Origin of the sequence: Thermohahella caldifontis, from assembly GCF_041153465.1 — a bacterium.
Taxonomy (GTDB): Bacteria; Pseudomonadota; Gammaproteobacteria; order Pseudomonadales; family Oleiphilaceae; genus Thermohahella; species Thermohahella caldifontis.
The window spans coordinates 2,411,473-2,469,143 of sequence record NZ_CP154858.1; the positions used below are offsets into that span (position 1 = coordinate 2,411,473).

General features: G+C 58.5%; 51 protein-coding genes, 1 tRNA gene and 2 pseudogenes (2 of these 54 only partly in view). 14 read left to right on the forward strand and 40 right to left on the reverse strand.

The genetic code is table 11. The features are described 5' to 3' along the window. Both AAIA72_RS11665 and AAIA72_RS11670 read right to left on the reverse strand, forming a co-directional pair. Positions 1–373, reverse strand: partial view of an exonuclease domain-containing protein gene (locus tag AAIA72_RS11665; RefSeq protein ID WP_369600492.1) — the 5' portion only. 239 nt of this gene lie to the left of the window's left edge; 373 of the gene's 612 nt are visible here — the first part of the coding sequence; it begins with the start codon at positions 371–373; its stop codon lies off the left edge, out of view. A gap of 29 nt (positions 374–402) precedes the next feature. Beyond that, positions 403–1,209, reverse strand: coding sequence for a metallophosphoesterase (locus AAIA72_RS11670; RefSeq protein ID WP_369600493.1), 807 nt, complete (start codon positions 1,207–1,209; stop codon positions 403–405). Between the two features lie 74 nt (positions 1,210–1,283). Between AAIA72_RS11670 and AAIA72_RS11675 the strand changes: the two genes are divergently transcribed. Beyond that, positions 1,284–1,736 (forward strand): HAD domain-containing protein, encoded by a 453-nt coding sequence (locus tag AAIA72_RS11675; RefSeq protein ID WP_369600494.1) that lies wholly within the window; start codon positions 1,284–1,286, stop codon positions 1,734–1,736. Here the strand turns inward: AAIA72_RS11675 and AAIA72_RS11680 are convergent. The 4 genes from AAIA72_RS11680 to AAIA72_RS11695 form a co-directional block, all read right to left on the reverse strand. Further along, entirely contained in the window at positions 1,722–2,471 is a 750-nt protein-coding gene (locus AAIA72_RS11680) for an RES family NAD+ phosphorylase (RefSeq protein WP_369600495.1), read from the reverse strand. The genes AAIA72_RS11675 and AAIA72_RS11680 overlap by 15 nt on opposite strands. Further along, complete coding sequence (locus AAIA72_RS11685) at positions 2,468–2,830, reverse strand: antitoxin Xre/MbcA/ParS toxin-binding domain-containing protein (RefSeq protein ID WP_369600496.1); 363 nt, start codon at positions 2,828–2,830, stop codon at positions 2,468–2,470. The genes AAIA72_RS11680 and AAIA72_RS11685 overlap by 4 nt, the downstream gene beginning before the upstream one ends. A gap of 92 nt (positions 2,831–2,922) precedes the next feature. Continuing rightward, positions 2,923–6,072 carry a DUF3427 domain-containing protein gene (locus AAIA72_RS11690; protein ID WP_369600497.1) on the reverse strand — a complete coding sequence of 1,050 codons (3,150 nt, stop codon included), beginning with the start codon at positions 6,070–6,072 and terminating at the stop codon, positions 2,923–2,925. Positions 6,073–6,128: 56 nt separating this feature from the next. Beyond that, positions 6,129–7,289 (reverse strand): hypothetical protein, encoded by a 1,161-nt coding sequence (locus AAIA72_RS11695; protein ID WP_369600498.1) that lies wholly within the window; start codon positions 7,287–7,289, stop codon positions 6,129–6,131. A 472-nt stretch (positions 7,290–7,761) separates the two neighbouring features. On the opposite strand from AAIA72_RS11695, the gene pckA reads away from it, so the two are divergent. After that, positions 7,762–9,387 carry a phosphoenolpyruvate carboxykinase (ATP) gene (pckA, locus tag AAIA72_RS11700; protein ID WP_369600499.1) on the forward strand — a complete coding sequence of 542 codons (1,626 nt, stop codon included), beginning with the start codon at positions 7,762–7,764 and terminating at the stop codon, positions 9,385–9,387. 710 nt (positions 9,388–10,097) lie between these two features. Then, positions 10,098–10,358, forward strand: coding sequence for a hypothetical protein (locus AAIA72_RS11705; RefSeq protein WP_369600500.1), 261 nt, complete (start codon positions 10,098–10,100; stop codon positions 10,356–10,358). A gap of 95 nt (positions 10,359–10,453) precedes the next feature. On the opposite strand, the gene glmS is transcribed toward AAIA72_RS11705, so the two are convergent. The 16 genes from glmS to AAIA72_RS11785 form a co-directional block, all read right to left on the reverse strand. Continuing rightward, on the reverse strand, positions 10,454–12,286 hold the full coding sequence (gene glmS, locus AAIA72_RS11710; protein ID WP_369600501.1) for a glutamine--fructose-6-phosphate transaminase (isomerizing): 1,833 nt from the start codon (positions 12,284–12,286) through the stop codon (positions 10,454–10,456). A 34-nt stretch (positions 12,287–12,320) separates the two neighbouring features. Continuing rightward, on the reverse strand, positions 12,321–13,679 hold the full coding sequence (glmU, locus tag AAIA72_RS11715; RefSeq protein WP_369600502.1) for a bifunctional UDP-N-acetylglucosamine diphosphorylase/glucosamine-1-phosphate N-acetyltransferase GlmU: 1,359 nt from the start codon (positions 13,677–13,679) through the stop codon (positions 12,321–12,323). 78 nt (positions 13,680–13,757) lie between these two features. Further along, the gene (locus AAIA72_RS11720; RefSeq protein WP_369600503.1) at positions 13,758–14,183 is read right to left on the reverse strand and encodes a F0F1 ATP synthase subunit epsilon; all 426 of its coding nucleotides are present in this window, start codon (positions 14,181–14,183) and stop codon (positions 13,758–13,760) included. A 23-nt stretch (positions 14,184–14,206) separates the two neighbouring features. Next, positions 14,207–15,586, reverse strand: coding sequence for a F0F1 ATP synthase subunit beta (gene atpD, locus AAIA72_RS11725; protein WP_369600504.1), 1,380 nt, complete (start codon positions 15,584–15,586; stop codon positions 14,207–14,209). A gap of 32 nt (positions 15,587–15,618) precedes the next feature. Further along, positions 15,619–16,485: a F0F1 ATP synthase subunit gamma gene (gene atpG, locus AAIA72_RS11730; RefSeq protein ID WP_369600505.1), complete on the reverse strand. Its 867-nt coding sequence runs from the start codon at positions 16,483–16,485 to the stop codon at positions 15,619–15,621. A gap of 66 nt (positions 16,486–16,551) precedes the next feature. Further along, a complete protein-coding gene (atpA, locus tag AAIA72_RS11735) occupies positions 16,552–18,096 on the reverse strand; it encodes a F0F1 ATP synthase subunit alpha (protein ID WP_369600506.1) in 1,545 nt (514 codons plus the stop codon). Positions 18,097–18,124: 28 nt separating this feature from the next. Continuing rightward, a complete protein-coding gene (locus AAIA72_RS11740) occupies positions 18,125–18,661 on the reverse strand; it encodes a F0F1 ATP synthase subunit delta (protein WP_369600507.1) in 537 nt (178 codons plus the stop codon). Positions 18,662–18,673: 12 nt separating this feature from the next. Continuing rightward, positions 18,674–19,144: a F0F1 ATP synthase subunit B gene (locus tag AAIA72_RS11745; protein WP_369600508.1), complete on the reverse strand. Its 471-nt coding sequence runs from the start codon at positions 19,142–19,144 to the stop codon at positions 18,674–18,676. A gap of 54 nt (positions 19,145–19,198) precedes the next feature. Continuing rightward, entirely contained in the window at positions 19,199–19,456 is a 258-nt protein-coding gene (atpE, locus tag AAIA72_RS11750; protein ID WP_369600509.1) for a F0F1 ATP synthase subunit C, read from the reverse strand. A gap of 59 nt (positions 19,457–19,515) precedes the next feature. Continuing rightward, positions 19,516–20,337 carry a F0F1 ATP synthase subunit A gene (atpB, locus tag AAIA72_RS11755; protein ID WP_369600510.1) on the reverse strand — a complete coding sequence of 274 codons (822 nt, stop codon included), beginning with the start codon at positions 20,335–20,337 and terminating at the stop codon, positions 19,516–19,518. An 18-nt stretch (positions 20,338–20,355) separates the two neighbouring features. Then, a complete protein-coding gene (locus AAIA72_RS11760) occupies positions 20,356–20,736 on the reverse strand; it encodes an ATP synthase subunit I (RefSeq protein WP_369600511.1) in 381 nt (126 codons plus the stop codon). Between the two features lie 263 nt (positions 20,737–20,999). Then, positions 21,000–21,863 (reverse strand): ParB/RepB/Spo0J family partition protein, encoded by an 864-nt coding sequence (locus AAIA72_RS11765; RefSeq protein WP_369600512.1) that lies wholly within the window; start codon positions 21,861–21,863, stop codon positions 21,000–21,002. Between the two features lie 8 nt (positions 21,864–21,871). Beyond that, the gene (locus tag AAIA72_RS11770) at positions 21,872–22,672 is read right to left on the reverse strand and encodes a ParA family protein (protein ID WP_369600513.1); all 801 of its coding nucleotides are present in this window, start codon (positions 22,670–22,672) and stop codon (positions 21,872–21,874) included. Then, complete coding sequence (gene rsmG, locus AAIA72_RS11775) at positions 22,669–23,334, reverse strand: 16S rRNA (guanine(527)-N(7))-methyltransferase RsmG (protein WP_369600514.1); 666 nt, start codon at positions 23,332–23,334, stop codon at positions 22,669–22,671. The genes AAIA72_RS11770 and rsmG overlap by 4 nt, the downstream gene beginning before the upstream one ends. Continuing rightward, entirely contained in the window at positions 23,331–25,220 is a 1,890-nt protein-coding gene (mnmG, locus tag AAIA72_RS11780; protein ID WP_369600515.1) for a tRNA uridine-5-carboxymethylaminomethyl(34) synthesis enzyme MnmG, read from the reverse strand. The genes rsmG and mnmG overlap by 4 nt, the downstream gene beginning before the upstream one ends. 308 nt (positions 25,221–25,528) lie before the next feature. Continuing rightward, positions 25,529–26,308: an MBL fold metallo-hydrolase gene (locus tag AAIA72_RS11785; protein WP_369600516.1), complete on the reverse strand. Its 780-nt coding sequence runs from the start codon at positions 26,306–26,308 to the stop codon at positions 25,529–25,531. Between the two features lie 148 nt (positions 26,309–26,456). Between AAIA72_RS11785 and AAIA72_RS11790 the strand changes: the two genes are divergently transcribed. Next, positions 26,457–27,260, forward strand: a complete 804-nt coding sequence (locus tag AAIA72_RS11790; RefSeq protein WP_369600517.1) for a type IV pili methyl-accepting chemotaxis transducer N-terminal domain-containing protein — start codon at positions 26,457–26,459, stop codon at positions 27,258–27,260. A gap of 39 nt (positions 27,261–27,299) precedes the next feature. On the opposite strand, the gene AAIA72_RS11795 is transcribed toward AAIA72_RS11790, so the two are convergent. Then, positions 27,300–28,124, reverse strand: coding sequence for an HDOD domain-containing protein (locus tag AAIA72_RS11795; RefSeq protein WP_369600518.1), 825 nt, complete (start codon positions 28,122–28,124; stop codon positions 27,300–27,302). A 135-nt stretch (positions 28,125–28,259) separates the two neighbouring features. Next, positions 28,260–28,880 carry a TetR/AcrR family transcriptional regulator gene (locus AAIA72_RS11800; RefSeq protein ID WP_369600519.1) on the reverse strand — a complete coding sequence of 207 codons (621 nt, stop codon included), beginning with the start codon at positions 28,878–28,880 and terminating at the stop codon, positions 28,260–28,262. 145 nt (positions 28,881–29,025) lie between these two features. On the opposite strand from AAIA72_RS11800, the gene AAIA72_RS11805 reads away from it, so the two are divergent. Then, positions 29,026–29,577: a carboxymuconolactone decarboxylase family protein gene (locus AAIA72_RS11805; RefSeq protein ID WP_369600520.1), complete on the forward strand. Its 552-nt coding sequence runs from the start codon at positions 29,026–29,028 to the stop codon at positions 29,575–29,577. 49 nt (positions 29,578–29,626) lie between these two features. Here the strand turns inward: AAIA72_RS11805 and mnmE are convergent, their stop codons facing one another. The 5 genes from mnmE to rpmH are packed head-to-tail and all read right to left on the reverse strand — an operon-like array spanning position 29,627 to position 33,479. Then, a complete protein-coding gene (gene mnmE, locus AAIA72_RS11810; protein ID WP_369600521.1) occupies positions 29,627–31,003 on the reverse strand; it encodes a tRNA uridine-5-carboxymethylaminomethyl(34) synthesis GTPase MnmE in 1,377 nt (458 codons plus the stop codon). Further along, positions 31,000–32,694 (reverse strand): membrane protein insertase YidC, encoded by a 1,695-nt coding sequence (gene yidC, locus AAIA72_RS11815; RefSeq protein WP_369600522.1) that lies wholly within the window; start codon positions 32,692–32,694, stop codon positions 31,000–31,002. Before yidC ends, mnmE begins: the two co-directional genes overlap by 4 nt. Beyond that, positions 32,691–32,987: a membrane protein insertion efficiency factor YidD gene (gene yidD, locus AAIA72_RS11820; protein WP_369600523.1), complete on the reverse strand. Its 297-nt coding sequence runs from the start codon at positions 32,985–32,987 to the stop codon at positions 32,691–32,693. The genes yidC and yidD overlap by 4 nt, the downstream gene beginning before the upstream one ends. Next, positions 32,965–33,336: a ribonuclease P protein component gene (rnpA, locus tag AAIA72_RS11825; protein ID WP_369600524.1), complete on the reverse strand. Its 372-nt coding sequence runs from the start codon at positions 33,334–33,336 to the stop codon at positions 32,965–32,967. Before rnpA ends, yidD begins: the two co-directional genes overlap by 23 nt. Positions 33,337–33,344: 8 nt before the next feature. Continuing rightward, positions 33,345–33,479, reverse strand: a complete 135-nt coding sequence (gene rpmH / locus AAIA72_RS11830) for a 50S ribosomal protein L34 (RefSeq protein WP_369600525.1) — start codon at positions 33,477–33,479, stop codon at positions 33,345–33,347. A gap of 598 nt (positions 33,480–34,077) precedes the next feature. Between rpmH and dnaA the strand changes: the two are divergent. The 5 genes and pseudogenes from dnaA to gyrB all read left to right on the forward strand — a co-directional run bounded on the left by dnaA (position 34,078) and on the right by gyrB (position 41,640). Further along, positions 34,078–35,492, forward strand: a pseudogene (gene dnaA, locus AAIA72_RS11835) (chromosomal replication initiator protein DnaA). A 34-nt stretch (positions 35,493–35,526) separates the two neighbouring features. Then, positions 35,527–36,636 (forward strand): DNA polymerase III subunit beta, encoded by a 1,110-nt coding sequence (dnaN, locus tag AAIA72_RS11840; protein ID WP_369600526.1) that lies wholly within the window; start codon positions 35,527–35,529, stop codon positions 36,634–36,636. Positions 36,637–36,691: 55 nt separating this feature from the next. Continuing rightward, positions 36,692–37,975, forward strand: a complete 1,284-nt coding sequence (locus AAIA72_RS11845; protein ID WP_369600527.1) for an ABC1 kinase family protein — start codon at positions 36,692–36,694, stop codon at positions 37,973–37,975. Between the two features lie 117 nt (positions 37,976–38,092). Next, positions 38,093–39,214, forward strand: coding sequence for a DNA replication/repair protein RecF (recF, locus tag AAIA72_RS11850; protein WP_369600528.1), 1,122 nt, complete (start codon positions 38,093–38,095; stop codon positions 39,212–39,214). Between the two features lie 14 nt (positions 39,215–39,228). Next, positions 39,229–41,640, forward strand: a complete 2,412-nt coding sequence (gene gyrB, locus AAIA72_RS11855; protein ID WP_369600529.1) for a DNA topoisomerase (ATP-hydrolyzing) subunit B — start codon at positions 39,229–39,231, stop codon at positions 41,638–41,640. Between the two features lie 369 nt (positions 41,641–42,009). On the opposite strand, the gene AAIA72_RS11860 is transcribed toward gyrB, so the two are convergent. The 5 genes from AAIA72_RS11860 to glyQ all read right to left on the reverse strand — a co-directional run bounded on the left by AAIA72_RS11860 (position 42,010) and on the right by glyQ (position 46,510). Continuing rightward, positions 42,010–42,086: transfer RNA gene (locus AAIA72_RS11860), tRNA-Pro, on the reverse strand. A gap of 44 nt (positions 42,087–42,130) precedes the next feature. Further along, complete coding sequence (locus AAIA72_RS11865; protein WP_369600530.1) at positions 42,131–42,922, reverse strand: lysophospholipid acyltransferase family protein; 792 nt, start codon at positions 42,920–42,922, stop codon at positions 42,131–42,133. Positions 42,923–42,927: 5 nt separating this feature from the next. Next, positions 42,928–43,488: a D-glycero-beta-D-manno-heptose 1,7-bisphosphate 7-phosphatase gene (gene gmhB / locus AAIA72_RS11870; protein WP_369600531.1), complete on the reverse strand. Its 561-nt coding sequence runs from the start codon at positions 43,486–43,488 to the stop codon at positions 42,928–42,930. Next, positions 43,485–45,560, reverse strand: a complete 2,076-nt coding sequence (gene glyS / locus AAIA72_RS11875; protein ID WP_369600532.1) for a glycine--tRNA ligase subunit beta — start codon at positions 45,558–45,560, stop codon at positions 43,485–43,487. The genes gmhB and glyS overlap by 4 nt, the downstream gene beginning before the upstream one ends. After that, entirely contained in the window at positions 45,551–46,510 is a 960-nt protein-coding gene (gene glyQ, locus AAIA72_RS11880) for a glycine--tRNA ligase subunit alpha (protein ID WP_369600533.1), read from the reverse strand. The genes glyS and glyQ overlap by 10 nt, the downstream gene beginning before the upstream one ends. 121 nt (positions 46,511–46,631) lie before the next feature. Here glyQ and AAIA72_RS11885 point away from each other — a divergent pair, with 121 nt between their 5' ends. Then, positions 46,632–47,528, forward strand: coding sequence for a lysophospholipid acyltransferase family protein (locus AAIA72_RS11885; RefSeq protein WP_369600534.1), 897 nt, complete (start codon positions 46,632–46,634; stop codon positions 47,526–47,528). Positions 47,529–47,555: 27 nt separating this feature from the next. On the opposite strand, the gene AAIA72_RS11890 is transcribed toward AAIA72_RS11885, so the two are convergent. The 6 genes and pseudogenes from AAIA72_RS11890 to def form a co-directional block, all read right to left on the reverse strand. Continuing rightward, a complete protein-coding gene (locus AAIA72_RS11890) occupies positions 47,556–49,115 on the reverse strand; it encodes a hypothetical protein (RefSeq protein WP_369600535.1) in 1,560 nt (519 codons plus the stop codon). 95 nt (positions 49,116–49,210) lie between these two features. Continuing rightward, a pseudogene (locus tag AAIA72_RS11895) lies at positions 49,211–50,664 on the reverse strand (TrkH family potassium uptake protein). 2 nt (positions 50,665–50,666) lie between these two features. After that, positions 50,667–52,055: a Trk system potassium transporter TrkA gene (gene trkA, locus AAIA72_RS11900; protein WP_369600536.1), complete on the reverse strand. Its 1,389-nt coding sequence runs from the start codon at positions 52,053–52,055 to the stop codon at positions 50,667–50,669. Then, entirely contained in the window at positions 52,052–53,395 is a 1,344-nt protein-coding gene (gene rsmB / locus AAIA72_RS11905; protein ID WP_369600537.1) for a 16S rRNA (cytosine(967)-C(5))-methyltransferase RsmB, read from the reverse strand. Before rsmB ends, trkA begins: the two co-directional genes overlap by 4 nt. A 3-nt stretch (positions 53,396–53,398) precedes the next feature. Further along, a complete protein-coding gene (gene fmt, locus AAIA72_RS11910; protein ID WP_369600538.1) occupies positions 53,399–54,361 on the reverse strand; it encodes a methionyl-tRNA formyltransferase in 963 nt (320 codons plus the stop codon). A gap of 19 nt (positions 54,362–54,380) precedes the next feature. Beyond that, entirely contained in the window at positions 54,381–54,887 is a 507-nt protein-coding gene (def, locus tag AAIA72_RS11915) for a peptide deformylase (RefSeq protein WP_369600539.1), read from the reverse strand. Positions 54,888–55,034: 147 nt separating this feature from the next. Between def and AAIA72_RS11920 the strand changes: the two genes are divergently transcribed. The 3 genes from AAIA72_RS11920 to AAIA72_RS11930 form a co-directional block, all read left to right on the forward strand. Beyond that, a complete protein-coding gene (locus AAIA72_RS11920; RefSeq protein ID WP_369600540.1) occupies positions 55,035–56,063 on the forward strand; it encodes a LysM peptidoglycan-binding domain-containing protein in 1,029 nt (342 codons plus the stop codon). A gap of 53 nt (positions 56,064–56,116) precedes the next feature. Continuing rightward, complete coding sequence (dprA, locus tag AAIA72_RS11925) at positions 56,117–57,259, forward strand: DNA-processing protein DprA (RefSeq protein WP_369600541.1); 1,143 nt, start codon at positions 56,117–56,119, stop codon at positions 57,257–57,259. Between the two features lie 118 nt (positions 57,260–57,377). Then, positions 57,378–57,671: the 5' portion of an L-threonylcarbamoyladenylate synthase gene (locus tag AAIA72_RS11930; protein ID WP_369600542.1), read on the forward strand. The gene runs 258 nt beyond the window's last position; the window shows 294 of its 552 coding nt (coding positions 1–294); the start codon lies at positions 57,378–57,380; its stop codon lies off the right edge, out of view.

Genomic DNA, 57,671 nt, shown 5'->3' on the forward strand with positions numbered 1-57,671 from the left:
TGCCACTGTCCCGGTTCTGTCTCATGATGTGCCGGTAGTCATAGTTACCCCAACTGCACCAGATGAACCCGTCCGGCAGCTCTCCCAGCCAGGCGTCCAGCGCCTCGATCGCCTCGGGGTAAAGGGGGGCCGCATCCACCATGTCCTGGGTGATGCCGGTCAGCGAGATACAGCACTCACTGAGTCGGGGAAAGCGAACCGGACGCACCATGAAGCTGGCGCTTTCAATCAATTTGCCCGCCCGGGTGGCCAATGCGCAACCGATCTCGATGATCTCCATGTTGTCCACACTCTGCGGTTCCCCCTCCGGCGTGATCTGGTTCTTCCAGCAGGTCGCCTCAAGGTCAATGACGAGCACGGGACTGTCTGTCATGCCAACCCACCCTCCTGACGTTTCCGTTTTCAATGGCCATCCCCCACACATCCATCTGCAGACTGCCCCGGCCTGGGTGCCGGTTCCAGCCGGATCAATCCCGCTGCGGCGGCGTCTTCCCTTCGTTCCTCCGGATAGCCTACCGGGTTACAAAAGATACGCGTTGAGCCCAGGCGATAATCGAATCGGTCATGGGTGTGGCCATGTACCCACAGTTGCGGTGCTTCCTGCGCGATGAGCCCGGCAAGGTCCGAAGCAAAGGCCCCGTTGAGCGGGTGTCCTCTGAAGCGCTCGGGGACGGATTGGGGCGTGGGACAATGATGGGTGATCACAATGGCCGGAACCTGCTCGCTGCGGGCCCGGGCCAGTTCCTCCTGAAGCCATTGCCGGCTCCGGTGATGCAAGGCCTGAACATCCTCCGGTTCAAGCATGCGCACACCACCAAAGTCGATCATATTGTAGTCGTTCATCATCACCCGCGCGGTATCCATCCCGGACTCCGGGTCTCCCAGAATGGCAAAGTCTGTCCAGAGCGTACACCCCAGAAAACGGTATCCGAGCAGATCAATGCTCTCGCAATCCAGAAATGTGACGTGATCATGAGGCGCCGCGGCCCGCCGCAACCCATCGTAAAGGTCAGGCAGCGAAGCCCCGTAGAATTCATGATTGCCGGCTACGTACAGGACCCGTGAAGAGGGCGGAAAAGTCCTTGCCGCCCACTCTATACCTTGCACCCCCTCATGGATATCACCGGCGAGGATGATGACATCCGCCAACGCATCGCACTGCCAGGGTTCAAATTCCAGATGGATATCAGAAAGCGCCAGAACCTGCATGAAATTCCTTCTCACCGAGCCCGAAAAACCGGCTACTCTTGCTCAAGAGTCGCCAAAGCAAGGGGGAAGTATAGATGAATTCACTGTTTCTTTTTCTGGATCTGGACGGTGTCATCCAGTTCAAGGCACCGGGAAAGCCCCCCGAACCGGGTGCCATTCAGTTGCGCAACCTGCGCATCCTGACCGGGGCTTATGATCTGCCTGTTGTCATCACCTCGACCTGGCGCATCGTGCACCCGCTCTCCTGGTTCAGGACACACATCAATCCGAACGTGGTCGGCATGACGCCGGAACTGGAAGATACCGGGCCGGGAACGCGCCAGCGGGAAGTGGAAGCCTGGCTGAGGCGCCACGCACCGGGTGCGGAATGGATCGCACTGGATGATCAGGAGGCGCTTTACCAACCCAACTGTTCCAACCTCATCTTGTGCCACCCTGACAAGGGCCTGGACTCGGCCACGCTTGCGCGGGTCATTGAATATGTGGAGGAGCGGCTCAACCGTCTGACGCAGTCAGGCTGCGGGTAAAGGCAGGCGGCCATCAATCAGGAAAGCATCTATCTGAAACGCATGCACCTCGCGCCCGACACTGAACTCCACACGTTCTGCACGGGTCTGGCACAGGCAGGCCTGCTGGTTCAGCGGCCGGTCAGACGCCAGCGCATCCGGTGTGAACAGTGCCACATTGACACCTCCTGCCGGGTCCCGGGCCGAGGGGTACTCAAAGGCTTCCACCTCATCCGAACGCATGGCCTGCCCCAGTTGCTGTGTCAGGCGGTAACTGACCGGATTGCGGATCTGTTCCCGGAAGGGTGTGAACGGCCCGCCCTGCAGCCGGACTCCGCGGCAGCACTGATAGCGAAAGGAGAACAACGTGTGCTGGGTCTGCAATACCGGACGGGCCGGACCGGCCGCATTGTCGTACCAGAACCAGAACCGGTAGAACGCCCCCTCGCAGAGGGTAACCGGGACAGCAGTACCGCCGTAAAACAGGCTCGGCTCCCAGCGTGTACCGAAGCGACTGCCATGACTCAAGGGCGGGTAGCGAAAGGGCGTCGCGAGCAGATAATGCAGCCGCTCCGTACCGGCACGCATTGGCGGCTTGGACTGCTCCAGCATTTCCTCCAGCAGCGCCTGATCGGCAAGGCTCGACACAATCTGCGTCGTTGCCACCACTTCCTGGCTTTCCACCAGCCTGTAGCCGGTTCCGCCCAAGGGGCAGATGGCCTCCTGGCCCCCTGCTGTGGTCCAGATATCCGTCACACCTTGCCCCGGATGGCGTCAATGTACTCCGCCACGTGCACCAGACCGGTCACATCACGGATCAGCTCTGCCGGTACGCCCTGAAGGGTTCGGATGGGCGAATGCATCCAGTGCTTCATCTCGTTCTCGTCGCCCCCCACCAGCGCATAGAGTCCCCGGTAGATGCGGATGAGCAACAAGGCAAGCTGGCCACTTGTCGATTCCGGATCCACACCATTGCGAGCGATGGTGGTGCGGTTGCGGCCGATCACACGGCCCACTTCCTCCGCAGACAGCCCCAGCCTTGCCCCGGCGTTGATGACGGCTTCACCGAGGACTCTGGACTTGTCTGGCTGAGCGAGAGCTGAAGTGGCGCGCATGGCGGGTCTCCTGTGCATATGCACATTATCAGCCAAAGAATCTTCAAATGCAAAGCAGGCTGTTTAATCTGCGGGCAGCGTAGCCTCCTAAACTACAGTCCTCGAACCACGCTAAAGCGCCTGAATAGGGACGCAGCTAGCGGATGAACCAGCTCAAATGTGATACTCATGGGCGCTTCACCTTCGATCTTAACGATAGATCCCGGCCCACAGGCCACGTAAGCCATCTCCTTGTTTTCGCGGATGAATAACTGAAAGGTCCAGCCATTATCAGGCGCACCTAGATACCGTTTGCCTGCCGCAGTCCCAGGACGTGCGCTGTTTTGGCTCTGCCAGTGAAAATGATTGGGGGAAATAGCGTAATCTTGGTACGCAATACTCTCATGAAAGCCCGCTGATTTGTCTAGCGTGACAAAGATATACTCAATCTGCTGATCTGAATCACGATAGACCCCTTCTCGGAAAGCTGGCCGCGCATCGACAGTATGCTTGCCAATCGCGGTAAGTATTTCACGGAGATGGTATCGTGCATGCAAGCAAAGTGGGCGATCCACCAAACCTGATATAGGGAGGTAGCGGTGCGTGGTGCGACTCAATAACATCTCAGCAATATCTTCCAACTCATCGCACAGGTCCGGATATTTCGCCAGCCTCTGGACAAATTGGAGATAGGGGCCCACATCGTTGTAATCATGGAAAAGTTGATACATCAACATTTGCGCTCGAAGTTTGTCAAGCGCATCAACGGGTTGAAAGTGGGCACGCTCCTGCGCCAATTTAAGCATGACATCCAGCACACGGGGATCATCATGATGGGTGAGCGTAGCCATGCTATCCGCCATGGCACCCTCTTCAGCCGCAAGCGTTCGGTTGATGAGCCGCGCAGCCATCTTTAACTGGGTCCAGCCCCGAGGCTTGGTCGCGCGATAGATATCCTCAAGCTCCACACCCTGATCCCGAATAAATTCGGCCAATTTGGGCTTGCGCGTTGATCGATGGGAGGCATAACGCGCAAGTTCCTGAGCCAGATCCCGCCACCTTGAACTTAAAGACTGCTTTAAGTGTGCGAGCACTTGCTGACGTGTCTGCTTTTGCAAATGGATATGGCAGCCAGGCGGCAACGTATCAAAACCTTTTTCAACCGCTTGGCGCAATTGCCGCCTCGACAAACCGGTTAACGCCGTCAGCATCAAATCGTAACGATATTCCGCTGAATGCTGCCCCACAAAGTCCAGCACTAAGCAGCTCTCCTTGCCTTTTGCTAACCGAAGCCCGCGACCAATCTGCTGCTGAAAAATAACCGTGCTTGCTGTTGGCCACAGTAGGAGTAATGTGTCCACCTCCGGAAAATCGACACCTTCGTTAAACAAGTCTACGGTGGTGACGGCAGATAACTTGCCTTGTCTAAAATCATCATTGACTGCTTTCCGCTTTTCATTCGAGCACTGTCCGGTCAGGTACGCGGTCGCGATACCTGCCTCATTCAGTACATCGGCCATAAAGCGCGAGTGGTCAACGGAAACACAAAACACCAATGTGCGACACTGTCTCGGATCGACAACCAACTCCTGCCATGCACGAATCACGTGCTCCGCGCGTGTTCGATTTTGCGCAATCGCTTCCTCGAGCGCTTTGCGCTCTCCTACCCGGCGCCAAGGCACCCCGCGTAAATCTGTCGGGTCATCGCATGCATAGTATTCAAAAGGTGCCAAGAGCTGCATTTCCAAGGCATCCCAAAGCCTCAATTCCACAGCAGGCGAACCATCTGGGCGGGAATCAAAGAATGTATGAATGACCTGTCCATCTCCTCGCTCCGGTGTGGCCGTGAGCCCCAACAGTATCTTGGGTGAAATTGAGCCCACCAAACGCGAGAAACTTTCCGCAGCAATGTGGTGGCATTCATCAATGACTACTTGGTACCAATAATCGCCGCCCACTTGCTCCACCAGTGCACGTGATGTCACACTTTGAATTGTGGCGAAAAGATGATGGTAGGATTGCGGCCTATCGCTACCGCTGAGGAGTTCACCAAACTCCGCATCCCGTAAAACAGCGCGATAGGTGTGCAGCGCCTGCTTGAGAATTTCCTCTCGGTGTGCGACGAACAGCAATTTAGGTCGCCCCCCAAGTACCTCGCACAGCCTTTTATAGTCAAACGCGGCCACCATGGTTTTACCCGTCCCCGTAGCGGCGACCACTAAATTCCGCATTCGGCCATGCTCACGTTCAATGGCAAGCTGGTCCAACATCTCTTGCTGATAGGGCTTGGGAGAGAGGTCAAAGTAAATTTTTGGGTTATCAAGTGACAACGCACCCTGCCCTTTCTCCTTGGCCAGCGCTGCATCAAGCCGCAGGCGATGGTGTTCATTCCTCGGGTCATAAACCGAAAATTCTGGATCAGCCCAAAGGGTTTCAAAGTGGGCTTTCGCCCGTTCAAATAGACGTGTTTGCTCGCGCTGAGATAGCTTAACTGTCCATTCCAGTCCACCGGTGAGCGCTGCACCAGATAAGTTCGCACTACCGATATAGGTCGAGCCGAATCCTGTTTGTCGGTGAAAAATCCAAGCCTTCGCATGAAGCCGTGTCCGGCGGCCATCTAGGCTCACCTTCACCTGACAACCCGGTAAGCTCGCCAACTGATCCAGAGCTTTTGCATCGGTCGCGCCTGTGTAGGTGGTCGTCAGTATACGCAAGCGAGTTCCACGCTCACCTTCACCGCCTACTGCGGTCGCTTCGTGCAAGAGATCCATCAGCTTTCTCACTCCCGAAACGGTAATGAAGCTGACCAAAATATCCACCTGATCTGCAGACGCGAGCTCTTTTCGAATTTCACTGAGCAAGGAAGGCGTATCCTTACTGGCCGTAAAGAGCCAAGGTGCGTGCAGACCCGTTTCCGGCGCAGTGAAACGGCGACCTACAGGCTGTATCGCAGAAAGCCGTTTGGGAGGGATGAGAAACCGATCTAACGTCAGAACGTCATCTGATATCTCACCGACGCATTCGCGTACGCGGTCAAGAAGGGTTTCAAGCAGGCTATTCGCTAATTCTGTTTGAATCGTTGGCCGATCGTTATTCTCAGGCAAAGACTCCAGTAGATCATAGAGGCGTTTTGCCACCTCAGAGACCAGTTCCTGTGCCGCACTCTGTTTAAAACCTTCGATTTGGGCATGATGATCTGGGATACGAGTGTTTAACTCATCGGTGAGAAGCAGGTCATACAGTCCAGGAGGCAGCTGATTCATCCGTGATATCTCCGGTTGGGATAAGCCCAGGGTAGCCTCTGGCGTCTCCCCATTTTTTACCCCGGCCCCGTGGCGAGAGAACCATTTCGGGCAAACAAGTCATCAATCAGACTTCGTGGTTTTCGTTTGCGCCAAAGTGGCCAGAACAGCACCCGTGCACCTCTGAACAGGTTCTGCCATCCCTTGAGCAGGCTGTAGAACGGGAACTTAAGCGCCTTGTCTGGCTTTTGACGGCGTGAACTTCTGATCAGACAGCTATCCCGGTCCTGCCAGACGGCAAGCAGTCCCCAGGCCAGACTCGCCAGCGCAACCAGATTCTGAAGTGTGGTGAAGCGCCGTGCCGGCACAGACTCCAGCGCAAAGCCCTGCTTGGTAAAGCGGTAGCCTTCCTCGCAGGCCCAGCGGTCCATGTAGGCATGGATCATGCGTTCTCCCTGTCGCCTTCCGCGCACCGGACGCGTGGTAACCAGCACCAGAGGTTCCGGCCGGTCATGGCGGACGACAATCATCCACAAGGGGCTGTCCGGATGCTCTCGCAGCATCACCCGGGTGATACCGAACCTGACGCGGGGGCCTCCCCGTCTGAGCTGCCCTTGGTGCTTCAGCGGCAGTTCACGGGCAATCTGCTGCGCTGTTTTATGACGGTCCCGCCAGCACCAGTAGCGCTGATTGGCCGCTCTGACCAGCACCTGTCGCTCACACCGGATCCAGGCATCCCACAGGATGCCCCGGTCGCCTCCCCGGTCTATCACCCAGAGCAGATCCTTCCGGATATGCCGGCTCACTTCATCCATCACCGAGAGAATGTCATGGTTCTCGCTTCTGAATGCCGTGCGCTGCGGGGTGTTCAGGCGGGTCAGCAACGGCAGCGTCTTCCCGCGCCGGACATCCCGTGCCACCACAGTCATCAGCGGATATCCGCCGACAATTTCTCCGGTATCGCCGTCCCTGACGCGGCCCCGCCATTCACTTTTCGGTGCGCCGTCACGGTTCAGATCGCCCGGATCAATGGCCAGGATCATGTCCTGCGTGACGTGCCGGCTGACGTGCGCAAGCTGCACCTGCTCTGCGGCCCAGGCCACTTCACTGTGTCCGGCCAGCATGCGGGAGATGCGCTTCTGGGTATGGTGCAGTCTGCATGGCTCATTGAGTGTGCGGGCAATCTCTGCCTGCGTGAGGGAACCGGAAGTGAGGATGCCGAAAGTGACCTCTGCCATGAGTTTTCTCACAGGCCGTGTGATCTGTTCAGGTGCCTGGTCAATCAGGCTGCAGAGGCGGGCTTTCCATTTTGTCCGATCTGTGGCATGGTAAGGCATCGGGGTTTTCCTTTGGGTTCAGTGACTTATAGGCAATCACATTGTACCTGGAGGGAAACCCCGATTCCGTTACCACATCACGTTTTTCCCTTTAAAGTCAAAAGGTTGAATGGCGCCTTCTGAAAAAATGGGGAGACGCCAGCAGGGTAGCCTGAATAGATCAATCCGGGCAAGGCTTTGGCACACCATTTCATGATGACATACACCCGACCCCAAAAAAATCCACCATCCATCGTGATGAATCGCCCCATACGCGTTTATTTACGTTAAAAAATGTCTATTCTTGCCTCAGATCAAAATTTAATTACGTAATATTACTACTATATGAGTCAGACCTTCGGGGAATCCCCCTCACACCAGCCAGGAGGCGATCATGACTCAGACACCTGACCTCTCAAAATACGGCATTACGGACGTTAAGGAAGTCGTCTACAACCCCAGCTATGACCAACTCTTCGAAGAAGAAACCCGCCCGGATCTGGAAGGCTATGAAAAGGGCGTGGTCACCGAGCTTGGCGCCGTGGCCGTCAAGACCGGCATCTTCACAGGCCGCTCTCCCAAGGACAAGTACATTGTGTATGACGATGTCAGCAAGGAGCATGTCTGGTGGGACAACAGCATCTCCCATAACGACAACCATCCCCTCAAGCCGGAAGTCTGGAACGAACTCAAGGCCCTGTGCCAGAAGCAGCTTTCCGGCAAGAGGCTGTTTGTGGTGGATGCCTTCTGTGGCGCCAATCCCAACACCCGCATGAAGATCCGCTTCATCATGGAGGTGGCCTGGCAGGCGCATTTCGTCAAGAACATGTTCATCCGCCCCACGGAAGATGAGCTGGCCAGCTTTGGTGAGCCGGACTTTGTGGTCATCAATGCATCCAAGGTCACCAACCCGAAATGGAAGGAACACGGCATGAACTCGGAGGTGTTCACCGTGTTCAACATGACCGAGCGGATGCAGCTGATTGGCGGTACCTGGTATGGCGGCGAAATGAAGAAGGGCATGTTCGCCATGATGAACTACTATCTGCCCCTGAAGCACATTGCCTCCATGCACTGTTCTGCCAACGTGGGCGAAGCGGGTGACGTGGCCATCTTCTTTGGCCTCAGCGGGACCGGAAAGACCACCCTGTCCACCGATCCCAAGCGCCGCCTGATCGGCGATGACGAGCATGGCTGGGATGATGATGGCGTTTTCAACTTTGAAGGCGGCTGCTACGCCAAGACCATCAACCTTGACCCCGAGGCCGAGCCGGACATCTATCACGCCATCAAGCGCGATGCCCTGCTGGAAAATGTGGTGGTGGATGAAAACGGCAAGATCGACTTTTCCGATGCGTCCATCACCGAAAATACCCGCGTTAGCTATCCGCTCTATCACATCAGGAACGCGGTGTACCCGGTATCGAAGGCCGGCCATGCCACCACGGTCATCTTCCTGACGGCCGATGCCTATGGTGTGTTGCCGCCCGTTGCAAAGCTGAATGCGGCACAAACCAAATACCATTTCCTCTCCGGCTATACCTCCAAGCTGGCAGGCACTGAGCGGGGTATCACGGAACCCACGCCGACGTTCTCGGCCTGCTTCGGCAAGGCCTTCCTGTCTCTGCATCCCATCAAGTACGCAGAGGAACTGGTAGCACGGATGAATGCGGTCAACGCCAAAGCCTATCTGGTGAACACCGGATGGAACGGCACCGGCAAGCGGATTTCCATTCAGGCCACCCGACGCATCATTGATGCCATTATTGCCGGGGAAGTGGATACGGCCGAAACCCGGACACTGCCGATCTTCAACCTGGAAATTCCCGTCGCGCTGGCGGGTGTGGACAGCACCATCCTCGATCCGCGCAACACCTACGCGGATGCCAGCGAATGGACAGATAAGGCCATCCGTCTGGGAGAAAAGTTCGTCGCCAACTTCAGCAGTTTCCTGGACAACCCGGAGTGCCAGGCATTGGTGGCGGCCGGACCGCAGATCCCGGCCAAGGCCGAAGCCTGATCGTTTGTCTCGTACGCTCTCACTCGCCATTGCCGGAGGCCAGGCCTCCGGCTTTTTTGGCTTACGGATCAGTGTGTTGCATGTCTGACGGCGTCATTCCAAAGCATCACCCCGAGGCGCCGGTCTGCACAATCCGGTGATAACAGGCCTTATTCAATGATTTCCCCACGGCAGTATGGTTGACCTTTATCGCCGGTGGTCCAGGGAACCGTGCAGGGCCCACCTTTTCCGTCAGGCGGCGGATAGAGGCGCTGACCTGCCGGCTTGCCGTGAGCCGGTTTGGTGCCCATGTGCCGGTCTGGCATGGGTTTGGCCTTTTCACAAGGCAAGAAAGGAGGGGGGCCCGCATGGGTCGGGCTGCACGGATCATTGGGGTTATCCGGTGGATTGCGCTCCGCGCTCCAGCCCGCACCGGCCAGTACTGCTCCCAATACCCATACTGCGATCCGCTTCTTGTTAGTATTCATGCCTGATTACCTCTGTGATTGAGTTGTTGACTGATGTCACAAGGTAAGTCGACCGGTAACGGGATTCAGTTCAATCTCTTTTTCCGGTATCTGCCCGGCTTGACCTGAATTGATCTGCCCGGACGAAAAACGATACACTTCGGCTGCTGACTTGCCACCGCTCAATCCCGGCCTTCAAAGGGAATTTGAAAACTTTGGGTGAGTTGTACACCCGGAATATGCCAATCCTTTCAGGTGAACATCATGAATCAAAACGGGACCGGTTTGCTGGTCGTGGCATCTGTGCTTTTGGGGATCTGGATACTGTCAGTCCTGACGGCGAGCGTGCGCGAGCGGCAGCTTGAGAAAAGGGGAATTTTGCCGCCTCTCCGGCAGACAACAGATGAAGACATCATCCGGCTGGCGAAATCAGGTTATCGCGTATGGGCCATCCGCCGGTACCGGCAATTGCATGGTGTCTCTCTGAAAGAAGCCCGGGATGCCGTGGACGCCCGCATGAAGTAGCGTGATGACTGGAACGCGGCCGTGGAAGGTTCTGAGGGGATAAACAGACGGCGGGGGCAAATGCGCCCCCGCAGTCATTCGCTCAGGCGCCGTTGTTACTCTACCGTCACGGATTTGGCCAGGTTCCTTGGCTGATCCACGTCGGTGCCCTTGAGCACGGCAACGTGGTAGGCCAGCAGTTGCAGCGGCACGGTATACACGATGGGTGCCATCATGTCGTTGACGGAGGGCAGCTGCAGCGTGTGGATACCGGGTTCGTCGGCCATGTCGGCAGTGCTGTCGGCAAACACGTAGAGTTCTCCGCCCCGTGCCCGCACTTCCTGCAGGTTGGACTTGAGTTTTTCCAGCAGCGCATTGTTGGGCGCCACGGTGACCACCGGCATGTCGTCATCCACCAGTGCCAGCGGGCCGTGCTTGAGTTCACCGGCCGGGTAGGCCTCGGCGTGAATGTAAGAGATTTCCTTGAGCTTGAGCGCGCCCTCCATGGCCACCGGGTACAGGGCCCCGCGCCCCAGAAAGAGCGCGTGATGCTTGTCCACAAAGTGCTCGGAGAGTCTTTCGATGGCCGGATCCAGCGCCAGTACGGCTTCGATGTGATCCGGCAGGGCGCGCAGGGCACGCACCAGCTTCGCCTCGGCGGCGTCCGTGAGCCCATGACGACGCGCCAGGGCAATGGTCACCACGGCCAGCGCGACCAACTGGGTGGTAAAGGCCTTGGTGGAGGCCACGCCGATCTCCGGACCGGCCTGGGTCATCATTACCAGATCGGATTCACGCACCAGTGAGCTGCCGGGCACGTTGCAGATGGCGAGGGTGGCCATGAATCCGGAGGTCTTGGCCTGACGCAGGGCAGCCAGGGTATCGGCCGTTTCGCCAGACTGGGAGATGGTGACAAACAACGCCTTTTCCGGCACCACGTGCTTGCGGTAACGGTATTCGGATGCTACTTCCACCTGGCAGGGCACACCGGCCAGTTCTTCCAGCCAGTAACGCGCCACCAGCCCCGCATGATAGGACGTACCGCAGGCGACGATCTGGATGTGTTTCACTTCGTCCAGAATTCTTCGGGTTTCCGTCCCCAGTACCTGCTCCAGAATGCGGTCCTGGCTGATGCGGCCTTCCAGCGTGGCCCGGATGACCTTCGGTTGTTCGTAGATTTCCTTGAGCATGTAATGGCGAAACTCACCCTTGTCGGCTGCATCCACGCCGTGTTCGAACCGCTTCACCGGACGCTCCACCGGCGCACCGCCGGCATCGACGATCCGGATGCTTTGGGTGGTGAGTTCGGCCACATCACCTTCTTCCAGATAGATGAAGCGGTCGGTAACGTGCAGCAGTGCCAGCGGATCGGAGCCGCAGAAGTTTTCCTCGATCCCGACACCAATGACCAGCGGGCTGCCCTGCCGTGCCACGATAATGCGATCCGGATGATCGGCGTGACAGACCGCCAGGGCATAAGCACCCTCCAACTGGCTCAGGGTCTTGCGTACCGCCTCGAACAGATCGCTGTTGTCCTTGAGCGCTTCGTGGATGAGGTGCACTACAACCTCGGTATCCGTGTCGGAAGTGAAGGTGTAGCCCTTGCCCTTCAGGACTTCGCGCAGTGCCTCGAAGTTTTCGATGATGCCGTTGTGAACAATGGCCAGCGCTTCACCGGACATGTGCGGATGCGCGTTATTTTCCGTCGGCTTGCCATGGGTCGCCCAGCGGGTATGGGCAATCCCCACCTTGCCGGGCAGGGGTTCGGCACGCATGGCGGCTTCCAGGGCAGCAACCTTGCCTACGGCACGGCGACGCTGTATCCGGCCCTCCGGATCAATGACAGCCATGCCTGCGGAGTCATATCCCCGGTATTCGAGGCGCTTGAGTCCTTCGAGCAGAATTTCTGCCACCTGCCGTTGTGCCACGGCCCCTACGATTCCACACATTGCTTCCGATCTCCGATGTTCCGTTATGCGCGCATTATTTCTTCTTCACCGGGCGTTGCCAACCCCGGATATTGACCTGCTTGCCCCGTGCCACGGCCAGTTCGCCCGGCGGGACATCCTTGGTAATCACCGAACCGGCCCCCACCGTGGCCCCCTCCCCGACCGTCACCGGAGCCACCAGTGCCGTATTGGAGCCGATAAAGACACCATCCTCCATGACCGTGCGGAATTTGTTGACCCCGTCGTAGTTGCAGGTGATGGTTCCCGCGCCCACATTGACGTCTCGGCCAATGGTGGCATCGCCGATGTAGGTCAGGTGATTGACCTTGGAGCCGGCGCCGATTTCGGCCTTCTTGATTTCGACAAAGTTGCCCACCTTGGCACCTTCATGCAGGTGGGCACCGGGCCGCAAGCGTGCGAAAGGCCCGATGGTGTTGCCGCCATCCACCACGGCGTCTTCGAGGACACTGTAGGGTGCGAGGGTCACATGATCGCCGATGATGCTGTTGCGAATCACACAGCCGGCCCCCACGGTAACATGGCTGCCGATGCGGACGCGACCTTCGAGAATCACGTTCACGTCAAGCGTGGTGTCCTGACCCACTTCCACCTCACCCCGGATGTCCAGGCGTGCCGGGTCCAGGACCGTGACGCCGGCAAGCATGAGTTGCTCAGCCTGATTGCGTTGGTACTGTCGCTCCAGTGCCGCCAGTTGCAGGCGGTTGTTGACCCCTTCCACCTCCCAAGCATGGCGGGGATGTGCAGCGGTGACCGGCATGCCCTCGGCAACGGCGAGGGCAACAATGTCGGTCAGATAGTATTCGCCCTGGGCGTTCTGATTGCCCAGTTTCGGAATCCAGCGTCTCAGGGCATCAATGGGCATGCACATGATGCCGGTGTTCACCTCACGGATGCGGAGCTGTTCCGGGCTCGCGTCCTTTTGCTCCACGATGCCGGTAATCCGGTCCAGCTCGTCGCGGACAATGCGTCCGTAACCGGTCGGGTCATCCAGTGCGACCGTGAGAATGCCCAGTCCCTGGGTGTGTTCACAGAAGGCACGCAGGGTCTCTTCCTGAATCAGCGGCACATCACCATAGAGCACCAGCAGTTGGCCCGATTCGGGCAGCGCCGGCAAGGCCTGTGCCACCGCATGGCCCGTACCCAGCTGTTCCTTCTGCTCCACGAACGTCACACCCGCATCCGCCAGCGCCGCGCAGACCTGATCTCCTCCATGGCCGTGTACGACGGTAATGGAGTCCGGATTCAGTTGACGCGCCGTATTCACCACATGGCGCACCATGGGCGTGCCGGCCACGGGATGGAGGACCTTGGGCAGGGCGGACTTCATCCGCGTACCCTGCCCCGCCGCGAGAATCACCACATGCAATGCCATTGTTGTTACCTGCTGTTCCCTGTTTCAAACGAAAAAAGGGGAAGACAGGCTTCCCCTTTTCTTGCTGGTGCGTGATACCTACCGCCCAAGCTTCTTGCGTACCTGCTGGATGGCGCGCAAACGTGCTGCAGCCTCCGCCAGCTCCGCCGCCGCCTTCGAGTACTCGAAATCGCCGGTGCGGTTGGCAAGGGCCTTTTCCGCTTCACGTTTGGCTTCCAGAGCAGCCGCCTCGTCCAGAGTCTCCGCCCGTTCCGCTGTATCGGAAAGAATGGTGACCCGGTTCGGCTGGACCTCAAGAAAGCCCCCTGTAACGAAGAAGACTTCTTCTTCGCCACCCTGCTTGATGATGCGTACAGGGCCCGGGTTCAATGCGGTAAGCAGTGGCGTGTGACCGGGTGCAATACCCAGGTCACCTTCTGTGCCAGCCGCGATGACCATCTCCACGAGACCGGAGAAGACCTGTTGTTCCGCGCTGACAATATCACAGTGCACTGTCATACCCATAATGGCTCACCTTCTTGAGGAGCTTACTTCATTGTCTTGGCTTTTTCGACCGCTTCGTCAATTGAGCCAACCATGTAGAACGCCTGCTCCGGCAGGTCATCATACTGACCGTCCAGAATGCCCTTGAAACCACGGATGGTTTCCTTCAGGGACACGTACTTGCCCGGTGCGCCGGTGAACACTTCGGCCACGTGGAAGGGCTGGGACAGGAAACGCTCGATTTTACGGGCACGGGAGACGATCAGCTTGTCCTCATCGGACAGTTCGTCCATACCCAGAATCGCGATGATATCCTTCAGCTCCTTGTAACGCTGCAGTACGGACTGCACGCCACGCGCCACGTCATAGTGCTCCTGACCGATAACCAGCGGATCCAGCTGACGGGAGGTGGAATCCAGCGGGTCGATGGCCGGGTAGATACCCTTGGCTGCGATGTCACGGGACAGTACCACAGTCGCATCCAGGTGCGAGAAGGTGGTCGCCGGAGACGGGTCAGTCAGGTCGTCCGCGGGAACGTATACGGCCTGGATGGAGGTGATGGAGCCTACCTTGGTGGAAGTGATCCGCTCCTGCAGTACACCCATCTCCTCGGCCAGCGTCGGCTGGTAACCTACCGCTGACGGCATCCGGCCCAGCAGGGCGGATACTTCCGTACCGGCCAGTGTGTAACGGTAGATGTTGTCGATGAAGAGCAGTACGTCACGACCTTCATCACGGAACTTCTCAGCGATGGTCAGACCGGTCAGGGCCACACGCAGACGGTTGCCCGGGGGCTCGTTCATCTGACCATATACCATGGCAACCTTGTCGAGAACGTTGGACTCCTGCATTTCATAGTAGAAGTCGTTCCCTTCACGGGTCCGCTCACCGACACCGGCAAATACGGACAGACCGGAGTGCTCCTTGGCGATGTTGTTGATGAGCTCCATCATGTTGACGGTCTTGCCCACACCTGCACCACCGAAGAGACCTACCTTACCACCCTTGGCAAACGGGCATACCAGATCGATAACCTTGATGCCGGTTTCCAGCAGCTCGGTCGAGGCGGCCTGATCCGCGTAGGAAGGTGCCTTGCGGTGAATCGGAGCACGCTCCTTTTCACCAATGGGGCCCTGTTCGTCAATGGGGTTACCCAGGACGTCCATGATGCGACCCAGTGTTTCCCGGCCCACGGGCACGGAGATGGGGGCACCGGTATTTTCCACGTTCAGGCCGCGACGCAGACCTTCGGTGGAGCCCATGGCGATGGTCCGTACAACGCCGTCACCCAGCTGCTGCTGGACTTCCAGTGTGGTGTTGCCACCTTCCACCTTCAGTGCGTCGTACACCTTGGGGACGCTGTCACGCGGAAATTCCACGTCGATGACGGCCCCGATGATTCGTACAATTTGTCCGCTACTCATAGTCGGTTCCTCGTTACTCAAAACTCTTGCCCTTAAACCGCCGCTGCACCACTGACGATTTCGGAGATTTCCTGCGTGATCGCTGCCTGACGGGCCTTGTTGTACGCCAGCTGCAAGTCGTTGATGATGTTGCCGGCGTTGTCCGTCGCACTCTTCATGGCGATCATGCGCGAGGCCTGCTCACAGGCGTTGTTTTCAACCACGGCCTGGTATACCTGAGACTCGACATACCGGGTCAGCAGACCATCCAGAAGCGGCTTGGCATCGGGCTCGTAGATGTAATCCCAATGCTTCTTCACCAGCTCCTGATCCTCTTCCTGTGCCTGCAGCGGCAGCAGCTGGAGAATCGTGGGCTTCTGGGTCATGGTGTTGACAAAGCGGTTGTATACAACGAACAGGCGGTCGATCTTGCCTTCGGCATAGGCGTCCAGGGCGACCTTGACGGAGCCGATAATCTGGTTCAGGGAGGGCTCGTCGCCGAGGTGGGTAACGGCCGACATCATGTTTCCGCCGTATTTGCGGAAGAAGTTGACGGCCTTCTGACCCACGGCGCAGATGTCAATACCCACACCCTTGTCCTGCCATGCCTTGATGTCACGTGCCACTTCACGGAACTCGTTGACGTTCAGTCCGCCGCAGAGTCCACGGTCCGTCGTGACGACAATGTATCCGACCCGCTTCGCCTCGCGTTCCTCCAGGAACATGTGGTGGTACTCGGGGTTCGCCGCCGCGATGTGGCTGACCACTTCACGGATGCGATCGGCATAGGGCCGACCCTCCGCCATGCGTACCTGAGCCTTGCGCATCTTGCTCGCGGCCACGAGTTCCATCGCGGACGTGATCTTCTGCGTGCTCTTGATACTGGCGATTTGGTTTCTGATTTCTTTTCCGACGGCCATGATTCACTGCCTTCTGTCTGTTAATCCCAAAGTCCCGGTGAGGGGCCGGTGTCCCGGCCCTGTGTCTTACCAGGTTTGAGTGGCTTTGAACTTCTCAATGCACTCTTTCAGACCGGCAGCAATCTCGTCGTTGTAGTCGCCCTTTTCGTTGATCTTCGCCAGCAGATCGCTGTATTCGCTGCGTGCGAAAGACAGCAGGGCTGCTTCGAAATCAACCACTTTCTTGACGTCCACATCGTCGATGTAGCCTTCGTTGGCCGCGAACAGAACCAGACCCATCTCAGCCACGGACAGCGGGCTGTACTGCTTCTGCTTCATGAGTTCGGTAACGCGCTGACCATGTTCGAGCTGCTTGCGGGTTGCGTCATCCAGATCAGATGCAAACTGGGCAAACGCCGCCAGTTCACGATACTGAGCCAGGGCCAGACGGATACCGCCACCGAGCTTCTTCATGATCTTGGTCTGAGCCGCACCCCCTACACGGGATACGGAGATACCGGCGTTCATGGCCGGACGGATACCTGCGTTGAACAGGTTGGTTTCCAGGAAGATCTGACCATCGGTGATGGAGATCACGTTGGTGGGTACGAATGCGGAAACGTCACCCGCCTGTGTCTCGATGATCGGCAGAGCGGTCAGGGAGCCGGTCTTGCCCTTGACTTCACCGTTGGTGAACTTCTCAACGTACTCCTCGTTGACGCGCGCTGCACGCTCCAGCAGACGGGAGTGCAGGTAGAACACGTCACCCGGATAAGCTTCACGACCCGGCGGACGACGCAGCAGCAGGGAGATCTGACGATATGCCCAAGCCTGCTTGGTCAGGTCGTCAAATACGATCAGGGCGTCCTGACCACGGTCACGGAAGTACTCGCCCATTGTACAGCCGGCGTAAGGCGCCAGGAACTGCATGGAGGCGGGATCCGCTGCACCGGCTGCCACGACGATGGTGTGATCCATGGCGCCATGCTCTTCCAGCTTGCGTACCACGTTGGCAATGGAGGACTGCTTCTGTCCCACGGCCACGTAGATACACTTCACGCCGGTGTCTTTCTGGTTGATGATGGCGTCGATGGCCAGAGCGGTCTTGCCGGTCTGACGGTCGCCGATGATGAGCTCGCGCTGACCGCGACCGATGGGCACCATGGTGTCCACGGACTTGTAACCGGTCTGCATGGGCTGACCAACAGACTTACGCGCGATAACGCCCGGTGCAACCTTTTCGATTGCGTCAGTCAGTGTGGCTTCGATCGGGCCCTTGCCGTCGATGGGGTTACCCAGCGCATCGACCACGCGGCCGAGCAGGGCTTCGCCAACGGGCACTTCCAGAATGCGGCCGGTACAACGGACTTTCTGACCTTCTGCCAGGCTGCCGTAATCACCCAGTACCACCGCACCCACGGAGTCACGCTCCAGGTTCAGTGCCAGGCCATAGACGCCGCCTTCAAATTCAATCATTTCGCCGTACATGACGTCCGACAGGCCATGAATCAGCACGATACCGTCAGATACGCTGACGATGGTGCCTTCGGTCTTGGCCTCGGTGGAGATATCAAGATCCGCAATGCGCTTCTTGATGATCTCGCTGATCTCGGATGGATTCAGTTGCTGCATGCCAATATCCTCAAACCTTTTATCTTGCTCAGGAAGCCAGTGCTTCGGCCAGCTTGTTCAGTCGGCCCCGGATGGAACCGTCGATTACCAGGTCGCCGGCGCGGATGACAACGCCGCCAATCAGGCTGCGCTTGACTTCCGAGCTGACACGTACTGTCCGGTTGAGCTTCTTCTTGAGCGCTTCAACCAAAAGCGACTCCTGCTCGCCGTCGAGCTCGTAAGCGGTCTCGATCGTGACATCCACAGAGGCTTCTTCAGCGGCCTTGTACCGCTTGAACATGGCTTCAATCTGGGGAATCAGTGCCAGCCGCTTGTTCTCGGCGAGAAGACGCACGAAGTTCTGCTGCGCTTCATCCAGCCGGCCATCGAGAATGTCGATGATCAGGCTGGCCTTTCCGGCACTGGTCACACCGGGGTTGCCAATGACTGCGGCGACCTCGGCATCCTGGACCACATACGTCATGAACGCCAGGGCATCTGCCCAGGCGTCCAGACGGTTTGCTTCACGAGCGAGCTCAAAGGCCGCTTTGGCGTAAGGCCTTGCCAGTGTTGTGCTTTCCGCCATCGTGGAACCTCTTTACAGTTGAGCTGCCAGTTTTTTCAGAAACTCGCCATGCGCTTTGGCATCAACAGAGGTTTCCAGGATTTTTTCAGCACCCGCCAGCGCCAGGCCAGCGACTTCCTCACGCAATGCTTCCTTGGCACGCTGGGTTTCCTGTTCAATCTCGGCCTTGGCCGCGGCAATCAGCCGCTCGCCTTCCTGGCGGGCTGCTACCTTGGCTTCTTCAATGACCTGATTGGAGCGCTTGTTGGCCTGCTCAAGGATCGCCGCAGCTTGCTGCTTGGCTTCACGCAGCTCTTCTGCGGCCTTTTCCTGAGCAAGCTGGAGGTCCCGGGCTGCCCGTTCAGCAGCCTGCAGGCCATCCGCAATCTTCTTCTCACGTTCGCGCAAAGCCTGAATGACCGGAGGCCAGACATACTTCATGCAGAAAACGACAAAGATAAAGAAAGCGATGGCTTGACCGATAAGAGTCAGATTGATGTTCACGTCAATACCCCTCGCTTGTTCTTCGGGTTTCCCCGCTTACCATCGATTCGTTAATTAGCCTGCTACCTGGGCAACGAACGGGTTAGCGAACGTGAAGAACAGTGCGATACCAACACCGATCATGGTTACGGCGTCGAGCAGACCTGCCACGATGAACATCTTGACCTGCAGCATCGGAACCATTTCAGGCTGACGTGCAGCACCTTCCAGGAACTTGCCACCCAGGATACCGAAGCCAATGGCGGTGCCCAGTGCACCCAGGCCGATCAGAAGGGCTACTGCGATAGCGGTCATACCAACTACAGTTTCCATTTTTAACTCCTAGTTTTTCAGTCAGTTGAGTTTAAGTTTGGGTTAGTGGATCAGTGAATTCAGTGGTCTTCGTGTGCCATGCTCAGGTACACAATGGTCAGCATCATGAAGATGAACGCCTGCAGCGTAATGACCAGAATGTGGAAGATGGCCCAGGGCACGGACAATGCCCACTGCGCGTAGAACGGCAGCAGTGCGATCAGGATGAAGATCAGTTCGCCGGCGTACAGGTTACCGAAAAGACGCAGTGCCAGTGAAATGGGCTTGGCAATCAGACCCACACCTTCAAGCAGGAAGTTGAAGGGGATCATCCACTTGCCAAAGGGCTGCAGGGTCAGCTCACCCACAAATCCGCCGACACCCTTGACCTTGATGCTGTAATAGATGATCAGGAAGAATACGGAAATGGACATGCCGAGCGTAATGTTGACGTCGGTAGTCGGCACGACCTTCATGTAGGTCACACCCGCGGCATGGAACAGGTACGGCAGGAAGTCCACCGGGATCAGGTCCATGGTGTTCATGAGGAAGATCCAGCAGAAGATGGTCAGCGACAGGGGCGCAATCACGTCACTCTTGCCGTGGAAGGTTTCCTTGACGCTGTTGTCGACGAACTCGACCATGATTTCCACGAAGTTCTGCAGGCCCGTCGGGACGCCGGACGTCGCCTTGACGGCCACCTTGCGGAACAGCCAGAGGAACAGGATACCGAGGCCGATGGACCAGAGCATGCTGTCCACGTGGATGGCCCAGAAGCCCATCTGTGAGGCTTCCTCGTGGTTCTCGGCAAATTTCCAGCCCAGTTCAGGGTGCTTGCCAAAAGTCAGGTTCTGAAGGTGGTGCCGGATGTATTCAGAGGCCGTGAGGGTTTCGCTTGCCATACCGTTCCTCAATTCTCTTTATTGCGCGCGATGCGTTCGGATGATCCAGGGGGCCAGCCAGTGTACCGACTGAACCACGATAAACCCAATAAACAGGGGCAGCACTTCAAGCCAGGGTGCGAACCGGAATGCCAGTGCAAACAGGATCGCGGTCAGGATCAGCTTGATGGCCTCAGCCCTGTAGAATGTTTTCACTATCTGCCGGGCGGCACGGGCACCTTGCCAGGCAAAGACGCGGGAGGTGAAATAGAGATTGGGCAGGGCGCATATCATGGCGCCCGTCAGTATGGACAGGGAGGTGTTGCGACCCCATCCAAGGGCGATTGCCGCCAGAATCAGTGCAATACTGATTTGCAGCACGTTGACCCGATAAACCGGTGGCTTGCGTATGCCTTTCAACGTGTCTGCCTGTTGCCTCATTGACCCTGTTTGTGTTTCCCCCGCCTCCTGCCGTGCATGTGCCACAGCTTCAGGCGCGTGCATTATATTGTCTGCCCCCTCCCGCATCAACCTGAAAGGGGGTCAAAATGTCTAAATTTCGGTCAATTCGAAGGGTTCCCTGCGCTGCGTATCCGTAGAAACCCCAACGGGTGGTGTGGCGGGACGTCTCGTTCTACATCATGTGGTAGAACGAGCGTTTTAAACGTATGTTCGATATTTTTCTAGTGAATATGGCTGAGAATGCCGTCCAGCTCATCCAGAGAACTGTATTCGATCACGACCTTGCCCTTGCCCTTGGGAGAATGGGCAATCTTCACCCGTGCGCCCAGGGTATCGGCCAGCTTTTCCTGCAGGCGCACCACGTCCGGATCCGGCCGCCTGGGCTCCGGCGCCGGCGCTTCCTGCTGGAGCCGGCGAACAAGTGCTTCCGTCTGACGCACGGACAAGCCCCGGGCGACCACCTGGCGGGCGGCTTCAACCTGCCGGTTTCCGGACAGGCCCAGCAAGGCCCGGGCATGACCCATTTCCAGATCGCCCCGCTCAAGGAGAATCCGCGTATCGGATTCCAGGTTCATCAGGCGCAACAGGTTGGTCACCGTGGTACGGGATTTGCCGACCGCATCGGCCACTTCCTGCTGGGAGAGACCAAATTCCTCTTGCAGACGCTTGAGCGCCGCCGCTTCTTCAATGGGATTGAGGTTTTCGCGCTGAATGTTTTCGATCAGCGCCATGGCCACGGCGGCTTCGTCCGTGACATCGCGGATCAGCGCCGGAATACGATCCAGACCGGCCAGCTGGCTGGCCCGCCAGCGCCGCTCGCCGGCGATGATTTCGTAGCGACCATCGGCAATGGGGCGGACAACAATCGGCTGCATGACCCCCTGAGCACGGATGGATTGGGCCAGCTCTTCCAGGGTATCGGGATCCATGTCGCGACGGGGCTGACAGGCACCGCGCTGAATCAGGTCAACCGGCAAGTCCTTCAGTTCGCCGTCTTCCTTTTCCGGTTGTTCCAGCCGTGCCTTGGTGCTGGTGAGCAGGGCGCCCAGCCCACGTTCGCCGAGTCCTCGTTTTTTTGCCGCCATGGTTTTCCTCAGGTTTCGCTTGCCACCGCTTTTTGCGCCTGTTGCGCCTTGTGCCGCCGGATCATTTCCCCGGCAAGCGCGAGGTAGGCGACGGCGCCCTTGGAGCTTTTATCATACTTCAGCGCGGGTACGCCATAGGACGGCGCTTCCGCCAGCCGGATGTTGCGCGGGATCAGCGTACGATAGACCTTGTCACCAAAGTATTCGTGCAGTTGCGCCGAGACATCCTTGGTGAGGCTGTTGCGCGGGTCATACATGGTACGCAGCAGGCCTTCGATGTCCAGACCGGGGTTCACGGTTTCGCGAATCTGTTCGATGGTATTCATGAGTGCGGCAAGCCCTTCCAGGGCATAGTATTCGCACTGCATGGGAATCAGCACGCTGTGCGCTGCCACCAGGGCGTTGACGGTCAGCATGTTCAGTGACGGCGGACAGTCAATGAGGATGTAGTCATAGCGTTCGCCAAGCGCGGACAGGGCCAGCTTGAGCCGGTATTCACGGCCAATCTCGTTGATCAGCTCCACTTCCGCCGCCGTCAGGTCACTGTTGGCGGGCAACACATCGTAGCCTGCCTGTTCGGAGGCGATGATGACCTGTTCCGCCGGCCGCTTTTTGGTAAGCACTTCATAGAGGGTGGCGTCCACGGCATTCTTGTCCACACCACTGCCCATGGTGGCATTGCCCTGGGGATCCATGTCCACCAGCAGTACCTTGCGGCGGGTTGCAGCCAGGCTTGCGGCCAGATTGACACAGGTTGTGGTCTTGCCCACGCCGCCTTTCTGATTGGTCACTGCGATGATTCGGGTCATGCTGACTCTCCTGCTTGGCCGTCCCGTTCCACTATCAACAGATGTCGTGCCGCGTCACAGCCGGGAACCTGCAACGCATGGGTTTCTCGCACCCGCCAACCGGCAGGCAGTGACCGGACTTCATCTTCCGGATACTGGCCCTTCATGGCCAGAAGGGGAGTCTGTACGCCGATCAGGGGATCGCACCATCTTACCATGTTCTCGAGTGCGGTGAACGCCCGGCTGGTGACCCCGTCCAGGGGCACCTCCGGGATGACATTTTCCACCCGGTCATGAATCACGCGGACATTCTTCACCTTGAGCTCCAGGGCCACCTGGGTCAGAAACCGGGTTTTCTTGCCATTGCTGTCGATCAGCAGCCAGTGTGTCTCCGGCCGGACCAGCGCCAGGATCATGCCCGGAATGCCGGGACCGGTCCCCACGTCTGCCCAGTGCCTACCCCGGATCCAGGGCAGGATGGAGAGGGCATCCAGTACGTGGCGACTGATCCAGTCGGCCGGATCCCGGACGGCCGTGAGGTTGTAGGCCTGGTTCCAGCGCGCCATGAGTGCGAGGTAGCCGAGCAGCCGGTCACGGCGATCATCATCAAGATCCAGAGTGAGTGCTTTCAGGCCCGCGTCCAGCTGCGCGGTCCAGCGTTCGTGCCAGGACCCGCCGCTCATGCCGGACGCCGCGCCTTCATTTGCTGTTTCTTGAGATGGACCAGAAGCAGTGAGATGGCTGCAGGCGTCATCCCCGGAATGCGCATGGCCTGGGCAACCGTTGCGGGACGCACTTCGGACAGCTTCAGGCGCAGTTCATTGGACAGACCGTCAATACCGCTGTAATCCAGATCTTCCGGAATGGGGGTGTTTTCGTTGCGCCGGAGTTTCTCCACTTCACCCGCCTGACGGCTGATGTAGCCTTCATATTTGGTCTGAATTTCCACCTGTTCGCGGACGGCCTCGTCCAGTTCCGGTACGTCGCCATGCAGGGTGTGCACCTGATCCAGTGTCAGTTCCGGTCGCTTGAGCAGATCCGCCAGACTGGCCTCACGGGGCAGGGGTTTGCCCAGCGCTTCGGCAAAACGCTGTCCGGCTTCACTCTGGGGCTGGACCCAGGTGTCCCGCAGGCGCTGGCGTTCCTGTTCAATGGCTTCACGCTTGCGGTTGAAGGCGGCCCAGCGTTCATCATCCACCAGTCCCAGCTTGCGGCCGATCTCGGTCAGCCTCAGGTCCGCATTGTCTTCGCGCAGCAGCAGGCGGTACTCTGCGCGGCTGGTGAACATGCGGTAGGGTTCGCGGGTGCCGAGGGTGATCAGGTCATCCACCAGTACCCCGATGTAGGCCTGATCCCGCGAAGGCGTCCAGGGATCCTTTTCCTGTGCCCTGAGGGCGGCATTCAGACCTGCCAGCAGGCCTTGGGCAGCGGCTTCCTCGTAGCCGGTGGTACCGTTGATCTGCCCGGCAAAATACAGGTTGCGCAGCGCCCGGGTTTCCAGGGTGTGGCGCAGGTCCTGAGGATTGAAGTAATCATATTCGATGGCATAGCCGGGCCGGGTGATGTGTGCCTTTTCCAGACCTGGAATGCTGTGCACCAGCGCCAGCTGCACGTCGAAGGGCAGGCTGGTGGAGATGCCGTTGGGATAGAGTTCGTGTGTGGTCAGGCCTTCGGGCTCGATGAAGATCTGGTGTGAGTCCTTGTCTGCAAAGCGGTTGACCTTGTCCTCGATGGACGGGCAGTAACGCGGGCCCACGCCTTCGATCTTGCCGGTGAACATGGGGGAACGGTCAAACCCGCTGCGGATGATGTCATGGGTCCGTGCCGTGGTGCGGGTGATGTAGCAGGGCACCTGACGCGGGTGCTCCTCCCGGGATCCGAGATAGGACATGACCGGCACTGGCGTATCGCCGGGCTGAACTTCCATGACGGAAAAGTCCACCGTGCGCGCATCGATTCGTGGCGGCGTGCCGGTCTTGAGGCGGCCGACCCGCAGAGGCAGCTCACGCAGTCGTTGCGCGAGGGCAATGGAGGGCGGATCTCCGGCGCGACCACCACTGTGATTTTCCAGACCGATGTGAATGACGCCCCCCAGAAAAGTGCCGGTGGTCAGAACAACGGTGCGGCCACTGAAGCGCACGCCCATGTTGGTGACCACGCCGCAGACTTCTTCACCACGAACGATGAGATCATCGGCGGCCTGCTGAAAGATACGCAGATTGGGCTGGTTTTCCAGAATATGACGGATGGCCGCCTTGTAGAGGGCCCGGTCTGCCTGTGCACGGGTGGCACGGACTGCGGGGCCCTTGCGGGCATTGAGAACACGAAACTGAATGCCGGCCTTGTCGGTGGCCCGGGCCATGGCACCACCCAGCGCATCCACTTCCTTGACCAGGTGACTTTTGCCAATCCCGCCGATGGCCGGATTACAGGACATCTGGCCCAGCGTTTCGATATTGTGAGTCAGCAACAGGGTCTGGCAGCCCATACGTGCCGCTGCGAGTGCCGCTTCGGTGCCCGCATGACCACCACCAATCACAATGACATCAAACTGTTCCGGATACTCCACGCTGCCACCCCGATCACACCTGTTGAAGGAACCGCGTATTGTAACCTGACTGAACGCCACTGCACAGACTGTTCAAAAAACATTCACCGGAAAAATGCACCATTCGTCGGTTTTTCAACGGGTTGTCACAGGATCTTCAGAATTTATCCAAAAAGTTATCCACAACTTGCGCTGCCCGGATCCACCCTTAGATGATTTATAACATATTGATTTTAAATATTTTTAATAAATATCAAAACCGGATATTGTTGATGGCCTCAACATTTATCCACATCCGCAACCCGGTTAGCGTCCACTTATCCACAGAGTCAGGGAATGCGGTAATTTTCCTGGGTCATGAGATCCACACCGCAACGCAGCGTCTCGAGCCAGTTGAGGAACGCTTCGATGGTTTCTGGATCCGCAAAATAGCCGCCATGCTGAGGCACAATCATGCGCGGCTGAAGCTCCCGTACCATGTGTGCCCAGAGCCGCAGAATCTTGCCGCAACTCATGTAACGCTGATGGAAGTCTTTCATGTAAAGACCGTGGAGCGTGAGATCATCCACAGGTCGATTGGCATCCTGTGGAGACAGGGAAGCACCAATGTCGCCTGAAAACAGGATACCGGACAGCGGGTCGTAGAGGTTGAGATTACCTACCGAATGCAGGAAGTGAGCCGGCAGAAGCACGATTTCATCCTGTCCGAAGCCAATCCGCATGCCTTCGTCAGGAACCGCCAGCAGCCGTTCATACAGGGTGTCCCGGTAATCCTTCAGGCCGGTGAAATGGGGCAGAAAGCGGGACCAGAGCCTCGAGGCGATCAGGGTGGCCTGACTGATGTCCAGCCACTGCCCGGCACAGGCCGCAATATCCGGGTCCTGGTGGCTGACGAAGACATAGCGCAGACGGTCAATCGGCAGGTAGTATCGCACCGCTTCAAGCAATGCAGGATACACGCGCTGCCCCCCGGGCTCCATGAGCAGACCTTCACCATGACGAATGATCAGAAACTGGTTGGCCTGAACACCGGCACCGGATACCAGGTCGTGAAACTGGATACAGAGATGGCTGTCGGACTCGTGGAGGATATGGCCGGGCTGTGGCATGGGCATTTCCGGTATTTGGCTGGATTGTGACTGAAGTATAGACACCTTCGGCGTCGGTTGAATGTTCTTTTCATGATTCAAATCAAATCATCTGTGATCTTCATCACATTTAATATGGCGCTTCTTCGCTGTCGTACAGGAGAGTACCATGTTGTTTCAAAATCATTTTTTCCGTCTGGCTGTGGTGATGGCCCTCATGTTGGGGAGCTGGTCAGCACAGGCAGAGATCCGCTCTGCCGAGGAGGCCATCAACGTGGCAGGCCGGCAACGGATGCTTTCTCAGCGCATGGTCAAGGCCTGGCTGCTTGTCGGGCAGGAAGTGGCCGTGGAACGGGCGCGCAGGCAACTGGATGAGTCTGTCGCGCTGTTTGAAGAGCAATTGTCAGACTTGGAAGACTATATTGCACGCCACAAGCTGGACACGCACATTCGTGAAACGCGGTCACTCTGGAACGGGTTTCGTGTCGCGCTGCTGCAAGCACCACGTCGCGATCAGGCCGGTGCGCTCATCGAGAACGGAGAACAATTGCTGAAATCCGCCAACCAGGTGGTCACGGATCTGGAGCAGACGCCTCAGGGTGAGGCAGAACGGCTGAAAATCATCAACCTGTCAGGAAGACAACGCATGCTGTCACAACGGATTGCGCTGTATTATTCGGCGCTGGCCTGGAAAGCCGGGGATGCACAGGTGAATCGTGAGCGCCTGGACCAGGCCGTCTCCCTGTACGAATCCAGCCTGAATACACTGGTCGACTCACACCTCAATACGCCCGAAATCCGGGCTCAGCTGGCACGGGTCGCAGACCACTGGAAGTTTTCGAAAGCCGGTTTTCAGCTCATGGAAAGCCAGGCCTTTGTGCCCTTCGTGATTCAGTCCACGACCGAAAGCATGCTCAAACGAATGGAGGCCATCACCGGATTATATACCGGCACTTCCGGCCAGAGCCGGTAGGATGTCAGGGCTGATGCCCCTGGCATCAGCCCCGGGGGCTCAGGACAGCAGGCTGTCGATATCGTCTTCCTCATTGAACATGTCCACCATCTTGTCAAAGAAGGTGACCACATCCAGACCAATCTGATTGGCCAGATCCATGGGGAAGTTTTCGAGAATCTCTTCCCTGGATTTGCCGGCTGCCATGGCATCATTCACATAGCGGGCGATCTTGATGGCTGCGGCCAGGCCACTGAAGGGTTCCGCCTCTTCCGGATGAGCCTGATTGGCCAGTGCGTCCTGAATTTCCTCCGGGAATTTCCAGCGCCGCGCCAGTTCCGCCCCCACCTGGGTGTAATCCACACCAAACTGATTCTGCTCCAACTCCGTCCGGTTACCCCCTTCCTTGACCAGTTCATGTACCTTGCGCCACTTTTCGGGTTCGGCCATGGCAATCAGTACATCACCGATGTTGTGCAACATGCCGGCCGTAAACGCCACTTCCGGATCCAGTGCACTGTGCTTGCCAATGAGCTTGCAGATATTGGCCACCATGAAGCTGTCGCGCCAGAAGGCTTTCTTGTCGAGCCCCGGCACATCCTTGAACGCACCGGTCACACCGGAAGCCACCACCAGTGTCTTCAGGGTATCAAAGCCCAGCATGACCACCGCGGCGTCAATGGAGGCCACCTTGCGGCCGGCACCGTAGCGGGCCGAGTTGGCCAGACGCAGAACCTTGGCGGAGAGCACCTGATCCATCTGCAGTTTTTTGGAGATGGCATCCGCGTTCACATCCGGGTTGTTGAAGTTGTCGATCAGTTCCTGAACCACCTTGGGAATGTTGGGCAGGTTGTGGACTTGATCAAAAAGGCGCTCAAGACTCATTGGATTCACTCTCCTGTATCGGGCTTGTTTTTAAACCTAGTATAGGCAGGGTTTGGAAAATTGCCCGGTGAGAAAGCGAAAAAAATGAAAAACTCTGTGAGAGCTGGATAAGCGCGGGGCAGACTCCGCTCCGGGTCAATTACCTTGCAGGTGTGACGGGATCTGGAAGGTGGCCAGTATCTGTCCGGAACGCAATCGCTCGAACAGTTCATCCACCAGGAGGGCAATCATGGCATCGTCGTCATTGAGGCGCGCCCAGGTGCGCAAGCCCATGAGCTGTATCTGCAGGTAGCGGGCCAGAATCCGGGGATCGGATTCTCCGGGCAGTTCGCCGGTGGACTGGCTCTGTGCCAGCAGCGCGGCAAACCGTTCTTCCATGGCACGCAGATGCGACCTGGCCTCCTCCAGCAGTTCACCGTGTGATTCATCCAGTTCCAGGACGGTCTTGGCCAGCAGACACTGGTCACTGGGTGCACTGTGTCGCTGTTCCAGAAGAATCTTGCGGAAAAAGGCTTCGAGGCCCTTCAGAGGTGATCCGGCCCCCCTGACACAGGCTTCGAGCTGCTTCTGGCCACGTTCGGTGTAATGCCGCAGTACCTCGCGAAAGATCCCTTCCTTGCTCCCGAACAGGGCATAGAGGCTGCCCGGACGCATGTCCACGGCTTCCTGTAGATGGCGCATGGACGTAGCGTGAAAGCCCTTGGCCCAGAACAGTTGCATGGCTCTGTTGAGCGTACTCTGGCGATCCTGCTTCATGGCGGTTTCACTTCATTTGAACGTCTGTTCAATTTTCTCTTGAACGTTCGTTCAAGTCCAGCTAAAGTTGTCCGCACCTTGAACGAACGTTCAAGGCCTGACTGACCTGTAAATGCTGAATGCATCCCCGAAGGAGAATACGGACATGAAATTCACACTGCATACCCTCGACACGGCACCCGAGGCCTCACGCCCATTGCTGGAAAAATCACTCAGGGCATTTGGCAGAATTCCCGGCCTTCATGCCGTCATGGCGGAATCCCCACAGTTGCTCGAGGCCTATCAGAAGCTGAGCGAACTGTTTACCCAGACTTCCTTCAACGCCGAGGAAATCACGGTCGTCTGGATGGCCATCAATGTGGAAAATGAATGCCATTACTGCGTGCCGGCCCATACTGCGATTGCCCATGCCATGAAGGTGGATCCGGCGCTGATTGAAGCGTTGCGGAACGGGGAGCCGCTGGCCGATGAAAAACTTCAGGTGCTGCGTGACACGACGGTTGCCCTGGTGAGAAACCGCGGGCACCTCAGTGAGGACGAAATGGCCCGCTTCGAGCAGGCCGGTTACGGACCCCGTCAGCTTCTGGAAATCATCCTCGGCATTGCACACAAGACCATGAGCAACTACACCAACCACCTGGCCAACACGCCTGTGGATGAAGTGGTGAAGAAATATGCCTGGGAGAAGAAAGCCTGAACGGCTGAACTGTCAATAAAAGTCTAGAAGAAAGTAAGTAAACGCCTACTTACTTTCCGATGCAGAACGAAGAGAAGATCCGACCCAGCAGGTCATCTGCGGTGAAGGCACCGGTGATTTCGGACAACACCTGCTGGGCCAGACGCAGTTCCTCGGCCATCAGTTCCCCGGCATGCCAGGTTTCCAGCTGAATCCGTGCCTGTTTCAGGTGCTCGGATGCCCGGGCCAGTGCATCCAGATGCCGTGCCCGGGCAATGAAACTGCCTTCCGTGACCTGGCGGAATCCCATGACATCCGTCAGATGCGCTCTCAGGCTGTCGAGTCCGGCCCCTGTGGAGGCTGACAACCGCACCACCGGCGCCCTGCCCGCTTCTTCCGTCAGGCCAGGGGGCTCCCCGGTCAGATCCACCTTGTTGCGCACCACCGTGATGTGATCGTGGCGGGACAGGCGTTCATGAAACTCCGACCAGACGTCACGAGGGTCGGTCGCTGCCGTGGTCGTGGCGTCAACCAGAAACAGGATGCGATCGGCGCTTTCGATGGCCTGCCAGGCGCGTTCGATACCAATCTGCTCGACCCGGTCTTCGGTGGCTCTCAGGCCGGCCGTATCGATGACATGCAATGGCATGCCATCAATGTGAATGTGTTCCCTCAGAATATCCCGGGTAGTGCCTTCGATCTCGGTGACGATGGCCGTTTCACGGCCTGCCAGCGCGTTGAGGAGACTGGATTTGCCGGCATTGGGCCGACCGGCGATCACGACGGTCATGCCGTCCTTGAGGAGCTGGCCTTGCCGTGCCGTCTTGCGGACAGCCTCCAGTGCCGTCTCCACTGCATCCAGCCGCGCCTGTACCTGGCGATCAGCCAGAAAATCCACTTCTTCCTCGGGAAAATCGATGGCCGCTTCCACATACATGCGCAGCTCGATGAGCTGGTCGACAAGGCGGTGGATGGCGTCGGAGAACTGCCCCTGCAGGGAACGGACGGCACTGCGTGCTGCCTGTTCGGACTCCGCCTCGATGAGATCGGCAATGGCCTCCGCCTGCACCAGATCCAGCTTGTCATTGAGAAAGGCTCTTTCGGAAAACTCGCCCGGTCGGGCCAACCGTGCACCGCAAGCCAAAACCCGCTGCAACACAAGATTCAGGACCACGGGCCCGCCGTGACCCTGAAGTTCCAGCACATCCTCACCGGTGAAGCTGTTGGGGCCTTTGAAGAACAGGGCAATGCCCTCGTCCAGGGGAGACTGCTGTTCATCCAGAAAAGCGGTGAAGACCGCCTGGCGTGGCGGCGGACACCGGCCAAGAATCTGCCTGGCAATGTCCGCGGCTTGCGGCCCGGAAACCCGGACAATCCCCACCCCACCCCGGCCTGGCGGGGTGGCGATGGCGGCGATGGTATCGTCGGATTGAGCCTTCAGGTTCATTCAGAGGGGGCGCCGAGGCCTTCCTTCTCAATGGTCCGGGTGATCATCCACTGCTGGGCAATGGACAGGATGTTGTTGGTCAGCCAGTACAGCACCAGACCCGCCGGGAACCAGAGGAAGAATACCGTGAAGATCACCGGCATCAGGCGCATCATCTTGGCCTGCATGGGATCCGGCGGTGCCGGGTTCAGGGAAGTCTGAATGTACATGGATGCGCCCATGAGCAGCGGCAGGATGAAGTACGGATCCATGATGGACAGATCCTGAATCCAGCCGAAGAACGGTGCCTGGCGCAGTTCAACCGATTCCAGCAGTACCCAGTAGAGGGCGATGAAAACCGGCATCTGCACGAGAATGGGGAGACAACCGCCCAGCGGGTTGATCTTCTGCTTGCGGTACAGCTCCATCATGGCCTGGGACATCTTTTGGCGATCGTCCCCGTAAAGCTCGCGCAGGCGCTGCAGTTCGGGCGCCACCTTGCGCATGCGCGCCATGGACCGGTAGCTGGCGGCAGAGAGCTTGTAGAAAGCGGCCTTGACGAGTACGGTCAGCAAAATGATGGCCACACCCCAGTTGCCCACCAGTCCGTGAATGAACTTGAGCAACAGGAACAGCGGCTTGGAAATCCACCAGAGCCAGCCGTAATCGACGGTCAGGTCCAGATTCGGGGCCACTTTTTCGAGAATATCCAGAACCTTCGGACCGATGTACAGCTTGACCGGCAGCTCCACCTTTGCACCCGGCGCCACTTCCACGGCAGGATCCACAAAGCCGGTCAGATAGAGCTTCCTGCCGTTCTGCTGCTGCAGTTTGGCCTGATAGACATGCATGGCTTCCGTCTGCGGAATGATGGCCGCAGCAAAGTAATGCTGAATGAAAGCAATCCAGCCACTCTCATCCGTTTCCTTGACGGGCCCGTCTTCCAGGTCGGAAAGACTGACCTTTTCGTACGGATTTTTGGTCGTGGAGAAGACGGGGCCATGGAAAGATACCGCCCCCATGCCTGATGAACTGCCCGGATCGGGTGAATCATCCCTCACCAGCTTAGTGGCCAGATTGGCGGTGAAGGGCTTGTCGCTCTGGTTGCTGATCAGATAACGCACCTTCACTTCATAGCTGTTACGCGCCAGCGTGAAACGCTTGATCAACTGAATGCCGTTCTTCTCAAAGGTCAGATCAATATCCAGAATCTCTTCGCCATCCCGGAGTGTCCAGGTATTCTGACTGACCCGGTAATGAGGGGGTTGACCGAACTTGCGGTCATAAAACCCGTCCTTGCCCAGTAGAGCCACCTGAGCGAAGTAGGTTCTGCGATCGCTGGTTTCCAGCAGCGGGAACGGAGACTTGTCCTTGAGGGACACCGGGTACTTCAGCAGTTCGGCAGAACGGATCACTCCGCCGACCGGATCCAGCGTCAGACGCAATACATCCGTGGTGATGACAACCGGTGTCGCCGAAGCTTCAGCCAGTTGTGAAGACACCTCGGGCGAAGCGCCTGCTGTTTCGGGTGTGTCCAGTTCGCCATGGGGATTGGTGTTGGACGCGGTGCTGCTGAGTGCCGGGGTGGAAGACCCGGAGGAAGTCGCGGGCGCGTCTCCGAAATCACGGTTCCACTCCAGAACCATCAAATAGGCCACTGCCATCAGGGCAATGATGATTGCGGTACGTAACAGTTTCAGTGTTGAGCTCATGGATGATCAGATCTTTCGCTACAGTGACAGGATAGCGACGCCGGTGGAACCGGATCCACGCCGCCTTCAGACCAAGGGTGGCATCTTAACAGACGACGAACGGTAAGGACACTCCCACGCAATGCACCGTGAGTCCGGATGGCTTCCATACCGTAATGGGAACAGGTGGGCCAGAAACGGCACTGACGACCGATGAACGGACTGAGTGTCAGCTGATAAAGCCGGATCAGCCCGATCAGAATACGCGCCGGTAACGATGGCTTGTGATGATCAGCCTGCCCTGAATCGTTCATGTCGTTCCTTCAGCTTCCGGAAGGCCTTTTCAAGACGCACACGTAGTGAAGCGTTGTCCAGGTTCACGATTTCCCGGCGCGCGAGGCAGACAATGTCCAGACCAGGCAGCTCGTGACGATTCAGGCGAAAGTATTCCCGCACGTGACGCTTGAAACGATTGCGCTGAACTGCCTGACGTGCATTTTTCTTGGAAATGACAATGCCGATGCGTGGATGACCGAGTTCATTCGGCCTGGCCAGGAGAAGCAATTCGGGAAGGGGAACCTTGACGACGGGATCGTCAAAGACAAAACGATAATCCCCGGGGCGCAGCAATCGCACCTGCCGGGGAAAATCGTAGTGTTCCACGTCTGGAATCAGACGCAGAGGCGCTTGCGGCCCTTCGCACGACGGCGAGCCAGCACCTGACGGCCGTTCTTGGTTGCCATGCGTGCACGGAAACCGTGCGTGCGCTTGCGCTTCAGAACGCTGGGTTGAAATGTACGTTTCATGACTGAGTACTCACACAGGTTAAACACGTGTCCAAATTTGGGACGGCAATTCTAGGGGATCGGCAAACAAATATCAAATAAATCTTTTTCTTTTTGAAAGATAGTGATGGTTATGATGATTAGGGCGGGTCATTTCTGTGGATAAGCAGGCAAAATCACGAAAAAACAGTTGGTTGCGATCTGTACAAAGGTGTTGGAAAGGTGGTTGCAATGCACCCTGGGACGGGGGGTGAACCTGTGTACAAGTCGGTCAGTTGTGCACAGGACAAACTGTTCAGTTCTCGTGCCCAGGGTTTCAACAGTGCTTGTCGCGGGTTGTGCACAGGGGGCTGTGGAAAAATATTTTTACCTGTCCGATTTGTTAACAAGGGTGTGGACAAACTGTTAATTCACTGATTTTTAAGGAGTGAAATATCCACAGGCTGCGAAATACCGGGGAAAACCCCACTGGAAGCGGCGGGCCGGAAAGGCTAGAATCGGGCACATTGGATGAACCATTGCGCCATTGCTCATGATGGCATCAGCATTCGTATGTGACGCTCCGGGCACTGACCTGGAACGGGGCGTCCTGCACGTTTGAAACAGGAGGCCTCCTCGCGTGGCAGAAAGTGTGTGGCAGCAATGCCTGAGCATATTGCAGGAAGAACTGCCCCCCAGCAATTCAATACCTGGATTCGCCCTCTGCAGGCGCAGGAGGCGGATGGGGCGATCCTGCTCTACGCACCCAACCGGTTCGTGATGGACTGGGTCAATGAAAAATACGTGTCGCGTATTGAAGAGTTGCTGGCACAGATTGCGTCGGCGCCGGTATCACTGCAGGTGCGTATCGGCAGTGTGAAAAAAACCGCTGCGGCTGCGGTCGCTGCCAGCCGAAAGGTTGTGCAAAGCCGCAACACCAGCACGGTAGTGGCGGAGGGGGAATACTCCGGCGAAGGTCCGGAGAGCTCGGCCAGCGACCGCCGGCAACCGGAAGTGGAAGGTGCCATCCGCCACGAAAGTGCGCTCAATGCCAACTTTACCTTCAGTACCTTTGTGGAAGGCAAGTCCAACCAACTGGCCCGTGCTGCGGCCATGCAGGTGGCGGACAATCCCGGTGGCGCGTACAACCCCCTCTTTCTTTATGGGGGCGTCGGTTTGGGCAAGACCCACCTCATGCATGCGGTGGGCAACGAGATCAAGCGCCGCAATCCGCAGGCCAAGGTGGTCTATCTTCATTCGGAACGCTTTGTGGCGGACATGGTGAAAGCCTTGCAGCTTAACGCCATCAATGAGTTCAAGAGATTTTACCGGTCAGTTGACGCGTTATTGATTGACGACATCCAGTTCTTTGCGGGCAAGGAGCGTTCACAGGAGGAATTCTTCCATACCTTCAACGCCTTGCTGGAGGGCGGCCAGCAGATGATCCTGACCTGCGACCGCTATCCGAAGGAAATTGATCAGATGGAGGAGCGCCTGAAGTCACGTTTCGGCTGGGGGCTGACGGTCATGGTCGAGCCGCCCGAGCTGGAAACGCGGGTGGCCATCCTGATGAAAAAGGCCGAGCAGTCCAACGTGCAGCTCAGCTCCGAATCTGCTTTTTTCATCGCCCAGAAAATCCGCTCCAATGTGCGTGAACTGGAAGGTGCGCTCAAACTGGTCATTGCCAATGCCCAGTTTACCGGCCAGGAGATCACACCGCCGTTCATCAAGGAGTGTCTCAAGGATCTGCTGGCCTTGCATGAGAAGCAGGTCAGCATCGACAACATCCAGAGAACGGTTGCGGAGTATTACAAGCTCAAGGTGGCGGACCTGCTTTCCAAGCGCCGTACGCGCTCCATCACCCGGCCGCGACAGATTGCCATGGCATTGGCCAAGGAACTGACACAGCACAGTTTGCCAGAAATCGGTGAGGCCTTTGGTGGCCGGGACCATACCACTGTGCTGCATGCCTGCAAGGTGGTTGCGGACCTGCGCGAGAAGGACCCGACGATCCGTGACGATTACCAGGCTTTCCTGCGAACATTGACAAGCTGATGTAACGCCCGAGACAAGAAAAAAGGTGACAGACATGAAATTCACGATTCAGCGCGAACTGCTGCTGACCCCGCTGCAACTGATTTCCGGCGTGGTGGAAAAACGCAATACCATGCCCGTGCTGGCCAATGTTCTGATGGAAACGCTGGAAGACGGGTTGCGGATTACCGGTACCAATATGGAAGTTGAACTGGTCGCGCAGGTCAGTCAGGTGAGCGTGGAACAGGGGGGCCGGGTGACCGTCCCTGCGCGCAAGCTCAGCGACATTTGCCGTACATTGACCGAGGGCAGTCAGGTGCGGTTCGAGCTGAAGGATGGCCGCATGCATATTCAGGCCGGACATGCCAGCTTCACGCTCTCTACCCTTCCCGCAGATGCCTTTCCCAATGTGGAGGACGAGCCGGAAAGCATTTCCGTCACCCTGCCCCAGGGCACGCTGAAGCGGCTGATCGATCGGACAGCCTACGCGATGGCGCAGCAGGATGTCCGTTATTACCTCAACGGCATGCTGTTCGAATTTGGTGGTCAGGTTCTGACCACTGTTGCCACCGATGGTCACCGCCTGGCATTGGCGCGTGAACCTCTCTCCGGAGGCGATGTACCTGCCCGGCAGTGCATCGTACCCCGCAAGGGTGTTCTGGAAATGGCGCGTCTGCTGTCCGACAGCGATGGCCCCTGCACGCTGACACTCGGCGATCATCATATCCGGCTGTCCGTCGATGGCTATGTCTTCACCTCAAAGCTGATCGACGGCAAGTTTCCGGACTACAATCGCGTGATACCGCGCAACGGAGACAAGGTCGTCCGGGCGGACCGCGGTGCTCTCAAGCACGTGCTCGCCAGCGCCAGTATTCTGTGCCATGAAAGCATTCGCGGGGTCAGGCTCTATCTCGAGCCGGGTGTCATGAAAGTCTATGCCAACAACCCCGAGCAGGAAGAGGCCGAAGATCGCATCGAGGTGGAATACGAAGGCGAACCTTTGCAGATCGGTTTTAACGTGGGCTATCTCATTGATGCGATTTCAGCACTGCCGGATGACACGGTCACGCTGACATTGTCCAATCCCAACAGCAGTGCGCTTATCGAAGGGGCTCAGTCCGGACGGGATGATGTGCTGTATGTGGTGATGCCCATGCGGCTCTGATCCGGCGATACACAAACTGAACAGACAGGTTCACAAGGAGAGCAGAAAAATGGGAATGAACTGGCCAACCGCATTGGGCGATGCCGCAAAAGGGCTTTTTCGTATCGGACAGACCGGAGCGGTGGTGGCCCGTCAGGGGATACGCTGGCTGCAGGGCGACCGTCCGCCTGCACCCAGACTGCTGAGGGAAACCTTCGAGGCGCTGGGTTCTACCTACATCAAGCTGGGCCAGTTCATTGCCAGCTCGCCGACCTTTTTCCCTCCGGAATACGTTGAAGAATTTCAGAAGTGTCTGGATCAGACACCGCCTCTGCCCTTTCACGTGATCCGACAGATCCTGCTCGAAGATCTTGGCCGTCCGCTCGATGAAGTGTATGCATGGATCGATACCACACCGTTGGCCTCCGCATCCATTGCTCAGGTTCATGCCGCGAGACTGGTGACTGGTGAAGATGTGGTAATCAAGGTTCAGAAGCCCGGGGTACGTACCGTACTGCTGACCGATCTGAACATGCTGTGGCTCATGGCGCGTGTGCTGGAGAAACTGGCACCGAAATTGTCCTGGGCTTCTCTTTCCGACATTGTTGAAGAAATTCAGCAAACCATGATGGAAGAGTGCGATTTCTATCAGGAGGCCCGCAACCTGAAAACATTCCGCGAGTTTCTGGATCGTCAGGGGATTACCGAGGCCACGGTACCCAAGGTCTATGAACAGGCCAGCACCCTGCGTGTACTGACCATGGAGCGTTTTTATGGCGTTCCGCTGACCGACCTCAATAGCATCCGGAAGGTTTGCAAGGATCCGGAACGCACGCTGATTACAGCCATGAACACCTGGTTTGCCAGCCTGACGCAGTGTGACTTCTTCCATGCCGATGTGCATGCGGGTAATCTGATGGTACTGGAGGATGGTCGTGTGGGATTCATCGACTTTGGCATTGTCGGCCGGATTCCGAAAGGGGCATGGGAGTCCATGTCCGACTTCATTACTGCAGTGTCCATGGGTGACGCCCATGGCATGGCCAGGGCCATGGTCGGTATCGGGGTCACCAAGCGTCAGGTGGATGTGGACAAGCTGGCTGCAGACATCCGGGGAATTTACAGCAAGCTTGACGAGATGGTCCCTGACACCGCCATTCTCTATGACGCGCGCGAAACGGAGGATGACATCAACAGCCTGATCATGGATCTGATTCGCCTGGGTGAGCAGCACGGACTGCATTTCCCAAGGGAATTTGCCTTGCTCCTGAAACAGTTCCTCTATTTTGACCGCTATGTCCATATCCTCGCTCCTGAAATGGACATGTTCATGGATGAACGGTTGATGCGTCTGCAATAAACAGCCGATGTTCCTTTTCATCAAAAGTGGTTTTGGAAGTTCAGAACGGATAAGGGGAGTGCGAATGTGTACTCCCCTTTTTCATGCACGCCGTGTTGTCGGGAATCGGGAAAGTCTGTGTATCTGGTACGACTGAAAACGGAAGGTTTCCGAAATCTGGGTTCTGCTGAAATCCGACCCGCGCGCATCAATTTCGTGATCGGAAACAATGGTGCGGGAAAGACTTCTCTGCTTGAGGCGATTTACCTCCTTAACCGGGGCAGGTCATTCAGGACTTCCCAACTGGACATCTGTATCCGGCTCGGAGAGGACAGGTGTCATGTATTCGGGGAATTCAGGGATGGAAAACGGCAGTCTCGTGTCGGTATGGAACGTTACCGCCAGAAGGATACTCAATGGCGCATGGATGGCAGGACTCCTGGTTCAGTCGCCGAGCTGGCGCAACTGGTGCCGTTGATGCTGATCACGCCTGAAACATTGTCTTTGGTCAGTGGCACTCCCCAACTTAGAAGGCAGTTCATGGATGCGGGGATGTTCCACGTGGAACATCACGTATGGTCGGTATGGCGGCGGTGGCGTCTGGCATTGCAGAACCGGAATAGTTTGCTGAAAAGTGGTAGAATAGACAGCCGGCAATTATCGGCGTGGACTGATGTGCTCGTCGAAACTTCCGAAGCACTGACTACCAGCAGGTCAGCTTTTGTGAAGCAACTGGATAATGCCCTGAAGGAAGACGAGAGCCTGACCGAATCACTGGGCCAGATCGAGTTGAATTACCAGTCCGGATGGCCCAGGGAACTCTCCTACCGCATGGCGCTGGAGCAATGTCTTGAGCGAGATCTGGATCAGGGATACACATCGGTGGGTCCCCACAAGGCCGACCTGATGATTCGGGTGAATGGCGAGTATCTCGGGGCCAGACGCTTTCTGTCCAGAGGACAACAGAAAATGGTAGCGGTGGCGCTTGAGTTGGCCAGATTGAGAGTGGTGCGCAGGGTTTCGGGACAGTCCGGAATCGTCCTGGTTGATGATGTGGCAGCGGAATTGGATTATCCGAATCAGAAGCGTTTGCTCGGTGGTCTGCTGGACAGTGGTGCGCAGCTGTTTATTACGGCGCTGACCGATATGCTGCCCGATACACTCAAGGCAGGAATGAATCCGGATATGGGTTCCGATCAATGGAAGATGTTCCACGTGGAACATGGGCAATTGCGAGAGCCCAGTAACAAAATTGACTGACGAAAGGTTTACACATGTCGAATAACTACGATTCATCAAGTATCAAGGTACTGAAAGGCCTGGATGCAGTCCGAAAAAGACCCGGCATGTACATTGGTGATACCGATGATGGTACCGGGCTGCATCACATGGTGTTCGAAGTCGTCGATAACTCCATTGATGAAGCGTTGGCTGGCTATTGCAAGGAGATTCACATCGCTATCCATACCGATGAATCCATCACGGTATCGGATGATGGGCGGGGAATCCCGGTCGATATCCATGAAGAAATGGGGGTGTCGGCAGCAGAGGTCATCATGACACAGCTACATGCTGGCGGAAAATTTGATGACAACACCTACAAGGTTTCGGGTGGACTGCATGGTGTGGGGGTTTCCGTGGTAAACGCCCTGTCCAGCGACCTGCGCCTCACAGTGTATCGCGATGGCAAGATCCACGAGCAGATGTACCATGATGGTGTGCCCGAAGGCCCCCTGAAAGTGGTGGGTGAGACTGAACGCACCGGAACAACGGTATGGTTCAAGCCGTCACCTGCTACCTTTACGAATATTGAATTCCACTATGACATCCTGGCGAAACGTCTGCGGGAACTCGCCTTTCTGAACAGCGGCGTTCGGATTCATCTGAAGGATGAGCGAACCGGCAAGGAAGATACCTTCGAGTACGAAGGTGGCTTGCGGGCCTTCGTTGAACATCTCAACAAGAACAAGACGGCCATCAACAAGGTCTTCCATTTCATCAAGGAACGGGAGGATGGCATCACCGTTGAAGTGGCCATGCAGTGGAATGACGGTTTTCAGGAAAACATCTATTGCTTCACCAACAACATCCCTCAGAGAGATGGTGGTACGCACCTGGCCGGTTTCCGCAGTGCACTGACACGGTGTCTGAACAACTACATTGACCAGGAAAATCTGGGCAAGAAAGCCAAGGTCGCCACGTCCGGTGACGATGCCCGTGAAGGACTGACGGCCATCGTGTCCGTCAAGGTGCCGGATCCCAAGTTCTCCTCCCAGACCAAGGACAAGCTGGTGTCTTCCGAAGTGAAGACAGCGGTCGAGCAGGAGATGGGTAACTACTTCAAGGATTATCTGCAGGAAAATCCGCAGGACGCCAAGACCGTCGTCAACAAGATGATTGATGCGGCCAGGGCGCGGGAAGCGGCACGCAAGGCGCGTGAAATGACCCGGCGCAAGGGCGCTCTGGATATTGCTGGTCTGCCTGGCAAGCTGGCTGATTGTCAGGAGAAAGATCCTGCACTCTCCGAATTGTTCATTGTGGAGGGTGACTCGGCCGGTGGTTCCGCCAAGCAGGGACGTGACCGCAAGACCCAGGCCATCCTGCCCCTCAAGGGCAAGATCCTGAACGTGGAAAAGGCGCGCTTCGACAAGATGTTGTCATCCGCGGAAGTGGGAACCCTGATCACCGCTCTGGGGTGTGGTATCGGCCGCGAAGAATTCAATATCGAGAAGCTTCGCTACCATCGGATCATTATCATGACTGACGCTGATGTGGACGGTTCCCATATCCGGACGCTGCTGCTGACCTTCTTCTTCCGCCAGATGCGCGAAGTCATTGAGAACGGCCATGTCTATATTGCCATGCCGCCCCTGTACAAAGTGAAAAAAGGCAAGCAGGAGCAATACCTGAAAGATGAGAAGGCCCTGCAGGCTTACCTGACACAAGCCGCGCTGGAAGGTGCACAGCTTTACGTCAATCCGGAAGCCCCGCCTCTGTCGGGCACTGCACTGGAATCTCTGGTCAATGAGTTCCGCATGGTGGAGGGCGTCATTGAGAAGATGTCACGACTGTATCCGGTACGCATCCTCAAGTCCATGATCTACGTCCCCACCCTCTCAACGGAGGACCTCAAGGACGAAGGCAAGGTACGTGCCTGGGCTGACCAGCTCAACGAAATGCTCGGGTTTGATATCCACACCGGTGAGCAGTATCGGGTTGACGTGGAGTTCGACCGGGAGCGGAATCAGTACCAGCCTGTGGTTCAGCACAGACTCCATGGGATTACGCACCAGACTACGCTGAGCCACGACTTTTTCAGTTCGGGGCAGTACCGTGCGATACGCGAATTGGGTGAAAAGATCACCGATCTGATGGAACCGGGTGCCTATGTGCAGCGCGGCGAGCGCAAGCAGGTTGTGACCAGCTTCGAACAGGCTCTGGACTGGCTGATGAAGGAAGCTCAGCGTGGCCAGAACATTCAGCGCTACAAGGGATTGGGTGAAATGAACCCGGAGCAGCTGTGGGAGACGACCATGGATCCGACCACACGGCGCATGATGCAGGTGACCATTGAGGATGCCATTGCGGCGGATGAGATCTTCGCCACGCTGATGGGTGACGATGTGGAGCCACGGCGGGAGTTTATCCAGACCAATGCGCTGGCGGTAACCAACCTGGACGTCTGAGGACCCGGAGGGCCAACTTCTACCCTTCTTTAGATCGGGTTCTGTCGGGACCGTGTCGAATCTCTCGGCACGGTCTTTTTTTCGCCTTGTCAGAGGCAAGTTTTTGCGTCAATTGAGTGCTCTGACACCTCGGTCAATCAGCCTGACTAAGCTCAAGTCCCCGACACAGAAAGGCTCATGCTCTGGGGCTAATGCCCTTGGCTGCCAACGAAAAGATGGGTTGGATGGCAATCAAACAAGACGGGATCAGAATGATGCCCAGGAAAGGCAAAATCTGTGAGACATCAGAGTGAAATCCGCTAAGCACGCGAAACCGAATGCCAGACGTGCTGCTGTACCGAAAGAGAAGTGCTTTGAGAGGGGGGTAAATGGTCGGCGTGAGAGGATTCGAACCTCCGACCCCTTCGTCCCGAACGAAGTGCGCTACCAAGCTGCGCTACACGCCGACTCTCAAATGAGGCGCATAAAATACAAGGGATTGCGCCAAAAATCAAGCGATAGTTTTATCGAAAACCGGTTCGCTACGCCATGAATCTTCTTGCAATCTTGCCGTGGTCTCCAGTACCCAGCGCTCGGCGATCCGCGTGAGACTGTCCTCGTCCTGCCCTTCCGGTGAGATGGGTTGTCCAATGACCATGCGGATGGTACCGGGATACTTGATGAGGCGGCCATTGGGCCAGTAGTCCCCGGCATTGTGAGCGATCGGTACCAGGGGTTTTCCGGCAGCAATGGCCAGTCGTGCGCCCCCTTTTGTGAAGGGCTTGTACTGCCCCGGATCCACGCGCGTACCTTCCGGGAAGATCATCAGCGAGATACCAGCTTTAAGACGTTCGGTGCCCTGCGCCATCAGCTGAGCCATGGCTTTCTTGCGGTCACTACGGTCAATGGCGATGGGATTGACCAGCGTGAAGGCCCAGCCGAAGAAAGGAACGTTGAGCAGTTCCTGCTTGATGACCTGTGTCTGAGGCTGGATCAGTGTCTGAATGAAAAAGGTTTCCCAGGTGCTCTCGTGCTTGCTGTACAGGATGCTGCCAGGCCGGATGTTTTCGGCACCCTGCACCTCGTAGCGGATGCCGCAGCACAACCTGAGCAGCACCATGACGGCACGACACCAGAGCGCAATGATGATCCTTGAACGTTGTTCGAAGTTGAGGAAAGGACCGTAGACCAGCGCTGCACTGGACCAGAAAATGGTGAACGGAACCAGAAGCGTGTAGAACAGGGTGCTGCGCGCTATGAGCCATCCGTTATAGATGACCGAATCCTGTTGCGGTGCGTGCATGACTTTCAGTCTCCTTCTTTCAGCAATGCATTGACCACGGCGGCCAGATCATTATACACCGGCACGTGCCCAAGACCCGCCTCCGCGAGCTTTGTTTCACTCTTGCGGCCCTTCCCCGTTCGGACCAGCGCCAGTGAACAGCCCCGTGCCCGGCCGGCCTCAAGATCGCGGATACTATCACCCACCAGAAGCGCCTGAGCGGGCCTCAGACCGGTTTTCTCGGCCAACCGATCAATGAGCCCGGGCAGCGGCTTGCGGCAGTCACAGCCGTCCTCCGGGCCGTGCGGGCACCATGCGATGGCGTCAATCCGGCCGCCAGCTGCCTCGACAAGGCCCACCAGTTTCCGGTGCATCGCCTCCAGCGCGGACGCGTCGAAGTAGCCGCGGGCCAGACCGCTCTGATTGGTGGCCACCGTCACCGGCAAGCCGGCCCGGCTGAGACGCGCGATGGCCTCGATACTTCCGGGCAACGGAATCCATTCATCGGGACTGCGGACATAATTGTCCGAGTCCCGGTTGATGACACCGTCGCGGTCCAGAATGACCCAGCGTATGCTCTCTGTCATTTGGCTGCCTGCAGATGCGCGATGTCCGCCGTCCAGGTCAGCAGTTTGTGCAGACGGCCCAGCAGCGCGATACGGTTGGCCCGCAGATCCGGCTCTTCCGCCATGACCATGACTTCATCAAAGAACCGGTCCACAGGTGCCCGGAGACGGGCCAGTGCCGCCATGGCTTCGCCGTAACGGCCTTCGGTCAGCAATGGCGAGACTTCCTGCTCCACCTGATCCAGGGCCTCTGCGAGGGCTTTCTCGGCCTCATCTGTCAGTTTGACGGGATCAAAGGCTGGCAGGTCACCTTCTGCCTGTTTGGCCAGGATATTGCCCACCCGTTTGCTCGCCGCTGCCAGCGCTTCCGCCTCTTCGCGGGCCAGGAAGGCTGCCACGGCCAGAACGCGACGATCGAAATCCAGCGGCGCCGTGGGCCGCTTGGCCATGACCGCCTGCACAACGGGAGTGGGAATCCCCTGCTCTTCATAAATGCCGAAGAGGCGTTCTAGGGTATAGTTCACGGCGTCTTCCACCGCATTGGCATTGGGCAGGTTGCCGTGCAGGGAGGCCGCTTCACGGTAGAGATCTTGCAGATCCACCGGCAGTGCGTTTTCAATGATGATGCGCAGGATACCCAGTGCTGCCCGGCGCAGACCAAAGGGATCGCGTGTGCCCGTGGGGGGCTGGTTGATACCGAAGATGCCCACCAGGGTATCGATCTTGTCGGCCAGCGCAACGGCCTGGCTGACGCCGTTGGCGGGCACGGCATCCCCGGCAAAACGGGGCTGGTAGTGCTCCCGGATCGCGGACGCAACAGCCTCGGGGTAGCCTTCATGGCGGGCATAGTAGCCGCCCATGATGCCCTGAAGTTCGGGGAATTCCAGCACCATCTCGGTCGCGAGGTCGGCCTTGGCCAGTCGTGCCGCCAATGCGGCCTGTTCCGGGTCGCTGCCGATCAGCGCGGCTATGTGGCCGGCCAGACGGGACATGCGCTCCGCCTTGTCATACAGCGTACCCAGATCCTTCTGGAAGACAATGGAACGCAGACTTTCCAGCCGTTCGGTCAGGGGAACCTTGCGGTCGGTCTGGAAGAAGAAGCGTGCATCGGACAGCCGCGGACGGATCACCCGCTCGTTGCCTTCCACGACCTGACGCGGATCCCGGCTTTCAATGTTGGCGATGGTAATGAAGTGCGGCAGCATGCGGCCCTGATCATCCACAACATGGAAATACTTCTGATTCTCTTTCATGGTGGAAATCAGCGCTTCCTGAGGGACTTCAAGGAAGGTCTCCTCGAAATTCCCCAGCAGGGCAACAGGCCATTCGTTGAGTGCCGTCACTTCATCCAGCAGGGCATCATCAATCACGGCCTGACCACCGGTCTGGCGGGCGATATCGGTGACCTGCTGGCGAATGCGTTCACGACGGGCTTCAAAATCGGCCAGGACATAGCCGCTTTCAGCCAGTTTGTCCGGATAATCGGCCGGTGATGTGAGCGACAGGGCCTGAGGGGCGTGATAGCGGTGTCCCCGGGTTTCCCGACCGGCCTCCAGGCCCAGTATTGTGCCGGGCACCACCTCTTCACCAAGCAGCATCACGAGCCAGTGCACGGGGCGGACAAATTCCACACGGCGGGCACCCCAGCGCATGCGCTTGGGAATGGGCAGCGCATCCAGAGCCTGACTGACAATCTCCGGCAACAGTTCGGCTGTGGGCTTGCCTGATTCTGTGGTGCGGTAGCCGACCCGGGCACCCTTGTCGGTTTCGACAGTGATGAGCTGATCGGGCGTGGTACCACAGGAGCGGGCAAAGCCTTCACAGGCCTTCGTGGGTGTACCGTCTTCCTGCCAGGCGGCGGCCACGGCAGGCCCCAGGCGCTCGATGACCTGATCCGGCTGACGAACCGCCAGGCTGCTGACCTTGACCGCCAACCGTCGCGGCGCGGCAAAATGTCTGACCTGCCCCATGTCGAGACGGGCCTGGCGCAGGCCGTTTTCAATCCCCTCTGCAAATGCGCGGGCAAGGGACAGGAGTGCCTTCGGAGGCAGTTCTTCTGTTCCGAGTTCGACCAGAAAATCGGCTACCTGCATGATGCGTTCTCCTCATTCGCTTGCATGACTTCACGGCGCAGCGCCTCGGGGGCCAGCGGAAAGCCCAGTTTCAGACGACTGTCAAAGTAGGCCTGGGCAACGGCCCGTGCCAGCGTTCTCACCCGCAGGATAAAACGCTGACGCTCGGTCACGGAGATGGCGTGGCGGGCATCCAGCAGGTTGAACGTGTGGGATGCCTTGAGCACCATCTCGTAGGCCGGCAGGGGCAATCCCTTCTCCATCAGTCGTTGTGAATCGGCCTCGCACTGGTCGAACAGGCGGAACAGGAAGTCGGTGTCGGCCTCCTCGAAGTTGTAGCGGGACATTTCCACCTCGTTTTGATGGAAGACGTCGCCGTAGGTGACATCGCCATCCGGTCCGTGGGTCCAGACCAGGTCATACACCGAGTCCACACCCTGCAGGTACATGGCGATCCGCTCCAGACCGTAGGTGATTTCACCGGTCACCGGATAACACTCGAGGCCGCCCACCTGCTGGAAATAGGTGAACTGGGTGACTTCCATGCCGTTGAGCCAGACCTCCCAGCCAAGACCCCAGGCCCCCAGTGTGGGTGATTCCCAGTTGTCCTCGACAAACCGGATGTCATGAACCAGCGGGTCAATCCCCAGGGCACGCAGGGAGTCCAGGTAGAGATCCTGGATATTGTCCGGCGAGGGCTTCAGCACGACCTGGAACTGGTAGTAGTGCTGCAGACGGTTGGGGTTTTCGCCATAACGGCCATCGGTGGGACGCCGGCTGGGCTGCACGTAGGCAGCACGCCAGAACTCGGGACCAATGGCTCGCAGGAAGGTGGCCGGGTGAAAGGTTCCTGCACCCACCTCCATGTCCAGCGGCTGCAGGACGACGCAGCCCTGCTCCGCCCAGTATTGTTGCAACGCCAGGATCAGGCCCTGGAACGTCTTGATATCGGGTTGTTTCGCTTGACTCACGGCCTCACCACTTTTGTTAAAAACCAGAATGCCCTGTAGAATAAAACGCCTGATTATACCCCGCGAATCAACCCAATGCAGCCGCGACAGCGGCAGGTGACGTGAATCGGTGAACAAAACCATGACCCAGCCCGTCTCCCCGCTCCCCTTGCGCCTGTTCAGGTGGCTGGGCCGCCGTCGTTTGAGCACGCTCAGGCGTCTGGGTCGCTGGATCGGGACGATGCTCCTTGTCAGTGGCAGCGGCCCGGCACGGGTCACACGTATCAACATCGGCTTGTGCTTTCCTGAACTCACGGATCCGGAGCAGCGGGCGCTGGTCCGGGCATCCCTGGTGGAAACCGTGCGGACGGGACTGGAAATGGCCTGGTCATGGGAGCAGCCGGTGGACAAGGTGCTGAGCCATATCGAGACGGTGGAGGACACCCAGGCACTGACGGCGGACGAGCGGGGATTGATTGTGCTGGCACCTCACCTGGGCAACTGGGAAGTACTGGGGCTCTGGCTCGGCCAGACACAGCCACGCATGGCCAGCCTCTATGCCCCGCCCCATCAGACCTGGCTGGAACCCTACATGCGCGCCGCCCGGGAACGCTCGGGTGCCACGCTTCACCCCACCGATCGTCGTGGCGTCATGCAGCTGACGCGCTGCCTGCGCGAGGGGGGCACGGTGGGTATTCTGCCGGATCAGGAGCCGGATTTCAGTGCCGGACAGTTTGCACCCTTCTTCGGCATTGCGGCCAATACCATGACGCTGGCCGCCAAGCTGGCCCGGCGTACCGGTGCGCGGGCGGTGGTTGCGGCAGCCCTGAGAACACCGGGCGGGTTCCGTATCGTTTCCGAGCCGGTGCCGGAAGCCTTCTACGCGGACGACCTGCCCACCGCACTGACTGCCATGAACACGGCCATCGAGAGCCTGGTGCGCAAAGCCCCGGCCCAGTATCAGTGGGAATACAAGCGTTTCAAGCGCCGGCCGGAGAAGGGCTTGCCCCATTTCTATGATCGCAACCGGCTGACCTGAGCCGCCGGTTGCTCGTGGCATTGCGATTTATCTGAAACGAATGCTGTCACCGGATGCGGGATCGACGCTGACACTGGTGCCTTTGAGCGAGTTACCGGAAGAGAGATTCAGGCTGTAGACCGAGTCGAGCGTTGAGACACCGGACTTGGCATGAATGAGCATCAGTGTCCAGGTCTTGTTGGCCGCATCCACATCCAGCACGTCCGAATCTTCCACCAGTTGTCCGTATTGGGCGTATTCAGCCAAGCTGACGGGTTCCACCCAGCTCAGGATACGTTTGACGGGTCTGTTGTCGCCCTGATCGTAACGGTAGTAGCGCAGCAACCGGGTTTCCCGCCCGTCTTCCGTATACACAGGCATGCGTACCCAGCGGGCGTTGTTCAGAGTCGTGGTGACTGACTGCGTCGCTTCACTCCAGACAAAACCGGTGTAATCGGTGCCGTCATGAGTGCTGTAGAACAGGTAGCCATCCACTGCGACCACATCGCCCTTGAGGTTGCCGGCCACGGACACGACGCTTCCATCCGTGCGGTTGACGGCAATCAGGGTATCACTGCCACCGTGCTGGCCCTGAATGTAGAACCAGGCATTGCTGTACGCCGCCAGAGATTCCGGAGTATCCAGAGCACCGGATAAATCAGCCACCAGGGAATTGACGGTTTCGTCTTCCGCAATGGTCACTACGGAATGTCCGTCAACCGCCACCAGCAGTGTATTGGCATCTCCCGTCATTGCGGGTACCGGTTCAACGAAAGCGGGCGTCTGGCTGAAGCGGTGCACCAGCGTGGACGTTCCCGTCCCTTCTGTCATCAGCGTCACGGGAACCCGGTATACGTCGGGCCCCCGGCGGATCCAGAAATCGCCGTCACCACGCTGCCAGGCATCCATTACACCGCTTGTGGTGCTCAACGTCGCTTTTTCGTTGCCGGCACTGTCGTAAAGGCGAATACCGGTATCCACAGCCTCCGCAAAGCCGGTCAGACTGCCATCGGACGCATTCAGGGCCAGCCCTTCCAGGCGATGCCGGTAGCTGCCTGCCGGGGCATCCGTGGGCGCGGCATCGGCCGGGGTTTCATACCAGGTATCGTCTGCGGTCCCGCATATGGCGTCCGTCCCCGCGGCCTGAACCACCAGTGTCAGGGAGGACAGGCCCACGCCGTTCTGGAAGCTGTTGATCTTGCCCGGACAGAGCTTGGTGTTCAGCGAGGAAATCTGGGTTGGCGTTTCGTCGGCAGGGTCCAGCCGGAAGAGGCGACCACCATCTTCCATGAATGCCCAGGCTGTGGTGTAGCGGGATTCGCCCAGAAACACCTCCGGGCGGTAGAACTGGGCCTGATCACTGATGTTCACTCGCGTCACGGTGGTGGAGCCCACGGCCAGCCGGTAAATGCTGTTGACCCCGCTGGTCCGGGATTTCAGATAGTAGGTGTATTCGATGGCCGGAAAATCCGCCACATTCAGCACGACCTGGGGTTTGGGTTCGGGCTTGACCGCCTTGGGCGGTTCCGGTGGCGGGCCATCATTGCTGCAGCCCGTCAGCGCGGCAATGAGTGTTGCGCAAGCCAGTTTCCGAATGTGCGTGACCATGAATCCTTCCGCTGTGTGACCGTATGTATCCGTACTTTACCGGAAGGTTGCGCGGGATTTTTTGAACCATTGCGCCGTTTTGAACAAAAACCGGCTTACCGGCGCCAAAATGCCGGGGTGAACAGGACCAGCAGGGTGAAGACTTCCAGCCGCCCGAGAATCATGGCGAAACTCAGCACCCACTTGGCCAGATCCGGCAGGTTGCCGTAGTGCAGCGCCACGTCGCCCAGGCCCGGGCCCAGATTGTTCAGGGTGGCCGCCACCGCCGACCAGGCGGTGATCTGATCCAGTCCCAGCGCCAGCAGGATGACCAGCATCAGCGTGAACATGAACATGTAGACGGAGAAGAACCCCCATACGGCTTCGAGCACCCGCTCGGAGACGATGCGCCGGCCCAGCTTGACCTGAATCACCGCATTGGGGTGGATCAGGCGGATCAGCTCCCGCGTGCCTTGCTTGTAGATGAGCAGGATACGGATGACTTTCATGCCCCCGCCGGTGGATCCGGCACAGCCTCCGGCAAATGACAGCACCAGCAGCAGGAAGGGCAGCGCCAGCGGCCAGCCGGAGAAGTCCGCCGTTCCGAATCCGGTGGTCGTGGCGATGGAGACCACTTCAAACAGTCCCCGACGCACGGCTTCCAAGGGGGCATAGGTTTCCGTGGCAATCAGAAAGCCGATGGTGATCACGCTGGCACCTGCCAGCAGCGCGGCGTAGAAACGGAATTCGGCATCGCGCAGGTAGAAACCGGGATTGAAGGCCTTGGGTCGCCAAGCCATGAAATGTAGGGCGAAGTTGATGCCGGAAATGAACATGAAGATGATGGCAATCATCTCGATCAGCGGGCTGTTGAAGTAGCCGATGGAGGCATCGTGGGTGGAAAAACCCCGATGGCGACCGTGGCAAAGCTGTGCGAAATCGCATCGAAGGCGTCCATGCCGGCCAGATAATAGGCCAGGGCACAGGCCACCGTCAGACCCAGATAGATATACCACAGGGCCTGGGCGGTCTCGGTGATGCGGGGTGTCAGCTTGGTGTCCTTCACCGGGCCGGGCGCTTCGGCACGATAGAGCTGCATGCCTCCGATACCGAGCATGGGCAGAATGGCGACCGCCAGAACGATGATACCCATGCCACCCAGCCACTGCAGTTGCTGGCGGTACCAGAGAATGGACTTGGGCAGGGCGTCAATACCGGTGATGACCGTGGCGCCCGTGGTGGTCAGCCCCGAAACGGATTCGAAGATGGCATCGGCCACACTCAGGTGAGGATTTTCGCTGAGCATGAGGGGCACTGCCCCGCTGATACCCAGCGTCAGCCAGAACAGGGACGTGATGATGAACCCGTCGCGCACACGCAATTCCTGATGTGCCTTGCTGAAAGGGGCCCAGACGAGGGTTCCGGTCACCAGCAGCAGGATGAAGGCGGATATGAAGGGCTGCATGTGCCCGTCGTTGTACAGGGCGGACACGATGATGGGCGGGATCATGGTGAAGCTGAACACCATGATCAGCAGGCCCAGTATGCGTGCGACAGTAGAAAAGTGCATCGTCAGAAGAAGCCCAGGCCCACGGCAAACAGGCGTTCCACCTGTGCCACCTGCGACTTGTCCACCACGAACACGATGACATGATCATCCGGCTGGATCCGCAGGTGATCATGGGCGATCAGCACTTCGCCGGGCCGCACGATGGCTCCGATGGTGGCGCCCGGTGGCAGATCCACCTCGTCCAGGCGCTTGCCGATGACCCTGGAGGTCTTGTGATCGCCCTTGGCGACCACTTCGATGGCCTCGGCGGCACCCTTGCGCAGGGAGTGTACGTTGACAATTTCGCCGTGGCGCACGTAGGTCAGCAGGCTGCCGATGGTGATCTGTTGGGGGGAAATGGCGATATCGATGTCACCGCCCTGAATCAGATCCACGTAGTCCGGGTTGTTGATCAGCGCCATGACCTTGCGCGTGCCCAGATGCTTGGCCAGCATGGCCGCCATGATGTTGGCCTCGTCGTCGTTGGTCACCGCACAGAACACGTCCGTTGCCTCAATGTTTTCTTCCTTGAGGATGTCCTTGTCCGCCACATTTCCGTGCAGCACGATGGTGCGGGTCAGGGCTTCGGTCAGTTCGTGGCAGCGTTGCAGATTGCGGTCGATGATCTTGACGTTGTAACGCTGCTCCAGAGCCTTGGCCAGACGCAGCCCGATGTTGCCGCCGCCGGCTATGATGATGCGTTTGTTGGGCTGTTCCTTGGGGGAGAGTTCGGTCATCACCGTGCGGATGTGGTTGGCCGCGGCGATGAAAAACACTTCGTCGCCTTCCTGAATGACCGTGTCCCCGGTAGGAATGATGGCCCCTTCCCGTCCCCGTTCACGGCGGTAGATGGCAGCCACCCGCGTGTCGATGTGGGGCAGATGCTCGCGCAGGTGACGGATGGCCTTGCCGACCAGCAGACCGCCGGCCTTGGCCCGGATTGCCACAAGACGGACTTTCCCGTCAGCGAAGTCGAGCACCTGCAGGGCGCCGGGATACTCGATCAGCCGGGTGATGTAATCGGTCACCACGTCTTCGGGACTGATGATGACATTGATGGGAAAGCCCTTTTCTCCCTCAAAAAGCTCCGGACGGCTGATGTAGTCGGCAGCACGAATCCGGCTGATCAGGGTGGGGATGTTGAACATGCGCTTGGCGATGGTGCAGGCGACCATGTTCACCTCATCACTGTTGGTCACGGCGATCAGCAGTTCCGTATCCTCGGCACCGGCCTGACGCATGATGGCGGGATGGGAGGCCTTGCCCTGCACGGTCCGGATATCAATGCGGTCCTGCAGGTGGCGCAGACGATCCATGTTGCTGTCCACGACGGTGATGTCATTGCGCTCATTGGCCAGATGATAGGCCAGCGTGCCACCCACCTGTCCGGCACCCAAAATGAGGATTTTCATGTTTCAGCCCTGTGTGCGTCTTTTTCAAGCAAAGCGTAGTAGAAACCGTCGTGACCGTTGAGTTCCGGCAATAGCTGTCGGCCCCAGGCAGAGGCCACGCCGGACGCGACATCCGGCACCCTGACCCGTGCCCGGCTGCGCTGGCAGAACGCCTCGATCACCCGATCGTTTTCATCATGCAGCACCGAACAGGTGGCGTAGAGTAACCGGCCACCGGGTTTCAGCAACGGCCAGAGCGTGTCCAGCAACCGGCCCTGCAGCGTAGCCAGCGCCCGGATGTCATCGGCCCGTCTCAGGAAGCGGATATCCGGATGCCGGCGCATCACGCCGGTAGCGCTGCACGGCGCATCCAGCAGGATGGCATCGAAATGGCGGCCATCCCACCAGCTTTCGGGGGTTGCCGCATCGGCAGTCACCACCTGGGCATGGACGTGGCAACGGTTCAGATAGTCACATGTGCGTTCGTGGCGGGCCGCATCCACATCCAGACTCAGCAGCTCAATATCCCGGCAGGCTTCGAGTAGTGCAACCGTCTTGCCTCCGGGGGCGGCACAGGCATCCAGAATGCGCTCGCCGGCCTGCGGGTGCAGCAATTCCGCGGCCAGTTGGGCCGCTTCATCCTGAACACTGACCCAGCCCGCCTCAAAGCCGGGCAGCTCGTCCACGCCCACCGGTTGTTCCAGCTGAATGCCCTGGGGGCTCAGTGCCGTGGCGTGAGCATGGATGCCCGCTTCCCTGAGTGTCTCGAGATAGTCATCGCGTGTGATGAAGTGGCGGTTGACCCGCAGTGTCATCGGTGCGGGGGTTGCCAGATCCGCTGCGATGGCCTGCCAGCGTTCCGGGTAGTCCTTCTGCAGGTGAGTGAGCAACCACTCCGGTACCTCGTGCTGGCACCGGGAATCATTGCGCAGCTGATCTTGCACCGATTCCCGGTTGCGCTGGATTTCCCGAAGGACCGCGTTGACCAGGCTGCTGGCCCAGTTCTTCTTCAGATTGCGGGTGGCCTTGACCGCCTCATTCACGACGGCGTAGTCGGGAATGGCCTGAAACAGCAACTGAAAGACAGAAACCCGCAACAGAATTTCAATGTCCCGGTCCTTGGGTTTGAAAGGCTTTTCGATACAGGTCTCCAGTGCAACGGTCAGGGCATTGTGGTGGCGCAGTACGCCGTAGGTCAGGGCCTGAAAGAGACTGCGATCGGCGTCCTTGACGCGGGGGCGCATGTCACGCATGACCTCTGCCAGCGACCGGCCTTTCTCCAGTACGGCCTGAAGAGCTTCCACGGCCGCCAGGCGGGCAGTCAGGACATGGGCGGTGCGGGTCTTGTTCTTTTTGGGCATGGCTCACTCCAGGCGCGTGCCCGGCTCCAGAAGGGGTTTGCCCCCGTTGATGAAATCATTCACGCTCAGGGGTTTGCCGCCGGGTAGTTGCAGGCGGGTGATGATCAGGGTACCTTCCCCGCAGGCAATGCGGATGCCGTCACGCGACTTCTCCAGTACGGTGCCCTCGGGGGCGTCTGCCGAAGCCGGCGCGGGGTGGGCCTGATGAATCCGGATGACCTCACCGCCAGCCGTGGTCCAGGCCACGGGCCAGGGGTGGTAGGCCCGCACAATCCGGTCCAGCACCTGCGCGGGGCGGGACCAGTCCAGTCTCGCATCGGGCTTGCCGATCTTGGCAGCGTAGGTGGCCTGATCGTTGTCCTGGGGGATGCCCACCGGTCGCTCACCGGCGGACAGCCGGTCGAGATAGTCACAGATCATGCGCGCACCCAGCCCGGCCAGGGTATCGTGCAGGGTGCCTCCCGTATCTGATTCGGTAATGGGAACGCTTTCCTGCATCAGCATGGCGCCGGTGTCGAGGCCTTCATCCATCTGCATGAGGGTGATGCCGGTTGCCGTATCCCCGGCCTCGATGGCCCGCTGAATGGGCGCAGCACCCCGCCAGCGGGGCAGCAGGGACGCGTGGATGTTGACGCAGCCCAGTTCGGGTATGTCGAGCACTGTGCGCGGCAGAATGAGTCCGTAGGCAGCCACGACCATGACATCAGGCCGGAACCCGGCCAGCCGGGCGACTTCGGCTTCGGAGCGGAAGTTGACAGGCTGTTCGACGGGAATGCCGGCATCCAGCGCCACCCGCTTGACAGGAGAGGGCTGGAGCTTGTGGCCACGGCCGGCCGGACGATCAGGTTGGGTGTACACCGCCACGGGCACATGGCCCCGGTTCAGCAGCGCTTGCAGCGCGGTGGCGGCAAAATCCGGTGTGCCGGCGTACACGATTCTCAACGCCGGTGACGGGTTTGTCGTCATTCACTCTCCCAGGGCCGGCTTACGCCAGGCGACGGTGCATTTTTTCCAGCTTCTTGCGAATGCGTGCCCGCTTCACGGGGCTGAGGTAGTCCACGAACAGCTTGCCATTGAGGTGATCCACCTCATGCTGGATGCATACCGCCAGCAGGCCGGTGGCTTCCAGCTCGAACGGTTCTCCGTTGCGGTCCAGTGCCCGGACACGCACATGCTCGATGCGTTCCACATCTTCATAGAACCCCGGAACGGACAGACAGCCTTCGGCCATGGGCACGGGCTCACCGTCCAGCACTTCCACCTCGGGATTGATGAAGACCATGGGTTCGTTCTTGTCTTCGGACACATCGATCACCACCACGCGTTCATGCACGTTGACCTGGGTGGCGGCCAGTCCGATCCCTGGGGCGTCGTACATGGTTTCGAGCATGTCGTCCGCCAGCTTGCGAATCCGGTCGTCCACTTTTGTGACGGGTTTCGCGACCGTACGCAGACGGGGGTCAGGAAATTCAATAATCTGGAGCTTGCTCATAACAATCTGTAGTAAAATTATGGTATGGAATCGGGAATGGCTGCTAGTATTATCTATCAGCGATCAAATGAGTACAAATTATTCCCGGCAAAAAGGCGAAACAACGGGATTTCGTCCTCGGGGCACCGGAACTCAAGGAAAATCACTATGCGGAAAGTTCTTTCCATTGCATCACTGGTACTGGGTCTGATGCTGGCCCAATGGAGCTGGGCAGAAGCTCAGTGGCGAGAGGATCACCCGGACACCTACACCGTGGTGAAGGGGGACACGCTCTGGGATATCGCTTCCCGTTTCCTCAACAACCCCTGGTACTGGCCGGAAATCTGGTATGCCAACCCGCAGATTGCCAACCCGCACCTGATCTATCCGGGTGATGTGCTGCAGCTGGTTTACATTGACGGCAAGCCCCGGGTGACGGTCGGACAGCGCGGGCCCGGTGCCAATACCATCAAGCTGTCGCCCAAGGTGCGTGCCACACCGCTGGCCAGCGCCATCCCGTCCATTCCGCTGGATGCCATTGCGCCCTTCCTGACCAACACCCGCATCGTGACCTTGGAAGAAATGCAGAAAGCGCCCTACGTGCTGCTGGGCAAGCGTGGCAACCTGGTGGTCGGGGCCGGGGACAGTGTTTATGTCCGCGGTGAGGTGAAGCCTGAGGAAGCCTACGGCATCTACCGCGAGGCGACCAAATACGTGGATCCGGATACCGGTGAGTTCCTCGGCCTGGAAGCACGCTCCCTGGCGCATGGCAAGATCACCGAAGTACGTGGCGAGATCGGTACCTACCTGGTGCAGAAGTCCAGCGCCGAGATCCTCAAGGGGGATCGCCTGCTGCACGAGGAAGACCGGGAACTGTCCACCAACTTTGTGCCCAGCGCACCGGATCAGGATATCAGGGGCAAGATGATTGCCGTGCTGGACGGGGTGTCACAGATTGGCCAGTACGATGTGGTGGTGGTGAATCTGGGACGTGACAAGGTCAAGGAAGGTAATGTGCTGGCCGTGTACAAGAAGGGTGAGCAGGTCAAGGATCCTTACACCAAGGAAATTCTGCAACTGCCCAGCGAGCGCGCCGGCCTGATGATGCTGTTCCGGGTGTTTGACAAGGTCAGCTATGGCCTGATTCTGCGCGCAGAGCGCCCGCTGGCGGTGCTGGACGAAGTCCGCAAGCCCTGATCTGATCTGAAACGGGTGCCAGGATGGCACCCTGCAATGGCAAGGGAGTCTGCATGTCTCTTCTCCCCCGTTGGCTCAATCTGAGTCAGGTGCCGGGACTGGGTGCCCGGCGCATGCGTGATCTGATACCTTATCTCCATGATCCTCTGGGCTATGCGCAGGCACGGTGCCTGTCCGGAAATGGTGCCCGCTCAGCGATGCTTGAAGCAGCCTGGACGGCCAGGGCACCGATCTCCCCGGAAGTGGAGCGGATTCTCACATGGGCGGAAGGCACGGATCGGCATATCCTGCCCCTGTGGGATGAACGCTATCCACCCTTGCTGAAGGAAATCCCGGATCCGCCGGCAGTGCTCCATGTATTGGGTGACACGAACGTATTGCGACAGCCACAGCTGGCCATGGTCGGTACCCGCAAGCCCTCCCCTGGTGCACGGCAGGGTGCGGAGGTCTTTGCCCGTGCAGCGGTGGAGCGGGGTCTGACCGTGACCAGCGGCCTGGCACTGGGTGTGGATGGCCTGGCCCATGCGGCGGCGCTGGATGCCCGGGGGCGAACCATCGCCGTGCTGGGAGGCGGTGTGAGCTGCCTCTATCCCCGGCAGCATGCCGGGTTGGCGGAGCGTATCCTTGCCGGGCAGGGGGCCGTCATCAGCGAGATGCCGCCGGACACCCCGGCGACAGCGCGCCTGTTCCCGCGACGCAACCGCATTATCAGCGGGCTTTCCCTGGCGACCCTGGTGGTGGAGGCCGGAGAGAAGAGCGGTTCCCTGATCACGGCACGTCTGGCGGCCGAGCAGGGTCGGGATGTCTGCGTGCTGCCGGGCCCCTGGCAGAGCCCGCAGGCCCGTGGCAGTAACCGCCTCATCAAGCAGGGAGCCCGCCCCGTAGACTGCCCGGAGGACCTGGACGAGGATCTGGCAGGATGGCTGAGCCTGTGGCAGTCCCTGCACCCGGAATCGCCCGCCGGGATCCATCCGGCGGAAACACGGGAACACCGGTCGGATGGCGGTGACCCGGAGTGCGCCCCGGAACCGGCCCTGCGTGCCGTGCTGGAGGCCATCGGTTATACCCCCACGCCCCTTGATGTGCTGGTACAGCGGTCCGGTCGGCCGGCGGAATGCCTGGCCGCCGATATCCTGCGCCTGGAGCTGGAAGGCTGGGTCGCCAGCGTGCCCGGCGGCGTGGTGCGCACACGCTGAGTCCCCGGGACGGGCGCTGCAGCAGGGGGAATGACCGATAAAAGCGAATTGTCATGCCAGGGGGTTTCGGCTAAGTTGGCCGCCAATTCATTCCCGAACCGAAGGACCCTGTGACCTGATGACCCGAGATGCCGACCTGAACCTGGCCGTCGAGACCATTCGTGGCGGTGGAGTCCTGGCCTACCCGACAGAAGCGGTCTGGGGGCTGGGCTGCGACCCCCTGAACGAGCAGGCTGTGCAACGTATTCTGGCACTCAAGTCACGCCCGCAGGAGAAAGGCGTCATTCTGATCAGTGGCCAGGTGGCGCATTTTGAACCCCTGCTTGCCCCCTTGCCCGAAGCCACCCGACAGACCATTCTGGACAGCTGGCCTGCAGCCGTGACCTGGATTGTGCCGGACACCACCCTGCCC

Excerpts from the sequence above, each read along its gene's own strand:
- AAIA72_RS11670 (WP_369600493.1), bottom strand. The coding sequence starts at position 1,209 with ATGCAGGTTCTGGCGCTTTCTGATATCCATCTGGAATTTGAACCCTGG.
- AAIA72_RS11675 (WP_369600494.1), top strand. The coding sequence starts at position 1,284 with ATGAATTCACTGTTTCTTTTTCTGGATCTGGACGGTGTCATCCAGTTC.
- AAIA72_RS11685 (WP_369600496.1), bottom strand. The coding sequence starts at position 2,830 with ATGCGCGCCACTTCAGCTCTCGCTCAGCCAGACAAGTCCAGAGTCCTC.
- AAIA72_RS11690 (WP_369600497.1), bottom strand. The coding sequence starts at position 6,072 with ATGAATCAGCTGCCTCCTGGACTGTATGACCTGCTTCTCACCGATGAG.
- AAIA72_RS11695 (WP_369600498.1), bottom strand. The coding sequence starts at position 7,289 with ATGGCAGAGGTCACTTTCGGCATCCTCACTTCCGGTTCCCTCACGCAG.
- pckA (WP_369600499.1), top strand. The coding sequence starts at position 7,762 with ATGACTCAGACACCTGACCTCTCAAAATACGGCATTACGGACGTTAAG.
- AAIA72_RS11705 (WP_369600500.1), top strand. The coding sequence starts at position 10,098 with ATGAATCAAAACGGGACCGGTTTGCTGGTCGTGGCATCTGTGCTTTTG.
- glmS (WP_369600501.1), bottom strand. The coding sequence starts at position 12,286 with ATGTGTGGAATCGTAGGGGCCGTGGCACAACGGCAGGTGGCAGAAATT.
- glmU (WP_369600502.1), bottom strand. The coding sequence starts at position 13,679 with ATGGCATTGCATGTGGTGATTCTCGCGGCGGGGCAGGGTACGCGGATG.
- AAIA72_RS11720 (WP_369600503.1), bottom strand. The coding sequence starts at position 14,183 with ATGGGTATGACAGTGCACTGTGATATTGTCAGCGCGGAACAACAGGTC.
- atpD (WP_369600504.1), bottom strand. The coding sequence starts at position 15,586 with ATGAGTAGCGGACAAATTGTACGAATCATCGGGGCCGTCATCGACGTG.
- atpG (WP_369600505.1), bottom strand. The coding sequence starts at position 16,485 with ATGGCCGTCGGAAAAGAAATCAGAAACCAAATCGCCAGTATCAAGAGC.
- atpA (WP_369600506.1), bottom strand. The coding sequence starts at position 18,096 with ATGCAGCAACTGAATCCATCCGAGATCAGCGAGATCATCAAGAAGCGC.
- AAIA72_RS11740 (WP_369600507.1), bottom strand. The coding sequence starts at position 18,661 with ATGGCGGAAAGCACAACACTGGCAAGGCCTTACGCCAAAGCGGCCTTT.
- atpE (WP_369600509.1), bottom strand. The coding sequence starts at position 19,456 with ATGGAAACTGTAGTTGGTATGACCGCTATCGCAGTAGCCCTTCTGATC.
- atpB (WP_369600510.1), bottom strand. The coding sequence starts at position 20,337 with ATGGCAAGCGAAACCCTCACGGCCTCTGAATACATCCGGCACCACCTT.
- AAIA72_RS11765 (WP_369600512.1), bottom strand. The coding sequence starts at position 21,863 with ATGGCGGCAAAAAAACGAGGACTCGGCGAACGTGGGCTGGGCGCCCTG.
- AAIA72_RS11770 (WP_369600513.1), bottom strand. The coding sequence starts at position 22,672 with ATGACCCGAATCATCGCAGTGACCAATCAGAAAGGCGGCGTGGGCAAG.
- rsmG (WP_369600514.1), bottom strand. The coding sequence starts at position 23,334 with ATGAGCGGCGGGTCCTGGCACGAACGCTGGACCGCGCAGCTGGACGCG.
- AAIA72_RS11785 (WP_369600516.1), bottom strand. The coding sequence starts at position 26,308 with ATGCCACAGCCCGGCCATATCCTCCACGAGTCCGACAGCCATCTCTGT.
- AAIA72_RS11790 (WP_369600517.1), top strand. The coding sequence starts at position 26,457 with ATGTTGTTTCAAAATCATTTTTTCCGTCTGGCTGTGGTGATGGCCCTC.
- AAIA72_RS11795 (WP_369600518.1), bottom strand. The coding sequence starts at position 28,124 with ATGAGTCTTGAGCGCCTTTTTGATCAAGTCCACAACCTGCCCAACATT.
- AAIA72_RS11800 (WP_369600519.1), bottom strand. The coding sequence starts at position 28,880 with ATGAAGCAGGATCGCCAGAGTACGCTCAACAGAGCCATGCAACTGTTC.
- AAIA72_RS11805 (WP_369600520.1), top strand. The coding sequence starts at position 29,026 with ATGAAATTCACACTGCATACCCTCGACACGGCACCCGAGGCCTCACGC.
- mnmE (WP_369600521.1), bottom strand. The coding sequence starts at position 31,003 with ATGAACCTGAAGGCTCAATCCGACGATACCATCGCCGCCATCGCCACC.
- yidC (WP_369600522.1), bottom strand. The coding sequence starts at position 32,694 with ATGAGCTCAACACTGAAACTGTTACGTACCGCAATCATCATTGCCCTG.
- yidD (WP_369600523.1), bottom strand. The coding sequence starts at position 32,987 with ATGAACGATTCAGGGCAGGCTGATCATCACAAGCCATCGTTACCGGCG.
- rpmH (WP_369600525.1), bottom strand. The coding sequence starts at position 33,479 with ATGAAACGTACATTTCAACCCAGCGTTCTGAAGCGCAAGCGCACGCAC.
- dnaN (WP_369600526.1), top strand. The coding sequence starts at position 35,527 with ATGAAATTCACGATTCAGCGCGAACTGCTGCTGACCCCGCTGCAACTG.
- AAIA72_RS11845 (WP_369600527.1), top strand. The coding sequence starts at position 36,692 with ATGAACTGGCCAACCGCATTGGGCGATGCCGCAAAAGGGCTTTTTCGT.
- gyrB (WP_369600529.1), top strand. The coding sequence starts at position 39,229 with ATGTCGAATAACTACGATTCATCAAGTATCAAGGTACTGAAAGGCCTG.
- AAIA72_RS11865 (WP_369600530.1), bottom strand. The coding sequence starts at position 42,922 with ATGCACGCACCGCAACAGGATTCGGTCATCTATAACGGATGGCTCATA.
- gmhB (WP_369600531.1), bottom strand. The coding sequence starts at position 43,488 with ATGACAGAGAGCATACGCTGGGTCATTCTGGACCGCGACGGTGTCATC.
- glyS (WP_369600532.1), bottom strand. The coding sequence starts at position 45,560 with ATGCAGGTAGCCGATTTTCTGGTCGAACTCGGAACAGAAGAACTGCCT.
- AAIA72_RS11885 (WP_369600534.1), top strand. The coding sequence starts at position 46,632 with ATGACCCAGCCCGTCTCCCCGCTCCCCTTGCGCCTGTTCAGGTGGCTG.
- AAIA72_RS11890 (WP_369600535.1), bottom strand. The coding sequence starts at position 49,115 with ATGGTCACGCACATTCGGAAACTGGCTTGCGCAACACTCATTGCCGCG.
- trkA (WP_369600536.1), bottom strand. The coding sequence starts at position 52,055 with ATGAAAATCCTCATTTTGGGTGCCGGACAGGTGGGTGGCACGCTGGCC.
- rsmB (WP_369600537.1), bottom strand. The coding sequence starts at position 53,395 with ATGCCCAAAAAGAACAAGACCCGCACCGCCCATGTCCTGACTGCCCGC.
- fmt (WP_369600538.1), bottom strand. The coding sequence starts at position 54,361 with ATGACGACAAACCCGTCACCGGCGTTGAGAATCGTGTACGCCGGCACA.
- def (WP_369600539.1), bottom strand. The coding sequence starts at position 54,887 with ATGAGCAAGCTCCAGATTATTGAATTTCCTGACCCCCGTCTGCGTACG.
- AAIA72_RS11920 (WP_369600540.1), top strand. The coding sequence starts at position 55,035 with ATGCGGAAAGTTCTTTCCATTGCATCACTGGTACTGGGTCTGATGCTG.
- dprA (WP_369600541.1), top strand. The coding sequence starts at position 56,117 with ATGTCTCTTCTCCCCCGTTGGCTCAATCTGAGTCAGGTGCCGGGACTG.